45 protein-coding genes and 7 tRNA genes (2 of these 52 cut by a window edge) are annotated in these 57,671 nt (G+C 34.3%); 42 read left to right on the top strand and 10 right to left on the bottom strand.

Features of this window, described 5'->3' with window-relative positions; translation table 11 throughout:
- A protein-coding gene (locus ACFFVB_RS17475; RefSeq protein ID WP_382384513.1) for an exo-beta-N-acetylmuramidase NamZ family protein crosses the window boundary here: on the bottom strand, positions 1-999 show its 5' portion. Its footprint begins 225 nt before the window's first position; 999 of the gene's 1,224 nt are visible here — the first part of the coding sequence; the start codon lies at positions 997-999; the stop codon falls past the left edge of the window.
- A 9-nt stretch (positions 1,000-1,008) separates the two neighbouring features.
- Between ACFFVB_RS17475 and ACFFVB_RS17470 the strand changes: the two genes are divergently transcribed.
- On the top strand, positions 1,009-2,244 hold the full coding sequence (locus ACFFVB_RS17470) for an ABC transporter permease (RefSeq protein WP_382384512.1): 1,236 nt from the start codon (positions 1,009-1,011) through the stop codon (positions 2,242-2,244).
- A gap of 264 nt (positions 2,245-2,508) precedes the next feature.
- Here the strand turns inward: ACFFVB_RS17470 and ACFFVB_RS17465 are convergent, their stop codons facing one another.
- Positions 2,509-2,904, bottom strand: a complete 396-nt coding sequence (locus tag ACFFVB_RS17465) for a DUF2721 domain-containing protein (protein ID WP_382384511.1) — start codon at positions 2,902-2,904, stop codon at positions 2,509-2,511.
- Between the two features lie 94 nt (positions 2,905-2,998).
- On the opposite strand from ACFFVB_RS17465, the gene ACFFVB_RS17460 reads away from it, so the two are divergent.
- The 24 genes from ACFFVB_RS17460 (at position 2,999) to ACFFVB_RS17345 (ending at position 25,127) form a co-directional block, all read left to right on the top strand.
- Positions 2,999-4,273 carry a DUF2851 family protein gene (locus ACFFVB_RS17460; RefSeq protein ID WP_382384510.1) on the top strand — a complete coding sequence of 425 codons (1,275 nt, stop codon included), beginning with the start codon at positions 2,999-3,001 and terminating at the stop codon, positions 4,271-4,273.
- A 12-nt stretch (positions 4,274-4,285) separates the two neighbouring features.
- Positions 4,286-4,513, top strand: a complete 228-nt coding sequence (locus tag ACFFVB_RS17455; RefSeq protein WP_382384509.1) for a PspC domain-containing protein — start codon at positions 4,286-4,288, stop codon at positions 4,511-4,513.
- A gap of 114 nt (positions 4,514-4,627) precedes the next feature.
- Positions 4,628-6,250, top strand: coding sequence for an alanine/glycine:cation symporter family protein (locus ACFFVB_RS17450; RefSeq protein ID WP_382384508.1), 1,623 nt, complete (start codon positions 4,628-4,630; stop codon positions 6,248-6,250).
- 9 nt (positions 6,251-6,259) lie between these two features.
- On the top strand, positions 6,260-7,138 hold the full coding sequence (locus ACFFVB_RS17445; RefSeq protein ID WP_382384507.1) for a ComEA family DNA-binding protein: 879 nt from the start codon (positions 6,260-6,262) through the stop codon (positions 7,136-7,138).
- Positions 7,139-7,169: 31 nt separating this feature from the next.
- Positions 7,170-8,336 carry an acyl-CoA dehydrogenase family protein gene (locus ACFFVB_RS17440; protein ID WP_382384506.1) on the top strand — a complete coding sequence of 389 codons (1,167 nt, stop codon included), beginning with the start codon at positions 7,170-7,172 and terminating at the stop codon, positions 8,334-8,336.
- Positions 8,337-8,433: 97 nt separating this feature from the next.
- Positions 8,434-9,855: a carboxypeptidase-like regulatory domain-containing protein gene (locus tag ACFFVB_RS17435; protein ID WP_382384505.1), complete on the top strand. Its 1,422-nt coding sequence runs from the start codon at positions 8,434-8,436 to the stop codon at positions 9,853-9,855.
- Positions 9,856-9,951: 96 nt separating this feature from the next.
- Positions 9,952-10,146: a 30S ribosomal protein S21 gene (rpsU, locus tag ACFFVB_RS17430; protein WP_382384504.1), complete on the top strand. Its 195-nt coding sequence runs from the start codon at positions 9,952-9,954 to the stop codon at positions 10,144-10,146.
- Positions 10,147-10,257: 111 nt separating this feature from the next.
- A complete protein-coding gene (locus tag ACFFVB_RS17425; RefSeq protein ID WP_382384503.1) occupies positions 10,258-11,148 on the top strand; it encodes a tyrosine-type recombinase/integrase in 891 nt (296 codons plus the stop codon).
- A gap of 41 nt (positions 11,149-11,189) precedes the next feature.
- Entirely contained in the window at positions 11,190-11,492 is a 303-nt protein-coding gene (gene hpf / locus ACFFVB_RS17420) for a ribosome hibernation-promoting factor, HPF/YfiA family (RefSeq protein ID WP_382384502.1), read from the top strand.
- Between the two features lie 101 nt (positions 11,493-11,593).
- Positions 11,594-11,667, top strand: a tRNA-Thr gene (locus ACFFVB_RS17415).
- Between the two features lie 33 nt (positions 11,668-11,700).
- Positions 11,701-11,782: transfer RNA gene (locus ACFFVB_RS17410), tRNA-Tyr, on the top strand.
- A gap of 65 nt (positions 11,783-11,847) precedes the next feature.
- Positions 11,848-11,920: transfer RNA gene (locus tag ACFFVB_RS17405), tRNA-Gly, on the top strand.
- Between the two features lie 9 nt (positions 11,921-11,929).
- Positions 11,930-12,001, top strand: a tRNA-Thr gene (locus tag ACFFVB_RS17400).
- 64 nt (positions 12,002-12,065) lie between these two features.
- Positions 12,066-13,250, top strand: coding sequence for an elongation factor Tu (tuf, locus tag ACFFVB_RS17395; protein WP_382384501.1), 1,185 nt, complete (start codon positions 12,066-12,068; stop codon positions 13,248-13,250).
- 65 nt (positions 13,251-13,315) lie between these two features.
- A tRNA-Trp gene (locus ACFFVB_RS17390) sits at positions 13,316-13,388 on the top strand.
- A 20-nt stretch (positions 13,389-13,408) separates the two neighbouring features.
- Positions 13,409-13,603 carry a preprotein translocase subunit SecE gene (gene secE, locus ACFFVB_RS17385; protein ID WP_382384500.1) on the top strand — a complete coding sequence of 65 codons (195 nt, stop codon included), beginning with the start codon at positions 13,409-13,411 and terminating at the stop codon, positions 13,601-13,603.
- Positions 13,604-13,623: 20 nt separating this feature from the next.
- A complete protein-coding gene (gene nusG / locus ACFFVB_RS17380) occupies positions 13,624-14,178 on the top strand; it encodes a transcription termination/antitermination protein NusG (RefSeq protein WP_382384499.1) in 555 nt (184 codons plus the stop codon).
- Positions 14,179-14,253: 75 nt separating this feature from the next.
- Positions 14,254-14,691, top strand: coding sequence for a 50S ribosomal protein L11 (gene rplK, locus ACFFVB_RS17375; RefSeq protein WP_382384498.1), 438 nt, complete (start codon positions 14,254-14,256; stop codon positions 14,689-14,691).
- A 20-nt stretch (positions 14,692-14,711) separates the two neighbouring features.
- Positions 14,712-15,404, top strand: coding sequence for a 50S ribosomal protein L1 (gene rplA / locus ACFFVB_RS17370; protein ID WP_382384497.1), 693 nt, complete (start codon positions 14,712-14,714; stop codon positions 15,402-15,404).
- Positions 15,405-15,422: 18 nt separating this feature from the next.
- Positions 15,423-15,944: a 50S ribosomal protein L10 gene (rplJ, locus tag ACFFVB_RS17365; protein ID WP_382384496.1), complete on the top strand. Its 522-nt coding sequence runs from the start codon at positions 15,423-15,425 to the stop codon at positions 15,942-15,944.
- A 62-nt stretch (positions 15,945-16,006) separates the two neighbouring features.
- Complete coding sequence (gene rplL, locus ACFFVB_RS17360) at positions 16,007-16,378, top strand: 50S ribosomal protein L7/L12 (protein ID WP_382384495.1); 372 nt, start codon at positions 16,007-16,009, stop codon at positions 16,376-16,378.
- A 124-nt stretch (positions 16,379-16,502) separates the two neighbouring features.
- Positions 16,503-20,315: a DNA-directed RNA polymerase subunit beta gene (gene rpoB / locus ACFFVB_RS17355; RefSeq protein WP_382384827.1), complete on the top strand. Its 3,813-nt coding sequence runs from the start codon at positions 16,503-16,505 to the stop codon at positions 20,313-20,315.
- Positions 20,316-20,386: 71 nt separating this feature from the next.
- Positions 20,387-24,691 carry a DNA-directed RNA polymerase subunit beta' gene (rpoC, locus tag ACFFVB_RS17350; protein ID WP_382384494.1) on the top strand — a complete coding sequence of 1,435 codons (4,305 nt, stop codon included), beginning with the start codon at positions 20,387-20,389 and terminating at the stop codon, positions 24,689-24,691.
- A 118-nt stretch (positions 24,692-24,809) separates the two neighbouring features.
- A complete protein-coding gene (locus ACFFVB_RS17345; RefSeq protein WP_382384493.1) occupies positions 24,810-25,127 on the top strand; it encodes a DUF3467 domain-containing protein in 318 nt (105 codons plus the stop codon).
- Between the two features lie 180 nt (positions 25,128-25,307).
- Here the strand turns inward: ACFFVB_RS17345 and ACFFVB_RS17340 are convergent, their stop codons facing one another.
- Positions 25,308-26,897 carry a peptide chain release factor 3 gene (locus ACFFVB_RS17340; protein WP_382384492.1) on the bottom strand — a complete coding sequence of 530 codons (1,590 nt, stop codon included), beginning with the start codon at positions 26,895-26,897 and terminating at the stop codon, positions 25,308-25,310.
- Between the two features lie 126 nt (positions 26,898-27,023).
- On the opposite strand from ACFFVB_RS17340, the gene idi reads away from it, so the two are divergent.
- The 3 genes from idi to ACFFVB_RS17325 are packed head-to-tail and all read left to right on the top strand — an operon-like array spanning position 27,024 to position 28,938.
- Positions 27,024-27,545 carry an isopentenyl-diphosphate Delta-isomerase gene (idi, locus tag ACFFVB_RS17335; RefSeq protein WP_382384491.1) on the top strand — a complete coding sequence of 174 codons (522 nt, stop codon included), beginning with the start codon at positions 27,024-27,026 and terminating at the stop codon, positions 27,543-27,545.
- A 3-nt stretch (positions 27,546-27,548) separates the two neighbouring features.
- The gene (locus ACFFVB_RS17330) at positions 27,549-27,959 is read left to right on the top strand and encodes a 6-pyruvoyl trahydropterin synthase family protein (RefSeq protein WP_382384490.1); all 411 of its coding nucleotides are present in this window, start codon (positions 27,549-27,551) and stop codon (positions 27,957-27,959) included.
- 7 nt (positions 27,960-27,966) lie between these two features.
- The gene (locus ACFFVB_RS17325) at positions 27,967-28,938 is read left to right on the top strand and encodes a type I phosphomannose isomerase catalytic subunit (RefSeq protein WP_382384489.1); all 972 of its coding nucleotides are present in this window, start codon (positions 27,967-27,969) and stop codon (positions 28,936-28,938) included.
- Positions 28,939-28,980: 42 nt separating this feature from the next.
- Here ACFFVB_RS17325 and ACFFVB_RS17320 read toward each other — a convergent pair whose 3' ends face one another.
- Entirely contained in the window at positions 28,981-29,352 is a 372-nt protein-coding gene (locus tag ACFFVB_RS17320; protein ID WP_382384488.1) for a hypothetical protein, read from the bottom strand.
- A 452-nt stretch (positions 29,353-29,804) separates the two neighbouring features.
- Between ACFFVB_RS17320 and ACFFVB_RS17315 the strand changes: the two genes are divergently transcribed.
- The 3 genes from ACFFVB_RS17315 (at position 29,805) to ACFFVB_RS17305 (ending at position 31,665) form a co-directional block, all read left to right on the top strand.
- Complete coding sequence (locus ACFFVB_RS17315) at positions 29,805-30,074, top strand: hypothetical protein (RefSeq protein ID WP_382384487.1); 270 nt, start codon at positions 29,805-29,807, stop codon at positions 30,072-30,074.
- A gap of 61 nt (positions 30,075-30,135) precedes the next feature.
- Positions 30,136-30,209, top strand: a tRNA-Thr gene (locus ACFFVB_RS17310).
- Between the two features lie 169 nt (positions 30,210-30,378).
- A complete protein-coding gene (locus tag ACFFVB_RS17305) occupies positions 30,379-31,665 on the top strand; it encodes an APC family permease (protein WP_382384486.1) in 1,287 nt (428 codons plus the stop codon).
- A gap of 132 nt (positions 31,666-31,797) precedes the next feature.
- Here the strand turns inward: ACFFVB_RS17305 and ACFFVB_RS17300 are convergent, their stop codons facing one another.
- Entirely contained in the window at positions 31,798-32,991 is a 1,194-nt protein-coding gene (locus ACFFVB_RS17300; RefSeq protein WP_382384485.1) for a DegT/DnrJ/EryC1/StrS family aminotransferase, read from the bottom strand.
- A 235-nt stretch (positions 32,992-33,226) separates the two neighbouring features.
- A complete protein-coding gene (locus tag ACFFVB_RS17295; protein WP_382384484.1) occupies positions 33,227-33,856 on the bottom strand; it encodes an NAD(P)H-dependent oxidoreductase in 630 nt (209 codons plus the stop codon).
- A gap of 249 nt (positions 33,857-34,105) precedes the next feature.
- Between ACFFVB_RS17295 and ACFFVB_RS17290 the strand changes: the two genes are divergently transcribed.
- Positions 34,106-34,190, top strand: a tRNA-Ser gene (locus ACFFVB_RS17290).
- 576 nt (positions 34,191-34,766) lie between these two features.
- Here ACFFVB_RS17290 and ACFFVB_RS17285 read toward each other — a convergent pair.
- The 3 genes from ACFFVB_RS17285 to ACFFVB_RS17275 form a co-directional block, all read right to left on the bottom strand.
- On the bottom strand, positions 34,767-35,576 hold the full coding sequence (locus ACFFVB_RS17285) for a DUF6503 family protein (protein ID WP_382384483.1): 810 nt from the start codon (positions 35,574-35,576) through the stop codon (positions 34,767-34,769).
- A 221-nt stretch (positions 35,577-35,797) separates the two neighbouring features.
- Positions 35,798-37,564: a RagB/SusD family nutrient uptake outer membrane protein gene (locus ACFFVB_RS17280; RefSeq protein WP_382384482.1), complete on the bottom strand. Its 1,767-nt coding sequence runs from the start codon at positions 37,562-37,564 to the stop codon at positions 35,798-35,800.
- Between the two features lie 3 nt (positions 37,565-37,567).
- On the bottom strand, positions 37,568-40,615 hold the full coding sequence (locus ACFFVB_RS17275) for a SusC/RagA family TonB-linked outer membrane protein (protein WP_382384481.1): 3,048 nt from the start codon (positions 40,613-40,615) through the stop codon (positions 37,568-37,570).
- A gap of 399 nt (positions 40,616-41,014) precedes the next feature.
- Between ACFFVB_RS17275 and ACFFVB_RS17270 the strand changes: the two genes are divergently transcribed.
- A complete protein-coding gene (locus ACFFVB_RS17270; protein ID WP_382384480.1) occupies positions 41,015-42,076 on the top strand; it encodes a phosphatidylinositol-specific phospholipase C1-like protein in 1,062 nt (353 codons plus the stop codon).
- Positions 42,077-42,079: 3 nt separating this feature from the next.
- Here ACFFVB_RS17270 and ACFFVB_RS17265 read toward each other — a convergent pair whose 3' ends face one another.
- Positions 42,080-44,686: a metallophosphoesterase gene (locus ACFFVB_RS17265; protein WP_382384479.1), complete on the bottom strand. Its 2,607-nt coding sequence runs from the start codon at positions 44,684-44,686 to the stop codon at positions 42,080-42,082.
- Between the two features lie 459 nt (positions 44,687-45,145).
- Here ACFFVB_RS17265 and ACFFVB_RS17260 point away from each other — a divergent pair, with 459 nt between their 5' ends.
- The 9 genes from ACFFVB_RS17260 to ACFFVB_RS17220 all read left to right on the top strand — a co-directional run.
- A complete protein-coding gene (locus ACFFVB_RS17260; protein ID WP_382384478.1) occupies positions 45,146-46,075 on the top strand; it encodes a dihydrodipicolinate synthase family protein in 930 nt (309 codons plus the stop codon).
- 245 nt (positions 46,076-46,320) lie between these two features.
- Positions 46,321-47,904, top strand: coding sequence for an aldehyde dehydrogenase (NADP(+)) (locus ACFFVB_RS17255; protein ID WP_382384477.1), 1,584 nt, complete (start codon positions 46,321-46,323; stop codon positions 47,902-47,904).
- Positions 47,905-47,937: 33 nt separating this feature from the next.
- Positions 47,938-48,945: a 4-hydroxyproline epimerase gene (locus tag ACFFVB_RS17250; RefSeq protein ID WP_382384476.1), complete on the top strand. Its 1,008-nt coding sequence runs from the start codon at positions 47,938-47,940 to the stop codon at positions 48,943-48,945.
- 11 nt (positions 48,946-48,956) lie between these two features.
- Positions 48,957-50,204, top strand: coding sequence for an NAD(P)/FAD-dependent oxidoreductase (locus tag ACFFVB_RS17245; protein ID WP_382384475.1), 1,248 nt, complete (start codon positions 48,957-48,959; stop codon positions 50,202-50,204).
- 346 nt (positions 50,205-50,550) lie between these two features.
- Complete coding sequence (locus ACFFVB_RS17240; RefSeq protein WP_382384474.1) at positions 50,551-52,245, top strand: GMC oxidoreductase; 1,695 nt, start codon at positions 50,551-50,553, stop codon at positions 52,243-52,245.
- 2 nt (positions 52,246-52,247) lie between these two features.
- Positions 52,248-52,814 carry a gluconate 2-dehydrogenase subunit 3 family protein gene (locus ACFFVB_RS17235; RefSeq protein ID WP_382384473.1) on the top strand — a complete coding sequence of 189 codons (567 nt, stop codon included), beginning with the start codon at positions 52,248-52,250 and terminating at the stop codon, positions 52,812-52,814.
- Between the two features lie 866 nt (positions 52,815-53,680).
- On the top strand, positions 53,681-54,913 hold the full coding sequence (locus ACFFVB_RS17230) for an ROK family protein (protein ID WP_382384472.1): 1,233 nt from the start codon (positions 53,681-53,683) through the stop codon (positions 54,911-54,913).
- Positions 54,914-55,106: 193 nt separating this feature from the next.
- A complete protein-coding gene (locus ACFFVB_RS17225) occupies positions 55,107-56,849 on the top strand; it encodes an arylsulfatase (protein WP_382384471.1) in 1,743 nt (580 codons plus the stop codon).
- Positions 56,850-56,886: 37 nt separating this feature from the next.
- Positions 56,887-57,671, top strand: the 5' portion of a protein-coding gene (locus ACFFVB_RS17220; protein ID WP_382384470.1) for a sulfatase family protein. Its footprint extends 625 nt past the window's final position; 785 of the gene's 1,410 nt are visible here — the first part of the coding sequence; it begins with the start codon at positions 56,887-56,889; the stop codon falls past the right edge of the window.

Raw genomic sequence — 57,671 nt, 5'->3', positions numbered from 1 at the left:
ATTTGTCAAATCTACGCCATAACATAATTTCTCTTTATGTTTTGGATGTTTAGCACCTTTATTAGATTTAGGGGTGTATTTGTATTCCTGATTTTTTAAAAATGGAGAGCCATAAACTTGAAACTGAGTAGTTGTTCCGCGACCAGCATTTACATTAGTCCCTTCAAAAAAGCATAGACTTGGATATAAATTTATAGACTGATCGTTTGGTAAATTTGGTGATGGTTTTATAGGTAGATGGTATAATTTATCATGCGTATAATGTTCCATTTCTATCACCGTTAATTCACAAGTCACACCATTTTCTAACCACTGTTGCCCATTTATCATTTGTGCATATTCACCAATAGTCATACCATGAACAATTGGTACAGGGTGCATGCCTACAAAGCTTTTGTATTCCATTTCCAAAATAGGACCGTCAATATAACGTCCGTTTGGATTGGGACGATCTAATATTAAAATCGGGATATTGTTTTCGGCACACGCTTCCATAACATAATGCAAAGTCGAGATGTACGTGTAAAAACGTGCTCCGACATCTTGTATATCGAAAATTAACAGGTCGATGTTTTTAAGTTGCTCTGCTGTTGGTTTTTTGTTAGCACCGTAAAGTGACACTATAGGCAATTTTGTTTTGGTATCGATACCGTCTTTTACCACTTCACCTGCATCTGCTGTACCTCGAAAACCATGTTCAGGAGAAAACACTTTGGTAACATTTACATCTAATTGTAAAAGTGAATCTACAACGTGAGTATATGTACTATCTGCTTTAAAAATAACAGATGTTTGGTTGGCTACAATTCCAATAGCTTTTCCTTTTAATATAGGAAGGTACTCTCGGGTTCTGTTTGCACCTACAACTATGGTGCTATCGTTTTGTGTAACGGAAAGTTCTTGTTTTAACTTTTCTGTTGATGGTTTTGCAAGACAACCAAAAGAAATCATGATGAAAACAAATAATAAAACTGTATTTTTGAGGACATTTAAACGCATACCATTAATTTGAATTACGAATTTTTTTTAGCCAAACGCATTATAGGTAGTAGGGCGTATAAAAGTAGTGTTTCGGCGCCAATAATAAAAATTGGAATCGCTGCAATTGCTGTAGGTATAATTGTCATGATGATTGCCATTGCAACCGGAATAGGATTGCAGCAAAAGATTAGAGATAAGGTTATTGCGTTTAATGGGCATATAACTATTTCTAATTTTGATAGTAATAATTCTCAGGAAAGTATAGTCCCTATTTCTACCCAACAAGAATTCTACCCGGAATTTAAGTCTATAGCCGGCATAAATCACATTCAAGGTGTAGCTACTAAGTTTGGTGTTATTCGAACTGCAACAGATTTTGAGGGCATTATTGTAAAAGGTGTTGGTAAAGATTTTTCTTGGGATTATTTTAAAGATTTTTTAATTGAAGGGCGTCTGCCAGATTACACTCAAGATAGAAATGAGGATGTCTTAATGTCTCAGTTTATCGCAAATAAAATGGGATTTAAATTAGGAGATGCTTTTAATACCTATTTTATTAAAGACGATACTAATAAGCCTCCAAATATAATTACATACACAATTGTTGGAATTTATAACTCCGGTTTTCAGGAGTTCGATGCGTCATATGTTATAGGTGATATTAAACACATTCAGCGATTAAATAAATGGGACGATACCCAAATAGGAAATTTTGAATTGTTTATAGACGATTTCGACCAAGTCAAAGAAATTGGTATGGAAGTGTATAAAAGCACGCCGCCAACATTAAATACCCAAACGATTGTAGAAAAATTCTACTCTATTTTCGAATGGATTAAGATTTTTGATAATAATATTTATGCCATTATCGGAATCATGATTTTGGTTGCAGGTATTAATATGATTACAGCTTTATTGGTCCTTATTTTAGAGCGCACGCAAATGATAGGTGTTTTAAAAGCTTTAGGGAGTAACAATTGGAGTATTAGAAAATTATTCCTATTTAATGCGTCTTACTTAATTATTCTGGGATTATTTTGGGGTAATGTTATCGGTTTGGGATTGCTATTTGCTCAAAAATATTTAAAACTCTTCCCGTTAGATCCTAGTATTTATTATGTAACCGAAGCACCGGTATACATTAATATAAATTATATCATCGCGCTAAATGTAGGTACTTTTGTGTTATGCCTAATTATGCTTCTAGTACCGTCTTATATTATTACTAAAATATCTCCAGTACGAGCCATGCGTTTTGAGTAAGGGTTTAGTTTAAAGTTAAGTTTTTATGATTTAGAATTGCAAGGTTTCAAATCTTCAAAGTTTTTTGTTCCTGAAATTCCGAAATGGACGTCAAACTGAATTTAGTTCAGGTTCTCATAAGAGTGTGTTGTGATTGGCGCTTTAAGTCTGTTAGTTTCAAATCTTAAAAATTATTGAGTAGTATCTTCAAATGAATACATCTTCAAATTTTCAAATCAATTATTACATTGCTACATTAAAAAATTGCTACATTATTAAATTAAACTAACTATTCTCAATATCGCTAATATGGTGTTCTAATGCTTTTACAGAAATTTGTATTTCCATTATGAGTAATCCTAAGGACACAATTAATAAAATTAAAGCTATTCCAAATATCCAAACGGCTATGGTTTGTTGATTGATGTAGATTAAAAACATCGTGAGAACGCAAAACAATAAACTCGTAATACCTGCGATTTGCATAGCGCGAGTCAGGTAAAGTCGCTTTTTTATATTCTTAATTTGTTTAATATAGCGGTCGTCCGGGTTTTGTAAATATTTGGCATGTAAATCTCTTACTACAGCAGCATATGCTAAAAAACGGTTCGTATACGCCAACATGATTAATGATATTGCAGAGAATAATAGAGCAGGAGTATTTAAGGAGAGTTCGTTCATTGTCTAATTTTTGCGTAAATTTAAGAAGTTAGTTCGTCTTTAACAGGTTCTTAAAGAGAATTCGAAGGTTTAAGTTGAAATTATACATCTATATATGCAAGAAGATTTTCTACATTATTTATGGAAATATAAGAAATTTGATGTCGGTGCTTTGGAAACTGTCAAAGGAGAGACTATTCAATTAATTCAAGTCGGGCAACATAATTTTAATTCTGGACCAGATTTTTTTAATGCACAACTTAATATAGATCATCAGCTTTGGGCTGGAAATGTAGAGATTCATGTGAAGTCTTCAGATTGGTATGTTCATAATCATGAAATAGATCCGGCTTACGATAATGTGATACTTCATGTGGTTTGGGAGCATGATGTCGATATTTTTAGAAAGGATAATTCAGAGATTCCTACTTTAGAATTAAAAGAGATTGTTTCAAAGACCACTTTAAATGGCTATCAGCAATTGTTTTCTAAATCTCAAAAATGGATAAATTGCGAACATGATTTTATTTCTGTAGACGATTTTATACTTCAGAATTGGTTGGAACGTTTGTTTTTTGAACGTTTAGAACGAAAATCGAGTGATATAGAAAAACTTTTAGACGCTTCTAAAAAGGATTGGGAAGCTGTGCTTTTTAAATTATTAGCAAAGAATTTTGGTTTGAAGGTAAATGGAGATGCATTTTTTAGCCTAGCCTCTTCAATAGATTTTTCAATTATTAGAAAAATTCAAACCAAAGGGCAGTTGCTCGAATCTGTATTGTTAGGACAAAGTGGTGTTTTGGAGACGACTGTAGAAGATGAATATTATATTCAATTACAGAAAGACTATCTGTTTTTAAAGCAAAAATTTGGTTTAAGTCAGCAGCATGTTACCGCTCCACAGTTTTTTAGATTGCGACCTCCAAATTTTCCAACAATAAGATTGTCTCAATTGGCCCAGGTTTATGTTAATAATCAAAATTTATTTTCAAAAATTATTGAAGCAAAAACAGCCCAAGACTATTACGATTTGTTTACAGTAATGACCTCAGAATATTGGGAAACGCATTATACATTTAAGAAATCTACTAAAAAATCGAACAAGACTACAACTCATAATTTTATCGATCTCTTAATTATTAACACAATTATTCCTGTAAAATTTAGCTATTCTAAAATTTCAGGTAAAAATTATAATGAAGATTTAATTCCGTTAATAAACGAGCTAAAACCAGAACAAAATTCTATCGTTAAAAAGTTTGAAAGTTTAAAACCAATTTCAAAATCTGCTTTGCAAACTCAAGGTCTAATTCAGTTAAAAAATGAATACTGTAATTATAAAAAATGCTTGCAATGTGCCGTGGGGAATACCATTTTAAACCGATTTTAGCTATATTGCAGCATGAAATTTTTTTATAAGATTTTACTATACTTTCAAAAACGTGGTTTTTATGTTTGCCAGCGTATCGCAGACCGGATTGGTTTAAGGGCAAAAGTAGTAAGAACATCATTTATTTATCTCACGTTTGTAACCGTTGGATTTGGTTTTGCTTTATATTTATTTCTGGCTTTTTGGATGCGTATTAAGGATATGCTCTATACGAAGCGCACATCGGTGTTTGATTTGTAATTTAACACTAATATCATTTTAACAAGTTTCTCTTTAAAAAATAAAATTTTTTTAGCAACTTGTGGGACTTTAATGGGTTCCCCACCCCAATATTAACTAACATTAAAAACAATTATGAAGAAGTATCTTCTTTCCATTTTTACAATTACCTTACCTATTTTAACATTTGCACAGCAAACAACATCAGAAAAAATTGATGTTATTTTTAAGGATTACACTGGCTGGTTTGTTGATGCTATATTTTATGAAATTCCATTTTCTGAAAGTTTTCAAATACCTTGGGTCTTAATTGTATTAATGGGTGGAGCGATTTACTTTACAATTTACTTTAGGTTTATAAATTTTACTGGTTTTAAATTGGCGCTAGACGTTGTTCAGGATAAATATCACGACATTGAAAAGCATGGAGCCGAAACTTTATACGGAGATGTAACGCCTAATGAAGACGAAAATATAATTGAAACCTTAAGAGACGATAGTGCAGAAGGAGAAGTATCCCATTTTCAGGCATTAACTGCAGCCTTATCTGCAACGGTAGGTTTAGGGAATATTGCAGGAGTTGCCGTAGCTTTATCTATTGGTGGTCCAGGTGCAACATTCTGGATGATTTTAGCGGGTTTATTAGGTATGGCTTCTAAATTTGCAGAATGTACTTTAGGTGTTAAATATCGTGATGTTGGAGAAGATGGAACCGTTTACGGAGGTCCGATGTATTACCTTAAAAAAGGTTTAGCCGAAAAAGGCTTTGGTGGATTAGGAAAAGTACTAGCTGTTCTTTTTGCCATATTTGTTATTGGTGGTTCTTTTGGTGGAGGAAACATGTTTCAAGCCAATCAAGCTGCTGCACAATTTGTGAAATTAGCAGGTATTGAAGGTTCTAATGGAGGTTTATATTTTGGTTTAGTAATGGCTGCAATTGTTGCTGTTGTAATTATTGGTGGTATTAAACGTATCGCTTCGGTAACAGAAAAAATTGTACCATTTATGGCTGGTATTTATGTATTAGCATCTTTAATTATTTTAGGAGCAAATTACACACATATTGGTGATGCATTTATGTTAATTTACGAGGGTGCATTTTCTGGATTAGGTATTGCTGGTGGTTTGGTAGGAGTTATGATACAAGGTATACGTCGTGGAGCATTCTCGAACGAAGCTGGTGTTGGATCTGCTGCAATTGCGCATTCTGCAGTAAGAACTATTTATCCTGCTAGTGAAGGTATTGTGGCGTTATTAGAACCGTTTGTAGATACTGTTGTTATTTGTACAATGACTGCTTTGGTTATAATTATTACAAATTTCGATGGACAGTTTATGGAATACGGTGTTCCTATTTCTGAAGGTGTAGAATTAACAGCTACAGCTTTCGATAGTGTGATACCTCATTTCTCAATCGTATTAACTATTGCTGTAATACTATTTGCTTTTTCAACCATGATCTCATGGTCTTATTACGGAATGCAAGGTTGGGTTTACCTTTTCGGAAAAGGTAAAATTACAGATTTAGTATATAAAGTATTATTTTTATGTTTTGTAGTTGTCGGTGCATCTATTAGTTTAGGAGCAGTTATCGATTTCTCTGATGCTATGATTTTTGCTATGGTGGTGCCAAATATTATTGGTGTAGTTATGCTTACACCTGTTGTTAAGCGTGAATTAAATAAGTATATGAATGCGATTTCTAAAAAGGATGATGCCTTAGAAGAAGGAGCTACCGATTATACGGAACATATGTAACATACATTTATGAAAGTATTCAAATCCCATATCACGTTTTCAAAAGAACAGCGATATGGGATTTTTTTATTGCTTTTAATTATCGTTATACTTCAGAGTATTTACTTCTTTTGGGATAAAACGACAGAAGTTACAGAGATTCCTAAACAGGATTTAATTGTGTTTCAAAATGAAATAGATTCACTTAAAGCTATAGAAATTGAAAAGGCTAAACCTAAACGGTTTCCTTTTAATCCAAATTATATAACCGATTTTAAAGGCTATACTTTAGGAATGACTAATGAAGAAATTGATAAACTTCATAAGTATAGAAAAGAGAATAAATGGATTAATTCTGCTGAAGACTTTCAGAAGGTCACTGGAATTTCAGATTCATTATTTTTACAAATCTCACCTTATTTTAAGTTCCCTGATTGGGTTACTGAAAAGTCAGTTAAAACTAAAAAATTTCAACAGCACACAAATCGACCACTAACTTTTAATCAAAAAGCAGATTTAAATACGGCGACTGCGTTACAACTACAATCGGTTTATGGGATAGGCGAAAAACTATCTCAGCGTATACTAAAACTCAGAGGTTCTTTCGAAGGAGGTTTTATATCCGTCATTCAACTTCAAGACGTTTACGGGTTGTCTCCTGAGGTGATTGAAAATTTAGAAGAGAAGTTTACTGTTAAAACGCCAAGAGTGGTTGAAAAGGTAAATTTGAATACAGCAACTACAAACGAATTAGTTCAAATACAACATATTGATTATCCGTTAGCTAAAGAAATTCTAGAGTACAGGACACTGCATGAAAGCTTTAATGATTTAGATGAATTGTTGAAAGTAAAGGGTTTCCCGCTTCAGAAATTAGATATAATTAAACTATATTTGGCAATCAATTAATCCTGTAATCTTGGATTAAAACATATACTATATGAATACAATGTACTTCACGGAAGAACATGAGTTGTTTAGAAAAAGCCTGCAAGATTTCTTAAAAAAGGAAGTCGTTCCTCATATTGATAAGTGGGAAGAGACAGGAACTATAGAGCGCTTCATTTGGAAGAAATTTGGAGATATGGGATTCTTCGGAATTAATTATCCAGAGACTTATGGTGGTTTAGATTTAGACCTTTTTTATACTATTATTTTTTTAGAAGAGTTACAAAAAATAGATTCTTGTGGTTTCGCTGCTGCGATGTGGGCTCATGCGTATTTGGCCATGACGCATCTTAATAAAGAAGGAGACGAAGCTATAAAACAAAAGTATTTGGTACCAAGTATAGCGGGAGATAAAATAGGATGTTTATGTATTAGTGAGCCTTCTGCCGGAAGTGATGTTGCAGCAATGCGCACGACAGCGGTTAAGAACGGAGATACTTACGTTTTAAATGGTTCAAAAACCTTTATTACCAATGGTGTATATAGTGATTATTTAGTGGTGTCTGCAAAGACTAGCCAAGACGAATCACATAAAGCGATTAGTATTTTTGTAATCGATAGAGATACACCCGGCATTTCGGCAACAAAATTAAACAAACTGGGTTGGAGAGCTTCAGATACAGCCGAAATTGCGTTCGATAATGTGGTTATTCCAGCCTCTCAGTTAATGGGTGAAGAAGGTAAAGGGTTTCCGTATATTATGCAACACTTCGCTTTAGAGCGTTTAATTATGGGTGTGAATGCGCATGCGAGAGCCGAATATGCTTTGGAGTATGCACAACAATATATGAGTGAACGTATGGCGTTTGGAAAATCGATAGATAAATTTCAAGCATTACGTCATAATTTTGCCGATTTATATTCGGACATGACCATTTGTAAAACCTTTAATTATGCCGTAACGTATAGATTAAACAGAGGAGAATATGTTGTAAAAGAAGCAACTATTTCTAAGTTGAAATCGACTAAAATGGCAGATGATGTTATTTATCAATGTCTTCAATTTTTAGGAGGATATGGGTATATGGAAGACTATCCGATGGCAAGATTATTGCGCGATAGTCGTTTAGGACCAATAGGAGGAGGGACTTCAGAAATTCTGAAAGAAATTATCGCCAAAATGGTCTTAGATAAAAAGGATTATAAACCGGTGACATAATAGATTATGGTTAAAGGATGTGTTTTCGATTTCTATTTTCAAATGCACATCAAACAATAAAATAACATTTTAATGGTTAAATTATAAAGTATTGAATATGAATTTCTTCAACAAAACATATAGTTTAACCATTTTAGTTTGTCTGTTCTTTATCTCTACCTATGCCCAGACAGAACTTAAGAATAAAATTGTAGATTTCTCTACGATGATCCCGGTAGAAAGCGCTAGTATTTATATTAAAAACACAACCACAGGTACCATAAGTAATGCCGACGGAAAGTTTGTGTTATTAGTGCCTAGTACAATGGAAAATGATACGCTTGTTATTTCTTCCATCGGGTATAAAAGTTTTAAAACACTTGTAAAAGATTTTGATAATTCTGAAGAGGTTTTTCTAGAAGAAGATATTGCGTCTTTAGATGAAGTGCTACTAGTCGCAGATACACGACCAAAAACAGGAAACGATATCGTACTTAAAATGATTAGTCGTTTACCGGACAACCTTCCCGAGTTCCCGTATTTGGAAAAAGGATTCTTAAGACATAAAGAGCGTAATAAAAAAGAATTTAAATGGTTAATAGAAAGTGCCATTACACTTTACGATTCTAGTGCACAATCTTCGGCTTCAGGAAATTTAAAAATTAATGTGGACGAGATGCGTAAAAGTTACGATTTACGAGATGTAGATAGTTTACTGGCATATACGGCCTATTTAAAGCAACACGGAAAGAAAAATTTTCAAGCCAAGAATTTAAGACGAGATACTATTGAAACCGCTTCGTTAGTAAAAGCAATTAAGTGGAATGATATTCGAACGAATGGACTTCAGAATTTCTTCAGCGGAAAATTAAACCTACTTAGAAATACAAAAGGAGATAGGGCCTTGTTTGGAGAAAAAGTATTGGATTATCATCAATTTGATTTAGATACTGTTTTGGTGGATAATGAACGTAAGATCTATAAGATTAAAATCTCGAAAGGAGAAAGCAATATTAATTTAGAAACCAAAGGCATTTTTAATGCAGGTTATATTGCCGAAGGTTGGCTTTACGTGTATTGGGATACCTATGCAGTAAAAAAGATAGAATATACATTAATTGCCGATTCTGAAGCTCAGAAAACAAGAAGTAGAATACTGTTTGATACGCAGATTAATCATAAACTGACTGTGACTTATATGGAGTATGATGGTAAGATGTATACAAATTATGTGTCTTACGAAACTCCCAAATTGGTAAATGTAGGATCTAAAGCAGCAAAATCTGACGATAAAGAAGCAGAACAGCGTGCAAAAGACGAACGGTATTATAAAACAATACAAGAAATTCTCTTTACAGAAATTATACTAGACCCTGAGAAAATTCAGTCTACTTTAGATGGAGAATGGAATTCTAATATATTCTCGATTAAGCCATATAATAAGAGTTTCTGGGATAATTATAATACTCTTTTAGAGAGTAAAGAAGACGAAAAATTAATATTAGATTTAACCAAAAGGTCATCTCTTTTTAAAGACTAAATAGTAGTTTTAAAATATTTTTTATTTTTGATTGCATAATTTAATTTAATTTCTAAATTTGCACCCCGAATGCTAAAAGAGAGGAGGTTAAGGACTATGTTAAGAATACCAATTAAAGAAGGAGAAAATATAGATAGAGCACTAAAGCGTTACAAACGCAAGTTTGATAAGACTGGTACACGACGTCAATTACAGGCACGTAAGCAGTTTTTAAAACCTTCTGTCGAAAATAGAGTACTAAATCAAAAAGCACAATATGTTCAAGGTTTAAGAGATCAAGAGCAAATTTAAGGCTTACTAGTAATACATTAAAATCCTGCAATAGCAGGATTTTTTTTGCGCTATATGTAACTACTTCTCGTTTTAAACTTCCTATATTAGCACTAACACAGATGCTAACTTATGATATTTTCTGCCTTTCTAGATTATCTATTACTAGAGAAAAATTATTCCGCTTTAACGGTTAATGCCTATAAGAAAGACTTAAATGATTGTCTTGATTTTATATCTGCAGAATATCAGCAAGACACGCTTCAGCATGTAAACTATTCTCAAATACGGCGATGGATTGTAGTTTTGGTGGAGGGCGGTATGTCTAACCGAAGTGTAAATAGAAAGATTTCAGCTTTAAATTCTTATTTTAAATTTTTAATGAAGGTTGGGGATCTCGATCTAAATCCACTAGCAAAACACAAAGCATTAAAGGTTAAAAAAACTATTCAGATTCCGTTTTCAGAAAAAGAGATGAAAACTGTGTTAGACGATTTTCCTCACGAAGCCGATTTTGAAGGTTTAAGAAATCGGTTAATTATAGAATTATTTTACTCTACTGGCATCCGGCGTATTGAGCTGGTACAATTGCAATTAGCCGATTTTAATCTTTCTAACAAAACATTAAAGGTTTTAGGTAAACGAAATAAAGAACGCTTAGTGCCTTTGTTACCTTCTGTAATAGAGATTATTACATTGTATTTAAAGGAGCGCCAATTGTTAAATCATGTGACAGATATTACTTATATGTTTTTAACCCAAAAAGGCGTTAAAATTTACGAAACACTTGTTTACAGAATAATAAATAACTATTTTAGTTTAGCATCTTCGAAAGTAAAAAAGAGCCCGCATATTTTAAGGCATTCTTTTGCAACTCATTTACTCAATCAAGGTGCAGATTTGAATGCTGTAAAAGAACTCCTCGGGCACTCCAGTTTGGCGTCGACTCAGGTTTACACGCATAATAGTATAGCAGAACTAAAGAAGGTGTATTTAAATACGCATCCAAGAAATAAGAAATAGTACGAAACCACCTATTGTTTAATTATTAATATAGATTAAGTATGAAAGTAAACATTCAATCAGTTAATTTCAATGCAGACCAAACATTGATAGACTTTGTTCAGAAACGTATGGATAAGTTAGATCAATTTTATGATAAAGTAATAAGTTCCGATGTTTACTTAAAAGTGGAGAACACTAGCGAAAAGGAAAATAAAATATTTGAAGCACGGGTAAATGTGCCTGGAGATAGTATTGTTGTTAAAAAACAATGTAAATCGTTCGAAGAGGGTGCAGATAGTGCTACGGCGTCGATAGAAAGACAGCTAAAAAAGCGTAAAGAGAAATTAAAATCATATTTATGATAAAATTAATTGTAAAAATGTTTTGAATAAAAGAATAAATATATACATTTGCAGTCCGTTAGAAATAGCGGACTTTTTTTGTGAAACGAAAAAGTTTAAAAGCCGATGTAGCTCAGCTGGCTAGAGCAGCTGATTTGTAATCAGCAGGTCGTGGGTTCGAGTCCCTCCATCGGCTCAAGTTCTTTTACAGAGTGAATAATTTATAATTGGGGAGATACTCAAGCGGCCAACGAGGGCAGACTGTAAATCTGCTGACTACGTCTTCGCAGGTTCGAATCCTGCTCTCCCCACATTATTTTTATAATGGTAACATTGTAAAAATGGTGGTAATTGTAAATAAAGGAATTAAAATAATGCGAGAGTAGCTCAGTTGGTAGAGCGTCAGCCTTCCAAGCTGAATGTCGCCGGTTCGAACCCGGTCTCTCGCTCAATTTTAAGCCGGTGTAGCTCAGGGGTAGAGCGTTTCCTTGGTAAGGAAGAGGTCACGGGTTCAATTCCCGTCATTGGCTCTATAAAAGCATAAAGTAGAATACACTAATATTATTATATAACTAAGATTAAATTTTTTAAAACATGGCAAAGGCAACTTTTGATCGTTCCAAACCACACTTAAATATAGGTACAATTGGACACGTAGATCACGGTAAAACAACATTAACTGCTGCTATTACTACTGTACTAGCTGCTGCAGGACTTTCAGAAGTAAAGAACTTCGATCAGATTGACAACGCTCCAGAAGAGAAAGAAAGAGGTATTACTATTAATACATCTCACGTAGAGTATCAAACAGCTAATCGTCACTACGCTCACGTTGACTGTCCAGGTCACGCGGATTACGTAAAGAACATGGTTACGGGTGCTGCTCAAATGGACGGTGCTATTTTAGTAGTTGCTGCAACTGACGGACCAATGCCTCAAACTAGAGAGCACATCTTATTAGGAAAACAAGTAGGTATTCCTCGTATGGTTGTTTTTATGAACAAGGTTGATTTAGTTGATGATGAAGAATTATTAGAATTAGTTGAAATGGAAGTTAGAGATTTACTTTCTTTCTACGACTATGATGGTGATAACGGACCTGTAATTGCTGGATCTGCTTTAGGTGGATTAAACGGTGACCCAGTTTGGTCTGAAAAAATTATGGAATTAATGGATGCTTGTGATTCTTGGATCGAAGAACCATTAAGAGAAGTAGATAAGCCTTTCTTAATGCCTATCGAAGATGTATTCTCTATTACAGGTCGTGGTACAGTAGCAACTGGACGTATCGAAACTGGAGTAGCAAATACTGGAGATGCTGTAGATATTATTGGTATGGGAGCTGAGAAATTAACTTCTACTATTACTGGTATTGAAATGTTCCGTCAAATCCTTGATAGAGGTGAAGCTGGAGATAATGCAGGTATCTTATTAAGAGGTATTGCTAAAGAAGATATTAAAAGAGGAATGGTAATCTGTAAGCCAGGTTCTGTTACTCCACACGCTAACTTCAAAGCTGAGGTTTACGTATTGAAAAAAGAAGAAGGTGGACGTCACACTCCATTCCATAACAACTACCGTCCTCAGTTCTACGTACGTACAACTGATGTAACAGGAACTATTACTTTACCAGAAGGTGTAGAAATGGTTATGCCTGGAGATAACTTAACAATTACTGTTGAATTGCACCAAGCAATCGCAATGAATGTTGGTTTACGTTTTGCAATCCGTGAAGGAGGTAGAACAGTAGGTGCTGGACAAGTAACTGAAATTTTATAATAAATTTAAGTTTAATACTATAAAAAGTTGAGGTGTTTCTTATTGTGAAATACCTTGACTTTTATACGGGCGTAGCTCAGTTGGTAGAGCACTGGTCTCCAAAACCAGGTGTCGTGAGTTCGAGTCTCTCCGCCCGTGCTAATAAAGTTTGAAAAATAATGGCTGGATTTGTAAATTACGTAAAAGAATCATTCGGAGAGTTAAAGCATAATGTAACTTGGCCTACAATGGCAGAAGCACAGAGCTTAACTATTTTGGTAGCTGTATTCTCTACATTGTTCTCTTTAGCAGTATGGGGAGTTGATACAGTATTCAGCAAAGTCATATCATATTACTTTCATTTAATCAACTAGAAAAAATAAAATAACTTTTTATGTCTGAAGGAAGTGCGAAAAAATGGTATGTTGTTAGAGCTGTAAGTGGTCAAGAAAATAAGATTAAAGCCTATATTGAGAATGAAATCGCTCGTTTAGGAATGCAAGATTATGTGGATCAAGTATTAGTTCCTACAGAAAAAGTAATTCAAATCCGTAACGGAAAGAAAGTAAACAAAGAAAAAGTTTATTTCCCAGGTTACATTATGGTTCAAGCCAATTTAACAGGAGAAGTACCTCACATTATTAGATCGGTTACGAATGTAATTGGTTTTTTAGGTGAAACAAAAGGAGGGGATCCTGTGCCGTTAAGACAATCTGAAGTAAACAGAATGTTAGGTAAAGTAGATGAGTTAACAGTAGATACTGAAACTACAGTTGCTATCCCTTACAATATTGGTGATACTGTGAAAGTTATCGATGGTCCATTCAACGGGTTTGATGGAACTATTGAAAAGATAAATGAAGAAAAGCGTAAGCTAGAAGTAATGGTTAAGATTTTTGGAAGAAAGACACCATTAGAGTTAAGCTATATGCAAGTTGATAAAGTATAATAATTGTTACAAAGATACCGATGTGCGTAATACAGCTTCCAATTGTAGAAGCATATCAAAATTAAATTATTAAAAATGGCAAAAGAATTAGGTAAAGTAGTTAAGTTACAAGTTCGGGGAGGTGCAGCGAATCCGTCGCCACCGGTTGGACCCGCTTTAGGAGCTGCAGGTGTTAACATCATGGAGTTCTGTAAGCAATTCAATGCTAGAACGCAAGACAAGGCTGGTAAAGTATTACCAGTTGTGATCTCTGTTTACAAAGACAAATCATTTGATTTTGTAATCAAGACACCACCAGCGGCAGTTCAGTTATTAGAAGCAACCAAGTTGAAGAAAGGTTCAGGCGAACCGAACAGAAAAAAAGTAGCTAAAGTTTCATGGGATCAGATTAAAGTTATCGCTGAAGATAAAATGCAAGATTTAAATGCATTTGAAATCGCATCAGCAATGAAAATGATCGCAGGTACCGCAAGGTCTATGGGAATTACCGTAACCGGAAACGCGCCAAATTAATCTAGAAAAAGAAATTTAAAATGGCAAGATTAGCAAAAAAGCAAAAAGAAGCTGCAGCAAAGATCGAAAAGGGTAGAGTATACTCTGTAAGTGAAGCTTCAGCATTAGTAAAAGACATAACAAATGCAAAATTTGATGCGTCTGTAGATATCGCTGTTCGTTTAGGAGTAGATCCTAGAAAAGCGAACCAAATGGTTAGAGGTGTAGTATCTCTTCCTCATGGTACAGGTAAAGACGTTAAAGTTTTAGCATTAGTAACTCCAGACAAAGAAGCGGAAGCTAAAGAAGCTGGTGCAGACTATGTAGGTTTAGACGAATATCTTGATAAAATCAAGAGTGGTTGGACAGATGTAGATGTAATTATTACTATGCCAAGTGTTATGGGTAAATTAGGACCATTAGGACGTATTTTAGGACCTAGAGGATTAATGCCTAACCCAAAGACTGGTACAGTAACTATGGATGTTGCAAAAGCAGTAACTGAAGTGAAAGCTGGTAAAATTGACTTTAAAGTTGATAAAACTGGTATCGTTCATGCAGCTGTTGGTAAAGTATCTTTTAGTGAAGATCAAATTGCAGGAAACGTAAACGAATTATTACAAACATTAATGAAATTAAAGCCAACTGCGGCAAAAGGTACTTACGTTAAGAGTATTTTTATTTCTAGTACGATGAGTCCTAGTATTGCTGTTGACTCTAAAATTGTTGGTTAATTAGTTAAAACTTTTATTATGACAAGAGAAGAAAAATCACAAGTAATCGAAGAATTAACTGGACAATTAGCCGATAATGCAAATATCTACATTGCAGATATTTCTGGATTAAACGCAGCTAAAACTTCAGACTTACGTCGCGCTTGTTTTAAAGCTAATATTAAATTAGCAATAGTAAAAAATACATTACTTGAAAAAGCAATGGAAGCTTCAGATAGAGAATTTGGAGATTTACCATCTGTTTTAAAAGGTAACACTTCTGTAATGTATTCAGAAACTGGAAACGCTCCAGCTAAAGTAATAAAAGATTTCAGAAAAAAATCTGATAAGCCTTTATTAAAAGGTGCTTTTATTGAAGAAGCTGTTTATATTGGAGACGACCAATTAGATGCCTTAGTAGATATCAAGTCTCGTGAAGAGTTACTTGGAGATATCATTGGATTATTACAATCTCCAGCTAAGAACGTTATTTCTGCACTTCAATCAAGTGGAGGGAAACTTGCAGGTATCTTAAAAACATTATCCGAAAAAGAAGGATAGTCTTAAATAGTACGCATTATTACACACACATATTATATTAAAATTTATTAAAACGATAGAAAATGGCAGATTTAAAAGATTTCGCAGAACAATTAGTTAACTTAACAGTAAAAGAAGTTAATGAATTAGCAACTATATTAAAAGATGAGTACGGTATTGAGCCTGCTGCTGCTGCTGCTGTAGCTGTTGCTGGACCTGCTGCAGGTGAAGCTGCTGAAGAGCAAACTGAATTTGATGTTATCTTAAAAGCCGCTGGTGGTTCTAAATTAGCAGTAGTAAAATTAGTTAAGGAATTAACTGGATTAGGTTTAAAAGAAGCTAAAGGTTTAGTTGATGATGCACCAAGTGCAATCAAAGAAGCTGTATCTAAAGACGAAGCAGAAGCTTTAAAAGCGTCATTAGAAGAGGCTGGAGCTGAGGTTGAGCTTAAGTAAGCTTACTTATCAAACAACATAAAGGTTTAGGTCTGGAGTAGTACTCTAAGACCTAAACCATTTTTGCGTATATATCATTTAGATACGCCACCAATATTATTTTTAATCAAAATTTCGTCCATTGATGTTAGAAACACAAGCTGAAAGATTAAATTTCTCGTCTATTATTAATAGAACAGATTATCCAGATTTCTTGGATATTCAGATTAAATCCTTTCAGGATTTTTTCCAACTAGAGACCAAATCTGAAGAAAGAGGTAATGAAGGTTTATATAACACCTTCATGGAGAATTTCCCAATAACCGACACTCGTAATCAATTTGTTTTAGAATTTTTAGATTACTTCGTTGATCCACCTAGATATTCTTTAGAAGAATGTATTGAAAGAGGATTAACTTACAGTGTTCCACTTAAAGCAAGGTTAAAACTGTATTGTACAGACCCTGAACACGAGGATTTCGAGACTATTGTTCAAGATGTGTACTTAGGTACTATACCTTATATGACACCGAGTGGTACTTTCTGTATTAACGGTGCAGAACGTGTTGTGGTTTCTCAATTACACCGTTCTCCAGGGGTATTTTTTGGTCAATCCTTCCACGCGAATGGTACTAAGTTATATTCAGCTAGAGTTATTCCATTTAAAGGTTCTTGGATTGAATTCGCAACAGACATTAATAGTGTAATGTATGCCTATATCGATCGTAAGAAAAAGTTACCTGTAACAACTTTATTCAGAGCTATTGGTTTTGAACGTGATAAAGATATTCTTGAAATCTTCGATCTTGCTGAAGAAGTTAAAGTATCTAAATCTGGTTTAAAAAAATACCAAGGTCGTAAGTTAGCTGCACGTGTACTTAACACATGGCATGAAGATTTCGTAGATGAAGATACTGGTGAAGTAGTTTCTATTGAACGTAACGAAATTGTATTAGATCGTGATACAGTTTTAGATAAAGATAATATTGAAGAAATTCTTGAAGCGAATGTAAAGACTGTCCTTTTACATAAAGAAAGCGCTCAACAAGGAGATTATGCAATTATCCATAACACGCTTCAAAAAGATCCAACAAACTCTGAAAAAGAAGCTGTTGAGCATATTTACCGTCAATTACGTAATGCTGAGCCGCCAGATGAGGAGACAGCAAGAGGTATTATTGACAAATTATTCTTCTCGGACCAACGTTACTCTTTAGGGGAAGTTGGACGTTACAGAATGAACAAAAAATTACAGTTGGATATCGGTATGGATAAGCAAGTGCTTACCAAAGAAGATATCATAACTATTATAAAATATTTAATCGAGCTTATTAACTCTAAAGCAGAGATTGATGATATTGACCACTTATCTAACCGTCGTGTTCGTACAGTAGGTGAACAATTATCTTCTCAGTTTGGTGTTGGTTTAGCACGTATGGCACGTACTATTCGTGAGCGTATGAATGTACGTGATAACGAAGTATTTACTCCAATAGATTTAATTAATGCGAAGACCTTATCTTCAGTAATTAATTCATTCTTTGGTACGAACCAGTTATCTCAATTTATGGATCAAACGAATCCTCTTGCAGAGATTACGCACAAGCGTCGTCTTTCAGCATTAGGACCAGGTGGTTTATCTAGAGAAAGAGCAGGTTTCGAAGTACGTGATGTTCACTATACACATTATGGTCGTTTATGTCCGATTGAAACTCCTGAAGGTCCAAACATTGGATTAATATCTTCACTTTCTGTATATGCAAAAGTGAATTCAATGGGATTCATCGAAACACCTTATAGACCTGTTACAGATGGTGTAGTAGATATTATTAATCCTCCAATATACTTAAGTGCAGAAGAGGAAGAAGAAAAATTAATTGCACAGGCAACTGTGAAAATTGATGAAGCTGGTAAAATTCTTCATGATAAGGTAATTGCCCGAATGGAAGGTGATTTCCCTGTTATCGAACCAACAGCACTTCATTTTACAGATGTTGCACCAAACCAAATTTCGTCTATCTCGGCTTCATTAATTCCGTTCTTAGAACATGATGATGCCAACCGTGCATTGATGGGATCTAACATGATGCGTCAGGCTGTACCTTTATTAAGAGTGGATTCTCCAATTGTAGGAACAGGTTTAGAACGTCAAGTTGCTAAAGATTCTCGTGTATTAATAAACGCAGAGCGTGAAGGTACTGTAGAGTATGTAGATGCTAACGAAATTACTATTCGTTACGATCGTACTGAAGATGAAGCAGCTGTAAGTTTTGATGCTGAAACTAAAACATATCCTTTAGTTAAGTTTAGAAAAACAAACCAAGGAACATCTATCAACTTAAAGCCTATTGTAAGCAAAGGAGATAGAGTTGAACAAGGTCAAGTACTTTGTCAAGGTTATGCAACTGAAAAAGGTGAATTAGCTTTAGGTAGAAACATGAAAGTAGCCTTTATGCCTTGGAAAGGGTATAACTTTGAGGATGCAATTGTGATTTCTGAAAAAGTGGTTCGTGAAGATATCTTTACATCGATTCATATCGATGAGTATTCTTTAGATGTTCGTGATACTAAATTAGGTAACGAAGAGTTAACTAACGATATCCCTAACGTTTCTGAAGAAGCTACTAAAGATCTTGATGAAAACGGAATGATCCGTATTGGAGCAGAAGTGAAGCCTGGTGATATTCTTATTGGGAAAATTACTCCAAAAGGTGAATCTGATCCAACACCTGAAGAAAAATTATTACGTGCTATTTTTGGTGATAAAGCCGGTGATGTTAAAGATGCATCATTAAAAGCTTCTCCATCATTAAATGGTGTAGTAATTGGTAAAAAATTATTTGCTCGTGCGGTTAAAGATAAACGTAAGAGAGCTAAAGATAAAGAAGATATTTCGCAATTAGAAGCGGTTTATTACACGAAGTTCGAAGAACTTAAAACGGTATTAATCGATAAATTATTTGCTTTAGTAGGTGGTAAAACAGCTCAAGGTATCTTTAACGATTTAGGTGAAGAAGTTTTACCAAAAGGTAAAAAATATACACTTAAAATGTTAAACTCTGTTGAAGATTATACACACTTAACATCTGGTGTGTGGACAACAGACGACCATACCAATAAATTAGTTGCAGATTTAATTCACAACTACAAGATTAAAGAAAACGACTTACAAGGTTCATTAAGACGTGAGAAGTTTACTATTTCTGTAGGAGACGAATTACCAGCTGGTATTATTAAATTGGCTAAAGTTTACATCGCTAAAAAACGTAAACTAAAAGTAGGGGATAAAATGGCAGGACGTCACGGTAACAAAGGTATTGTTGCTCGTATCGTTCGTCAAGAAGATATGCCTTTCTTAGAAGACGGAACACCTGTAGATATCGTATTGAATCCACTTGGGGTACCATCTCGTATGAACATCGGACAAATTTATGAAACTGTTCTTGGTTGGGCAGGTCAGAAATTAGGTCAAAAGTATGCAACACCAATTTTTGATGGAGCAACTATTGAACAAATTACTGAATTAACAAAGAAAGCCGGAGTTCCTGAATTTGGACATACGTACTTATACGATGGTGGAACGGGTCAACGTTTTGATCAAAAAGCAACCGTTGGAGTTATTTATATGATTAAGTTAGGTCATATGATTGACGATAAGATGCACGCACGTTCTATCGGACCATACTCTTTAATTACACAACAACCATTAGGTGGTAAAGCACAATTTGGAGGTCAGCGTTTTGGAGAGATGGAAGTATGGGCACTGGAAGCATATGGTGCTTCAGCTATTCTAAGAGAAATATTGACAGTTAAATCTGATGATGTAATTGGTAGAGCTAAGACTTACGAGGCAATCGTAAAAGGAGAGCAAATGCCAGAACCTGGATTACCAGAATCTTTCAACGTACTTATGCACGAATTGAAAGGTTTAGGATTAGACATTAGATTAGAGGAATAATATATTGTCCATCAGGTTTATTTTAAACCTGATGGACTAAGTTTACAAATAATTCGATATCACCATATATTATGGCAAGAAAACAAGATAATAATACAATAAAGAGGTTTAATAAAATCTCAATTGGTTTAGCATCACCAGAGTCTATTTTAGCAGCGTCTAAAGGTGAAGTGCTTAAGCCAGAAACTATCAATTATCGAACTCATAAACCTGAAAGAGATGGTTTATTCTGTGAGCGTATCTTTGGTCCTGTAAAAGACTACGAATGTGCTTGTGGTAAATATAAAAGAATACGTTATAAAGGTATAGTATGTGACCGTTGTGGTGTAGAAGTAACTGAAAAGAAAGTACGTCGTGATAGAGTAGGACACATTAATCTTGTTGTTCCTGTTGCTCACATCTGGTATTTCCGTTCTTTACCAAATAAAATAGGATATTTATTAGGATTACCATCTAAGAAATTAGATATGATTATTTACTACGAACGTTATGTAGTAATTCAGCCTGGTAATGCTAAAAATGAAGAAGGAGAACCATTACAAAAAATGGATTTCTTAACTGAAGAAGAATACTTAAATGTTTTAGAATCTCTTCCTCAGGATAATCAATATTTAGATGACACAGACCCAAATAAATTCCTAGCGAAAATGGGTGCTGAGTGTTTAATCGATCTTTTAGCACGTATAGATTTAGATGAATTATCTTATCAATTACGTCATAAAGCGAATACAGAAACATCTAAGCAACGTAAAACGGAAGCGTTAAAACGTTTACAAGTTGTTGAAGCATTACGTGAATCTAACTTAAACAGAGAGAATCGTCCAGAATGGATGATCATGAAAGTGATCCCTGTAATTCCACCAGAATTACGTCCGTTAGTGCCATTAGATGGTGGTCGTTTTGCGACTTCAGATTTAAACGATTTATACCGTCGTGTAATTATTCGTAACAACCGTTTAAAGCGTCTTGTTGAGATTAAAGCACCGGAAGTTATTTTACGTAACGAAAAACGTATGTTACAGGAATCTGTAGATTCGTTATTCGATAACACACGTAAGGCTTCAGCGGTAAAAACAGATTCTAACAGACCTTTAAAATCTTTATCAGATTCATTAAAAGGTAAGCAAGGTCGTTTCCGTCAAAACTTATTAGGGAAACGTGTCGATTATTCTGCACGTTCTGTAATTGTTGTTGGACCGGAATTAAGATTATTTGAATGTGGTTTACCAAAAACCATGGCAGCCGAGCTTTACAAACCTTTCGTAATTAGAAAATTAATTGAAAGAGGTATTGTAAAAACTGTAAAATCTGCAAAGAAAATTATAGATAAAAAAGAGCCTGTAGTTTGGGATATCTTGGAAAATGTGCTTAAAGGACATCCAGTATTACTAAACCGTGCTCCTACATTACACCGTCTAGGTATACAAGCTTTCCAACCAAAATTAATCGAAGGAAAGGCAATTCAATTACACCCATTAGTGTGTACTGCCTTTAACGCCGATTTCGATGGTGACCAGATGGCTGTGCATTTACCATTAGGACCAGAAGCTATTCTTGAAGCGCAAATGTTATTATTAGCGTCTCACAGTATCTTGAATCCAGCAAATGGTTCTCCAGTAACTGTACCTTCTCAGGATATGGTACTTGGTCTTTATTATATGACCAAATTACGTACCTCTACAGAAGATGTTAAAGTTATTGGTGAAGGGTTAACATTTTATTCTCCAGAAGAAGTAGTAATTGCTTTTAATGAGAAACGTGTAGACTTAAACGCAGGTATTAAAGTAAGAACATACGATTTTAACGAAGCAGGAGAAATTGTATTACAAATTATAGAAACTACTGTAGGGCGTGTTTTATTTAACGATAAAGTACCTCATGCAGCTGGATATATCAACGAAGTTTTAACTAAAAAATCGTTAAGAGATATTATTGGTAATATCTTAAGGTTAACATCTGTTCCTGAAACAGCTGATTTCCTTGATGCGATTAAAACTTTAGGTTACATGTTTGCATTCCAAGGTGGACTATCATTTAGTTTAGGTGATATTATTATCCCACCAGAGAAGCAAGGTATGATTGATAAAGCAAATACGCTTGTCGATGGTATTATGGGTAACTATAACATGGGACTTATTACCAACAACGAACGTTATAACCAGGTTATTGATATTTGGACATCTACAAATGCTGAATTGACTGAATTGTCAATGAAACGTATTCGTGAAGATCAACAAGGATTTAACTCGGTGTTTATGATGCTTGACTCTGGAGCAAGGGGATCTAAAGAACAGATTCGTCAGCTTACAGGTATGCGTGGATTAATGGCGAAACCGAAAAAATCGAATGCAGGTGGAGGGGAAATTATTGAAAACCCGATTCTTTCTAACTTTAAGGAAGGTCTTTCAATTTTAGAATACTTTATCTCTACTCACGGTGCGCGTAAAGGTCTTGCCGATACGGCTCTTAAAACTGCCGATGCAGGTTACTTAACACGTCGTTTGGTAGATGTATCTCAAGATGTTATTGTTAACAGTGAAGACTGTGGAACATTAAGAGGTGTAGATGTTTCTGCATTAAAGAAAAATGATGAAATTGTTGAATCTCTTGGAGAACGCGTAATTGGACGTGTATCTTTATATGATGTTTACAATCCATTAACAGAAGAATTATTAGTTTCTGAAGGTGAATTAATTGATGATGCTATTGCAGCTAAAATTAATCAATCGCCATTAGATAGTGTAGAAGTACGTTCTGCATTAACTTGTGAAGCTAAGAAAGGTATCTGTGCTAAATGTTACGGTCGTAACCTTGCAACCAATAAAATGGTTCAATTAGGTGAAGCTGTTGGTGTTGTTGCCGCTCAATCTATTGGGGAACCAGGAACACAGTTAACACTTCGTACATTCCACGTTGGAGGTATTGCAGGTAACATTTCAGAAGATAATAAACTTATTGTTAAGTTTAAAGGAGTTGCAGAAATCGAAGACCTTAAAACAGTTAAAGGTGTCGATGGAGAAGGAAATGCAATTGATATTGTTATTTCTCGTACTTCAGAATTAAAACTTATCGATAAGAAAACAGGAATCACTTTAAGTACGAATAACATACCTTACGGTTCTACTATCTTTATTGATAATGGTGCTGAATTAACTAAAGGAGATGTTGTTTGTCAGTGGGATCCATATAACGGTGTAATTATCTCGGAATTTGCTGGTAAAGTACGTTACGAAAACATCGAACAAGGTATTACTTACCAAGTTGAAATTGATGAGCAAACAGGATTCCAAGAAAAAGTAATTTCTGAATCTAGAAACAAAAAATTAATTCCAACACTTCACGTCGATGACGCTAAAGGAAATCCAATACGTTCTTACAACTTACCAGTTGGAGCGCATTTAATGATTGACGATGGTGAAAAGATTGGAGTTGGTAAAATTTTAGTGAAAATTCCTCGTAAATCTGCAAAAGCAGGGGATATTACAGGAGGTTTACCTCGTGTTACCGAATTATTCGAAGCACGTAACCCTTCTAATCCAGCAGTTGTAAGTGCTATTGATGGAGTTGTAACTTTTGGTAAAATTAAGCGTGGTAACCGTGAGATTATCGTAGAATCTAAATTAGGAGATATTAAGAAATACCTAGTTAAATTATCTAATCAGATCTTAGTACAAGAGAATGATTTCGTAAAAGCTGGTATGCCACTTTCTGATGGTTCTATTACACCAAACGATATATTAAATATTAAAGGCCCTTCAGCTGTACAACAGTACTTAGTGAACGAAGTTCAAGAAGTATACCGTTTACAAGGGGTGAAAATTAACGATAAGCACTTCGAAGTTGTTGTAAGACAAATGATGCGTAAAGTGAGAATTATCGACTCTGGAGATACTATCTTCTTAGAAGATCAATTAGCACATAAAGCTGACTTTATCGAAGAAAATGATAAAATTTTCGGATTGAAAATTGTTGAAAGTGCTGGTGATTCTAAAAACCTTAAAGAAGGACAGTTAATTTCTGCTTTCCAATTAAGAGACGAGAATTCATCACTACGTCGTGAAGATAAAGAAATTGTAACTGCTAGAGATGCACAGCCAGCAACGGCTACGCCAATCTTACAAGGTATTACAAGAGCATCACTTCAAACAAAATCATTTATCTCTGCAGCATCGTTCCAGGAAACTACTAAGGTTCTTAACGAAGCAGCTGTAGCTGGTAAGATTGATTATCTTGAAGGTCTTAAAGAAAATGTAATTGTAGGACACAAAATTCCAGCTGGTACTGGTATGCGTAAATACGAACACATTATCGTAGGATCTAAAGAAGAGTTTGACGAAATGATGTTAGCTAAAAAACAAGAAGTAAATTTTAACTAATAAATATAGTCTCGAGTAATCGGGACTATTTTTATCCCAACGCAGGTTGGGTTTCTTAAACATTTTAAAATCCTGCCCAATCTAATTGAGCGGGATTTTTTTATTAAAAATAATAAATATGGCAGACGAAAAAGATCCCAAAAAACAAGGACAAATTAATATAGAATTAGACGAAAAGATTGCTGAAGGTATCTATTCCAACCTTGCAATTATTAACCACTCTGTTTCAGAGTTTGTGGTAGACTTTGTAAGCATTATGCCAGGTACACCTAAGAGCAAGGTTAAATCTAGAATTATATTAACACCACAGCATGCTAAACGCTTGTTAAAGGCATTGGCCGATAATGTAAACCGTTTTGAAAATGCCCATGGTGAAATTAAAGATTACGAACAACCACCAATTCCATTAAATTTTGGACCTACGGGAGAAGCCTAATAGTTTCTTATTAAGCATAAATAGGAGTTAGTTAAGGCTGCTCGGAATAGTTTTTTCATAGCAACCACCAATTCCATTAAATTTTGACCATACAGGAGAGGCTTAGATTTATAACTAACAAAAAATCCCATTGATTGTATCAATGGGATTTTTTTATTTTGTATAAATGTGATTATTATATTAATTAAATTCTGAAGTTAAATGGAATTTAATATTTGGATACTTTTGTTCTGTCATTTGAAGTGAGAACTGAGAGTCGGCTAAAAATACAATTTGGTTTCTTTTGTCTTTAGCTAAGAAGCGTTGTTTTACACGAAGAAACTCTTTAAACTCATCACTCTTTTTATCTTTAGGTTCTACCCAACAGGCTTTAAAAACATTTAAGTTCTCATACGTACATTTAGCACCATATTCATGCTCTAAACGGTACTGAATTACTTCGTATTGTAATGCTCCAACCGTACCAATAACTTTTCTTCCGTTAAGCTCTAGTGTAAATAATTGGGCAACACCTTCGTCCATTAGCTGATCTACACCTTTATTAAGTTGTTTCGACTTTAATGGATCTGCATTGTTTATATATCTAAAATGTTCCGGAGAGAAACTTGGGACACCTTTATAATTAAGAATTTCACCTTCTGTAAAGGTATCTCCAATTTTAAAACTTCCAGTATCTTGTAAGCCTACAATATCCCCGGGGAACGAAATATCCACAATCTCTTTCTTTTCTGCAAAAAAGGCATTCGGACTAGAGAATTTTACTTTCTTCTTACTCCTAACATGCAAGTAAGGCGCATTACGCTTAAATTCTCCAGAAACAATTTTTACGAAAGCCAAACGGTTTCTATGGTTTGGGTCCATATTTGCATGAATCTTAAATACAAATCCTGTAAATTTATTTTCGTCGGGTTGTACCAAACGTTCTTCACTTTGCTTCGCTCTTGGCTTTGGAGCGATATCTACGAAGCAATCTAATAATTCGCGAACTCCGAAATTATTTAAAGCAGACCCGAAAAATACAGGTTGCATTTGTCCTTCTAAATATTCTTTTTTATCGAATTTCGGATAAATTCCATCGACAAGTTCTATTTCTTCTCTTAAGGTTGCAGCAGCTTTTTCTCCAACTATTTTATCTAATTCTGGAGAAGATAAATCTGAAATTTCAATAGTTTCTTCAATATCTTTTCTGCTATCACCGCTAAAAAGATTTACATTCTTTTCCCAAATATTGTAAATCCCTTTAAAGTCGTAACCCATCCCTATAGGAAAACTAAGAGGGACAACTTTCAAGCCTAATTTTTGTTCTACTTCATCTAATAAGTCGAAAGCATCTTTACCTTCACGATCCATTTTGTTTATAAAAACAATCATCGGAATGTTCCGCATACGACAAACTTCGACCAATTTCTCAGTTTGTTCCTCGACCCCTTTTGCAACATCAATTACCACGATAACACTATCTACAGCAGTAAGTGTTCTAAAGGTATCTTCTGCAAAATCCTTGTGTCCAGGAGTATCAAGAATATTAATTTTTATACCATTATATTCAAAAGCCAAAACAGAAGTAGCAACAGAAATCCCACGCTGACGCTCGATTTCCATAAAGTCACTTGTCGCTCCTTTTTTTATTTTATTACTTTTTACGGCTCCAGCCTCTTGAATAGCACCACCAAAAAGAAGTAATTTTTCAGTTAATGTTGTTTTACCGGCATCGGGATGCGATATAATTCCGAAGGTACGACGTCTGTTTATTTCACTTTTAAAACTCATAATAATTCTTGAAAATAGGAAGCAAAGATACTATTATTAGTATGAAATGTAATAAATGAAGCGCCCCCTTTTTATTTTTATCTTCACATTAACGTATTTTATAATTTTACTTGGTATTTTTACAATATGATAGAAGAAAACGTAGTATTAGTTAACGAAAATGATGAGCCAATCGGGCTTATGCCAAAACTGGAAGCACACGAAAAAGGCGTGTTACATAGAGCCTTTTCTGTATTTGTATTTAACGAAAAGAATGAGTTAATGTTACAACAACGTGCATTAAGTAAATACCATACGCCAGGGTTATGGACCAATACATGTTGTAGTCATCAGCGTGACGGAGAGTCTAATCTTGATGCCGGAAGAAGACGTTTAGAAGAAGAAATGGGGTTTGTGAGCGATTTAGAAGAGAAGACATCTTTTATGTATAAATCACCTTTTGAAAATGGTCTAACCGAACATGAGTTCGATCATATCTTAGTGGGGCATTATAATGGAGAACCTAATATAAATCCTGACGAAGTCGCCAACTGGAAATGGATGACTTTAGAAGATGTTAAAGCAGATATTAAATTAAATCCAGATAGTTACACATCTTGGTTTAAGATTATTTTTGATAAATTTTATGACTTTATAAATATCTCGTAATTTATGATAGCAAAAGTGAGTAGGCAAGGGTATTTTAATGCAGCCCACAGGTTATATAGAAAGGATTGGACAGACGAAAAAAATCAGTTGATTTTTGGACGTTGTAACAATGCAAATTATCACGGACATAATTACGATGTTATTGTAAGTGTAACTGGAGAAATCGATAAAGAGACGGGTTTTGTTATTGATTTAAAAATCTTAAAACAACTTATAAAAGACGAAATAGAGGAGGCTTTCGACCATAAAAACCTTAACTTAGATGTGCCGGAGTTTAAGGATCTTAATCCTACTGCAGAGAATATTGCAGTTGTAATTTATAATAAAATCCAACCTAAATTAGAGGAAAATTTAGAGTTGGAAATTACACTTTACGAGACTCCGAGAAACTTTGTGAGTTATTCAGGTAAATAAATATATTATGGAAAATCTAGTTTATCCAATTAAATTCTCACCAATCTTAAAAGAAAAAATTTGGGGTGGTGAAAAATTAAAATCGTTATTAAATAAAAACAGTAATGCAACAGATGTTGGGGAAAGTTGGGAAATTAGTGATGTAGAAGGCGAGCCTTCTGTAGTTGCTAATGGTGCATTAAAAGGAAAATCTTTAAAAGATCTTTTAGAGACCTATAAAGAAGATTTTATTGGGGTGCAGAACTATAGGATATTTAAAAATAAATTCCCGCTATTAATTAAGTACATTGATGCTAAGCAAGATTTATCTATTCAATTACATCCTAATGATGAATTGGCCGCAAAACGTCATAATTCATTCGGAAAAACTGAAATGTGGTATGTGATGCAAGCGGATGAAAATTCAGAACTAATTGTTGGATTTAAAGACAAAGTTACTCCGGCTAATTATTTAGAGCATTTAGAACATAAAACTTTACCTAAAATTTTAAATACAGAGCGCGTCAATACAGGCGACACTTTTTTTATTGAGGTAGGACGTGTACATGCTATTGGAGCAGGAGTAATGTTAGCCGAAATTCAGCAAACTAGTGATATTACGTATCGTGTTTACGATTGGGAACGTGTGGATAAAGAAGGAAACGAAAGAGAACTTCACACGGAACTTGCTTTAGATGCTATAGATTTTGAAATGGCAGACGATTTTAAAGTGACTTACGAGAAAATTAAAAATGAATCGAACGAGATGGTGAGCTGTCCTTATTTTACGACAAGCTTTTTAGAAGTTACAGAAACGCTATCGAAAAAAAATATTCGTGATTCGTTTCTAATTTACATGTGTGTAGAAGGCGAAGCGGAGATTACTGTTAACGGTATTTCAGAAACCATTAAAATGGGTGAAACGATTTTACTTCCTGCTGCAGTTGAAGCCTTTCAAATCAATTCAAAACAAGCTAAGCTTTTAGAAGTTTTTGTATAAAGCAAAAAAAAAAATCCCGGGTGTAACACTCGGGAATTTTATTTAACAAGCTGTTTTTTCTTCCTTGACATAATCTTGATTCAAGGTAAAACCAAATAGAGCACTACAAATCGTTTCATGATGATTGGTAACAGGCTTTGGTTTAGTCACGATAATATTCACTAAATAGCCATTATCATGTTTCTTTATAAGTTGTGCCTGAATGGTTAGTTCATCATTTAAGAATGCATTCTTGTGCATTTTAAATTTAAAATCTGCAAGATCGGGGGCGTCTTGTAAATAAAATTCTTTAATAGGGTAAGCCGCGATCGTTTTAACTTTATTATAAAGGTTGTGAGGCAGTAAAAAGCCATTAGCGTTACTTACATGTTCTGTTACAGTAAAAGGTACGTTGGTATATGTGTATGTATTCATGATGTTTTGTTTTAAGGATATACTAAAGTGGGACTAAATTCGTAATGGTGGAACGTGCAAAATATGACGTTAAGACGATTGGAATGTGCAATAAGCTTCTGGTTTTTCTGTGACATTGAGATTACATTTTTCATAATTTTAAAATTTAAATTAGTAATGGATTAAAAATAGAAAAGGTGCCTTTAAAAAAGCACCTTTGTCGTTTATCGTTATATTATATAATAGTTAACTAAATTCGAGATGCGTGGCTGGCTTAAAAATAAGCATGAAAATGACAATCGATTTCCACTGTTGTGAAATACGATTACAAATTTGCTTATTATGTGCTATGCTTACATTCATGACTTAAATGTAGCTATTAAATTTTAATTCAGCAATATTTATTTGTATTTATAACAAAATTTGTTTTGGATTAGTGTAATTTTGCAGTCAAATAAATACAATTTTATATTATGGCAAATGTTAGAGATCTTAAAAAGGACATTAATTTCGTTTTAGGAGATATTATTGAAGCTGTTTATGTTTGGCAATATACCAACACAGACAAAGACGTTAAGCAAAGTGAAACAATTATAGATGAAGCAATCAGTACTTTTGATACTTTAATTACAAAAGTAAATAATAAGAACGTAGAAGATAAAAAAGCTCATTTTAAGGCAATTAACCAAGAATTAGAGACTGAAGGTCGTGCGTTGATTGATAAAATTAATAATTTAAGCTAAAATTTATTGAAAAAGATTTGCAGATATTAGAAATAGCTCTATCTTTGCACTCGATTTTCAAGCCGATGTAGCTCAGCTGGCTAGAGCAGCTGATTTGTAATCAGCAGGTCGTGGGTTCGAGTCCCTCCATCGGCTCTTTAAAAGTTCAATGTTTTTACATTGAACTTTTTTTTTGCGCTATACTTTTCTCTCCTCTATATTTCACTTAATTTTAAAACTTAAAATAGCTTTAAGCGCTTTCGTGTGACAACGTTATTTAGCTTCGAAGCCAAGGAAACTTACCAAATTATAATCCTCATCCAAAATGAATAAAAAAATAAGTTTAAAAGATGCTATTTCTATAGGAATAGGAGGTATGGTTGGAGGTGGTATTTTTGCTGTACTCGGACTTGCTGTTTCTTTAGCAAAAGGAGGAACACCTGTAGCGTTTCTCTTTGCGGGTTTAATCGCATTATTAACCGCGTATTCGTACGCGAAGTTGTCTAAGAGATATCCTGAGAATGGAGGTACTGTTAAATTTATCCATCAGCAGTATGGGAATGGTATTTTTGCAGGAGGTATAAACAACCTACTTTGGATTAGCTATATTGTAATGCTAGCCCTCTACGCTTCTGCTTTTGGGTCTTATGGAGCGGCGTTAATATCTATTACGGGAGATAAAACCATCGATACTCATATATTTCAATCGTCTATTATTATAGTCGCTCTGCTTATTAATTATTTAAGTGTAAGTCTTGTTAGTCGGATTGAATCCGTAGCCGTAGTTATAAAGCTGCTTATTCTGGTTGCGTTTATTGGTGTAGGTATGTACGGATTTTCTTCGCATCCTGAAAATCTAGGACAATTATCACCAGCAAAATGGGAGAATCCTTTTTTATTGTTATCGGGAGGGATGGTCATTTTTGTCGCTTATGAAGGCTTTGAATTGATAGCAAACTCTATATCCGATTTAAAAGACCGAGAAAAAAACACTACCAAAGCCTATTTTGGTGCGGTTGGTTTTGTTGTTGTATTATATGTGTTGATAGCTATTGTAACTGTGGGATCATTACCGTTTAATCAGATTGCAGATGCCCAAGATTACGTTTTAGCAAAGGCTGCAGAACCTACTTTAGGGCAAGTGGGGTTTACTGTTATAACGATTACAGCACTAATTTCTACATTTTCGGCTATTAATGCCACCATTTTAGGGAGCGGTAGGGTGAATTATGATATTGCCGTAGATCAAGAACTACCAAAATATTTCTGTCATCAATTCTGGGGCAAACCAGTAGGATTATTAATTACGGCTATCTTATCTATCGTGTTAGTAAATCTATTTAATTTGGAAAGCATTTCTACAGCAGGAAGTGCCGGCTTTTTACTGGTGTTCTGTATTGTTAATTATATTGGTTATAAAAAATACACCGAATTAGACTCTAATAAATGGATTCATGCTATTGCAAGTGCACTGTGCTTGTTGGCCTTTGTTACATTAATAATACAGCAGTTTTCCAGTAATAAAATAGGCGTTCTTATTTCTCTCGGAATTATAGTGTTTTGTTTCGCAATGGAATTCGTTTATAAGCGTGTTTTAAATAGAGAAAATTAAAACAGGTGTAGTGTCTCTAATTTCTGTAGTATGTGCGTTATATAGCTTATTTAGCCATCGCATATAGAAAAAGAAAACCATTCTCTATAATGATACAGAGAATGGTTGTTGGATTCTTTTAGAATTTATAATTTACAATACACTTTTAATCGCCTCGACCATTTTTGAAGCTCTTAATTTGACTTCGTCTTCAGTCCAAGATAACTTGATTAAACAAGATATGTTTCTTCCAATATAATGATCGGATTGTTCGAATGTTTTATTTTCTAAAGTGCTTAACGCTTCTTTTATTTGAGGAGCAATTGGGAATATACTTTTTGCTTCTTTTAAATGATTCCACTTTCTAACATAATGCCAGTTGTTGTTAAAGTAATGAAAACATCCATCTATTCCAGCTTCTTTTAGAGCTACCATAGCCTTGTTAGATGTTTCCAAATCGGGTAGAAAGAAATTTAAAAAAGAATAGTTTTCTTCACCTGCTTCGGGAGTTGTTCTAAATGTAATTTCAGGAATAGAACTTAAAGCTTCTCTTAAAACGGTATAGTGATTTTTCTGAATGGCAATAAAATCATTTAAACGTCTTACTTGAGCCAAACCAACAGCTGCATGAAGTTCTGAAATTCTGAAATTATAACCCAGGAAGGGATGACTTTCAGCACCACGATCTGAACCAACGTGATCGTGACCATGATCGCTATAATTGTCTGCCCAAGTGGCGTACTCATCGTTATTTGTAATAATTGCACCACCTTCGCCAGCAGTTATGGTTTTAACAAAATCGAAAGAAAAACAGCCAACATCTCCGTAACTTCCTAAAGGTTTTCCTTCATAAGTTCCTCCGATGGCCTGACAGGCATCTTCAATTAATTTTAGATTATGTGTATCACAAATCTCCTTTAATTCTTTTAATCGCGCCATACCACCGCACATATGCACAGGCATAATCGCTTTGGTTTTTGGAGTAATCGCCTTTTTTACAGCTGTAATATCTAGTGTTAGTGTATCGTCGATATCTACTAATACCGGAATAGCACCTAACATTAAAACCGCTTCAAAACTGGCAACAAAAGTAAAAGTAGGTAGAATAACTTCGTCTCCAGAACCGACACCGGCAATGGCTAAAGCAACAGATACGGCAGCTGTACCACTAGATACTAATTGCGCGTGCTTCACTTGCATTTGGGTTTGTAATTCGGTCTCTAATTCTTTAGCTTTCCAATGATTGTTTCTCATGGCATCGAAGCCATAACGCATTAAAATACCACTTTCAAGTACATCGTGTACTTCTTTTTTTTCGGCACTTCCAAAAAGTTCAAATCCAGGCATGAGGTCTATTTAAAATTGAATTCAAATTTACGATTAAAGCAAGGAATAAAAAAGAAGTCAAAACGAAGATTCTAGATCTTTTCAATTATTGAAATGCCATTGTTGAAAAACACTAAAAATCATTTCATTGTTATAATTAGGACCCAAAACTTAGTTTTAGCGCGTCTTTAATTATTTAACCTTCAATAATAGTAGATTAAAAATAGAGAAAGATTTTCGAATCTATGCGATATAGTTACAGATGAATGATACTTTCTACGATAGGTTTTCTTACCTTTTTCATGTCAGAAAACACATCGTCTTCTGCACGATACCCAATCGGAAGCACTAAAACAGATTTTAAACCTCTTTGCGTTAATTCCAAAATGTTGTCGTATTTAGCAGGAGTGAAGCCTTCCATAGGACACGCATCAATATGTTGTACAGCACACACGGTTAACATGTTTCCTAAGGCAAGATATGCTTGTTTAGTTGCCCAGTTCTCGATTTGTAATTGTTCTTTATTCTCGAAATCTGATATTAAAAAGTTTTTAAAAGGATTTAAAACAGCTTCCGGTGTATTACGAACCGCTTGTACGCGTTTAAAATAATTTTCGACAAATACATTATCTATAGTCGTTTCTATACAGAATACTAGGACATGAGAAGCTTGAGCAATTTGCTCCTGGTTCATAGACGCTTCTACTAATTCACGTTGCAACACTTTGTTTTTAATCACCACTAATTTTACAGGTTGTAAGCCGTAAGAGGTCGCTGTTAAATTGAAAGCTTCCAAAAGCACTTGAAGTTTATTATTTTCTATTATGCGATTGTTATCGAATTTTTTTGTGGCATATCGCCATTGCAACTGTTTAAGAATATCCATATACTGATTTAATAGGTGCCAAAAATAGGATTTGAAATGGACTTTAGCCTTAATAACTTTATTATTTTACTAGAAAGCATATTATAAAACATAAAATAGTTTGTAAAAATAAATTTATAACCGTTTGAAATATAATTTGTTAAATGAGGTGTCGAAAAATGTTTTAATTTTTTTTAATTTTTATTTGATATAATCGAAAAAGCGTCTTATATTTGCACCCGCAATCAGGGAATACCTGATGAGACACTCGGAGAATTGGCAGAGTGGTCGAATGCGGCAGTCTTGAAAACTGTTGAGGGTTACACCTCCGGGGGTTCGAATCCCTCATTCTCCGCAAAAACCCTTATAATCGTATGATTATGAGGGTTTTGTTTTTTATAGCTTATAACCATCAAAAAAAGCTCAAGATGCATCAATCTCAAAAGTTGTGTGTTGGACTAAAAAACAGTGCGATCTTTGAAAAAAGAAACGTATTGAATAGATCATCAGATCTTCTTAATCTGTTGCTAATAGAGGTCGTTATAGAATAGTTTACAAACACGAATCCTACTAGCAATCAAATCAAGGAATAACTATAGATTATTATGGGAGATTCTCGACTCTTCTTAATACCCATTATATATCAATGATTAATCTTTAAATTCTCTTCTAGGCTATATTTTTTTTGGAGTTCGAGCGGAGTCGAGAATATAAAAATATATAATTATCCGATTTTTTAAGATTTCAATACAATAATAAATCCTGTTACCTTTGTTAATAGAAGCACAAATACTTCTAAAAGCTTTAATCTTTGTATTCAAAATTAAAGCTTTTAAAAGTTAGGATAGAGATGGTAAGAATATCGTTTTCTGTTTTCTAGATTAACTACAAAGTTACTTAAACACAACTATTAGGAATGATCCTTTTTTTACTACTGCTTGTTTAAATTAATTACATTCTCAGTTTTTATTTCTGAAAGTTCTTTTAATTTATTCGCTTCAAATAGCATCGGTAAATCTTTTAGTGGCGTACCAACCTCAGCTTCATAATTTATATAGTCTTGAAACGTAATACCGTCTACAACCCTTTTGTTGAAAGCTGTTCTAAAGCGTACCCCTCCTTTATTTACACTATAATTATATGCTAAATAGTCGATTTTTTTAGTGTTTTTATTTATCCAATAGTAGTATTCGTCGTCGTGATCTTCGCCGCCACCATCTTCATTAAATGTAACTTGTATGGTTTCGTATTGTTCTCCTTTAATACTTGTGCTTTCCATGAGTTTAGAATTCACGGCTTCGTCGTTTAATTTGTAAGGTAGAGTTGTAAAATAGATCACAGAATTTATTGAACCTGTGCCACTAGCGATATCCTTGTCGGATAATTCGACAGCCTTGCCGTTAATCATTCTAGAAAAACTGCCATTGTCTAAAACATCAATAATTTCAGAACCTTCCTTTTCATACGTTTTTGAGTAAACGTATTCAGAATGGTTATTCTTAAATTGAAACGTGTTTTTTCTAAATACAAATGAATAATTGGCAGTGTTATACAAATCTCCACCATGAGCAAGAATGGTTTCATTGATTATTTTTTCGGACTCGGATAATGATGTAGATGTTTCTTGAGTTGAAGCTACATTTTCTGTAACGGTCTTGGTTTCTGTTTTTTTGTTTTTAGAATTACAAGAGGTAAGAGCTCCTATTGAAAAAACGATTAAAAATAATTTTAGAATATGCATCAATTTGTTTTTAGATTATTTCAAATTTAGCCGTTTTTAATTGAGATACCTTTCATCTTTTTATAAAACATTTTACGTAATCATTTGCTCGTTTTTTTTTATGAAGTCTATCCTTGGTTTTAACGCATATGGGATTTAAAAATAGGGATGGAGATTAGAATAAATAAAAAAAGGTAGCAATGTGTTTTTTGCTACCTTTTAATTAATGATTTAAAATCTATTTAATTATATCCGAAATTTTGTTCAATGCCATCTGTAACATCAATAGTAGATTGTGGGATTGAAAATACTCTTAAATACGGTTGCGTTGCCGCTTTTGCTGTATATGCTTTGTCGTAGGTGTTAAAACGGATCATTTGTTTTCTTCTGTACATTTCCCAGTACATTTCAAAACCAATTTCATTGTATAAAGTCACTTCATCTAAAGATGAAATAGCAACACCAGGAGCATTATTAAACAAAGCTTCTCGAGTTCTGCTTGTGCGTAATGTATTAATATCGGCTAAGGCAAGCGTTGTTTCTCCTTTTCTAAAATAAGCTTCTGCTCTCATGCAATACATACCTCCTAAACGGTATAAAGGAACATCTACGGCGCTATTACCATTCCCGTTTTCTGGATCAAATTCCCATTTAAAGTTACGCACACCGGCATTGATTTGATCTTGCGATAAAATGGCTTCCGACGGATTGTTAAAATTCATTTCTGGCGTGTAGTCCATAGGAATAGTCGTGTTTTTTTCCATGTATAATTTGCTAATAGCAATTCTTCCTTCTGCGGTCATATTAAAACCTCCTTTTCCATCTAGCGTTGGTCCGTATTGTTGTCCTGCTTGTAAACCTCTATTAAAATGGACTAATGGTTTTCCTGTATCTGGTCTAATATCTTCAGAAGGTACACTTCCCGTAGTCCCGTCATTCATAAACCAAGTTCCGTCGGCGTATTGATAATATCTGTGGAATCGCGGATCGTCATGATTACCTTCCCAAGTATTATAAAATTCAGGTTCTACACTTGAGCCATTGGTTCCTCTGTTGTCTGGAGTTTGTTTTTGCGCACGCCCGGTAGACATGTATGCAAAGTCATTATCGCTTCTTCTAATGTTATCATTTTCCTGAATAACAGCAAAAATAATTTCAGATCCATTAGAATTACTTAATGCAAAATTGTCAAAATAGTTGCTTTCTAAGCTAAAACCATCATTAATTAATAAAGAGGTGTAGTAGATAACTTTATCCATGTCCGTTCCATTATTATCGACAGCAGTTTGTGTGAAATTAAAACTAGAAGTCGCATTATAACGATCTTTAAAAACAGCTCTATTTAAATACATATCTGCCAATAACGCGTAGGCTGCTTGTTTTGTAAAACGACCATTATACGTTTGTTGGTCTCCCATATTGGCCAGGTTCGGAATAATAATTTCTAAATCAGATATCAGATTGTCTATCTCTGTGTCTGCTTGAAGAAAAACTAAGGATTTATCGTCTGAAAATAGGTCTCTATAAGGTGCCTGATTGAATAGGTCTAACGTATTGTATACATATAGAATTAATAATCCTTTGGCTTCAGCCATGAATAAATCGTAATTAGCATAATCCGGATTTTCTTGTAATGATTCAATCGCGATTAACGTTTTAGTTATCCCGCTATTTAAGGAATTCCATGTTCCTGTAACTTGTGCGTTAGTCGTTCCCCAAGTAAATTCGGTAAGGTCTCTCCATTTTCCACCGTCTCCCCAGTCACTTCCTCGGGTAGGTAGCATACATTCGTCTGTAGGGTATTCTTGTAATCCGAATACGCTACCGTGATCTGTAAATGTACCATCTGCCAATTGTCCGTAAGCCGCAGCTATTGCACTCTCTGGGTTCGATGTTTGTCCGCCAATCACTTCGTCTTTAACAACTTCATCTAAATCCGAGCAATTAAAAGCCAACGTACTTAAGATGAAAGTGAACGTTATTTTTGATATTATATTGATAGTTTTCATAAATTATAATTTTAGTGTTGCACCTAGCATATACGTTTTAGATGATGGGTAAGTCGTGTAATCTATTCCTATAGATTGGTTTCCTCCTGAATTTCGCGGACTATTAACTAACGGGTCGTAACCAGAATAGTTAGTAATTGTGAATAAATTCTGAGCACTTACATATAAGTTTAAACCTTGTAACCATTCTAAGTTAAGACGATCTGTATCTAATGAATATCCTATTCTTGCGTTGTTTAAACGTAGGAAATCTGATTTTTCTAGATATAAAGTTGAAAGTTGAGGTGTGTTAGAATAACTTGCTCCAGCGTTGTAAAATTCTGATAGCACGTTTCTGTCGGAAACAATGTTGTTAATGTTTAGAGCTAAGTTGGTATTGTTAACTAGTAAACCACCACTTTGTCCAATTAAAGAAAGACTTAAATCCCAACGTTTATAACTTAAGTTGGTGTTTATCCCATAAGTGAAATTAGGTAGTGCACCTTCAAAAATCTGACGGTCGTCACTATTTATAGCGCCATCGTTATTAAAGTCTTCAAAAATGTCTGCACCATTCGCGTCGAAACCTAAGTGTTTTAACATATAAAACGATCCAGCTTCGTAACCACTTTTGTAAATGTTTGCAACTACTCCAGATAAACCTGGTCCTGCAACACTACCTGAATATAATTCTGAAACCGGTAAGTCTACCACCTCGTTATCTAAAGTTGCTCCGTTTACATCTAGAGACCATGAGAAGTCGTCTGTACTTATAATTTGTGATCCTAAACTTAATTCAAAACCTTTATTTACTATTTCTCCACTAATGTTTTGCCACACCGTTGTTGTTGGGCTTAATGGTTCGGCAGGAATGTTTAAAATGGCGTTGGTAGTTGTTTTTGTATAATAATCTGCAGAACCATATAATTTGTTATTCCATAAACTAAAATCGGCACCAATATTTAATTGCGATACCACTTCCCATTGTAAATCTGGATTGGCAGTTCTGTTTACTACAATTCCATTTGTTAAGGTCGGATCGTTGTATAAGTAATATCCTCCTGCAGCAGATTGCGAATAACTGGCCTGAGTGATTTTGTTTTGTACTTCCTGGTTTCCTGTTTGTCCCCAACTAAGTCTTAATTTTAGTTGATTGATCACATCAGAATCCATTAAAAACTGTTCGTTGTCTAAATTCCAGCCTAATGCAAATGAAGGAAAATACCCATATTTATTGTTTTGCCCAAAACGAGTCGAACCATCTGCTCTTACAGATGCAGTAATTAGATATCTATCATCAAAGTTATAATTTACCCTACTAAAGTAAGATTGTAATTCGTTTTCCTGAGCGTATCCACTTAAACCATTCTGTTGTCCTGAATATCCTGGATCGTACTCTGGTTTAACACCTGTGCCCTTTGGATCGATGCCTGTAATAGAAAACGTAGTTCCAGAGAAGTTGAATTTCTGATATGAAAATCCACCTAAAACTTCAAAATTGTTTCTATTAAAACCAAAGCGATACGTTAAGTAATGCTCCATTAAAGTACTCTGAGACTCTAAATTTGTTTGCACATAGGCACCTTCTGGCGTTCTATCTGTAGCGTTTGGATAAATAGTAGAATTTCGTTCCGAAACCGAACGATCTACACCGTAGTTAAACTTATAGTCCAATCCGTCAATAATTCTAAACGATGCTTCTGCATTTCCAAGAATTCGTACTGTATTAGTATGATCCTCGTAAATGTCTAATAAATACATCGGATTATAATTCTGGTTTAAATTAAAGTTGGTGTATTCGCCATCTTCATCAAATACAGGTTGTGTTGGGTTGGCCATTAAAGCATGAATAATTAACTGTCCATCAGAACCTGCATCAGAACCATTTGGCACTCCAGTTTCATTAATCTGACTGGCGGTTAAATTCACCTTCACTTTTAAACGTTTGTTATCAAAGAAAGATTCTTCAGCATTCAAACGCGCAGTTACTCTATCGAAACCACTATTATGTACAATCCCTTCCTGATCCATTAACGATAAAGAGGTGTAATAGTTTCCGCTTTCTGTTTTAGAAGAAAAAGAGAAGTTATTATTCTGGGTGATCCCGCTACGAAGTAATTCGTCTTGCCAATCTGTGTTTCCACCATGATCGTAGGCATCGTCGTTTATGGCATTTCTGTAATCGTCTGCTTCTAAGACGTCAATCTTTTTAATTACATTCGAAACACTTAAATAAGAATCGATAGTAATAGCAGCCTTTCCTGTTTTTCCTTGTTTTGTAGTGATAATTACCACTCCGTTAGAACCTCTCGCTCCGTATATAGCGGCAGCAGAAGCATCTTTTAAAACTGTAATGGAAGCAATATCACTTGTGTTTAGGAAGTTTAATGGGTTTTTTGCACTGGAATTACCAAGTCCAAAATTAGGACTGGGTGCACTTACATCTGTATTGCTTAAAGGGACACCATCTACAACAAATAACGGAGTACTTCCACTTCTAATAGACCCCACACCACGAATAGATACGTCTACACCCGATCCCGGTTCTCCGTTAGAAGGGATAACACGTACACCAGCAACTTTACCTTGTAATAAATTATCGGCAGAAATATTTACACCTTCCTTAAAATCGTTAGAAGATAATTGCGTTACAGCTCCAGTAAGATCTTTCTTTTTTTGCTGACCATAACCTACAATTAATACTTCGTTTAGCACAGCGCTAGAAGGTTGTAAGACAATATTTAGGTAGTCGGCATCTATAAGAACCTCTTGGGTTTCGTAACCTATAAATGAAATTTTTAATGTTTGTCCATGGCTGGCTTCGATAGAAAATTCCCCATCAAAGTTGGCAGAAGCACCTATGGTAGTGTCTTTTATTAAAATAGAAGCGCCTAATAAAGGAACGCCTGTTTCGTCTACAATTTTACCTTGTATTGTTTTTTGAATCGCTTTATTAGACGTTTTGTTTTTTGAAGCTGTGGTAGTACTTGTGTAACCCGTTTGGTATACAAGTAAGAATAATATTAAAAAAGTTATATTTTTTAATAGAAAAAAATTATTTTTATTATACATATTTAAGTTATTGGTGTTACAATGCTTAATGATTAGGCCATAGTTGTTCGTAGCAACTATGGTTTTTTATTTTAGAAGAATTTTTAAACGTTTTTAGTTCATTAAATGAGTAGCGATTTTAGAGATTAGTTAGAAGAGATTAACAAAATTTTATAAGTTTTAATCGTGTCGCAAATTAATGAAATCTTCAGCGTTCAAGTTTTAGCTAATGGTTATGCAACTGTTAAATAAATAAGGTGCTGTGCATAACACTGTTTTTAGTTAATGGGTTGATATATAATGTTTTTATGCATTTGCTTGTATGGCTTTATAGTGTTAAATTTTTACATTTTGTTCTTGATTTACTAACATGGACTTAACGGTTTGGGTCGTAATTTTGACGACTAATTTTTTTTAGTTATGAAATATTATTTATCATTATGTTTACTGTGTATTCTGTGTTGTAAAGTGAGATCTCAACAAGACACTTTACGAATTAATCAGCTTCAAGTTATTGGGTCTCACAATAGTTATAAAAAAGAAATAGAACCTAAGCTTTATGATTTTTTAGAGGAAAAGGATACCACTAATAGTATGCAATCGCTACAGTATACCCACATACCTATATTAGAGCAGTTAGATATGGGATTACGAAATCTAGAAATAGATGTATATGCCGATTCTAAAGGAGGGACGTATGCAAACCCAAAAGGATTAGTTTTGGTGCAAGCAGATGAAGCATTCGATCCTAATGCGGTCATGGAGACACCGGGATTTAAAATTTTACATGTTATAGACATCGATTTTAGAACACATTATTATACTCTAGATGCTTGTTTAAAGGATTTAAAATTATGGTCTGAGGCACATCCCAATCACGAGCCTATTTTTATAACATTAGAAGCTAAAGACGGAAAAGTAAATATGTTTGGGACCCAGCCAGAAGCATTTACGACATCACTTTTTACAGAACTCGATAACGCATTAACTAGCGGATTAGGAACTGATAAATTAATAACTCCAGATCATGTTAGAGGTGAATATGAAACTCTAGAGCAGGCGGTTTTAAATAATAATTGGCCAAAATTAAAGGAGGCTAGAGGGAAGTTTTTGTTTCTTTTAGACGATTCTGGCCGAAAACGAGATCTATATATAGCAGGGCATCCATCGCTTAATAATCGTGTAATGTTTGCCAATGCAAATCCGGGAACGCCTGAAGCCGCAACTTTATTTAGAAATAACCCAGAAGATAAATCTATAAAAAGTTTAGTATCCAAAGGATATATTATAAGAACACGAGCCGATGCGGGTACAAAAGAAGCACGGTCTAACGATTATTCTCATTTTGAAATGGCAAAGGAATCTGGTGCACAAATTATTACTACAGATTATTATTTGCCTAGTACATTATTTAAAAGCAATTATCACATTTCATTTAAAAACGGGATATACGTTAGAAAAAATCCTGTTACTGCCAAATAGGTATTAGTTCTCCATGGTTTTTAATGTGCCTGTATTGTAATCTATTGTAAAGTTATTTGCAGGAGCACCGTTTAAAAATTGTAAAAAGATAGAAGAAAACGCTAATAATTTCTGTCTGTTATCGTCGTTTTTATTCTGAGATAGCGTCGTCTTATAAGTATCAAATAGCCATTTATATATGGCTATTTGTTTGTCTCCAATGTCGGTAATCGCTAAAACATCGGCATTCCGAATGCGGTAAAAATCAAAAATCATATCAAAACCTGTCCAATCTTTAAAATCTTCTAAAGTTAAATCAGAGGTTTGTAAGGCCAATACAGCTTTATTATCTGCAAGTTCCCAGTCTGTTTTATACTTGGTTTTTTCTAGGCATAATGTATTAATTGGAATGTTAGTATTTAAGTAAGGCAGTAGAAGTAATTCTTCAGCAGTGATATTTAGCATAAAATCTTTAAAACGGGGTACCCAATCCTCTTCTAGAAAACGTAAACGTACCAGTTCTTTTAAATGAAACATAGAAAAATCATGATACGATGTACTGTTTAAAATATCATGATTCCATAAGGATTTTCCTTCCGAAGTTAAATGCTTATATTCTTTTTCGTAAAGAGGGAATAAATCATCGAAATTAGGAACCGTATCAATTTGTACTGTATTGACTTCAATCTCATTATTGGCTTTAATTTTTAATATTTTATAACCAGGAATATATGCGGCAATAGAAGGTGTTTGGATATTAATTAAAGACTCCTCGTTTTTAAAGGTTCTAATACCAGTGTCGTTAATATGCATATGTCCGGCTACATGAATTTTTATTCCAGCATCAAAAAATAGTTGAGAAACAGCTTCTTGAGGCACACGTTCTAATTGCCATTTTTTGCCTTCAAAAAAGGATTCTAGTGCTTCTGATGCATCATCATTAAAATCAATCATCGGGTAATGACTAAAAGCAATTAGTGTTTTGTTTAATCGTTTAGCTTCCGATGCAATTGTTTTTACCCACGTTATAAGGTGTGTTTTATGGGTAAGAACATTATTATATCCAATACTTGCGCCTGTATAGTTTTTTGGGTTTAGAGCATTTCCGTTAATAGAATCTTTTGGCAAATATACATTGGCATCTAAACCGAGTAGCCACACGTTTGGTGCTGCCTCTACAACATAGCTAGCATCGGGAATGGTGTATCCTGGCGTAATATTATACATTCTATTGGTAATCGAACTTTGCTGTAATGCGGCTTGATAGGTGTAAGTCTCTGCTGTATATTTCGAGAATGGCGTAGCCCAATACAAGTTGTGTGCTTCAGGGAAAAAACCAAATGATTTTAAATGATTAAGAACGCCTGTATATCCTAATTTCTTAATGTCTTTGGAACGGATTACAGGTAAGTCTGTTGTCTCTGTTTTAGAGTTGTTTTTTAATGGCGAGTAACTATAAATACCTTGGGACTGTCCATTAATTCCCATAAAATCAGATTTTCCAGAATCTTGAGCAAAAGGACCTACGGGGTCGTGGTTGCCGGTTGTTATAAAAAATTGCATGCCATAGGTTATTTCATACGATTGTAGAATCTGTTGCAAACCTTTTAAATGAATGGCTTGCCCATCATCGGTATAATCACCCGGTAAAGCCACATACTTAATACCTTTTTTTACCATATCATCTAAGGCTGCAAATAATGCAAAGTAATTTTCATTAAAAATTCTTGTAGAATGCAGCTGTGCATCCATTGTTCTTAAAAGGGTGTGCTTATTGGTCTTGTTATTGTATATGCCTTTATATTCATTATCCGAAAATTCACCATAAATATCTTGGAAATGAATATCCGATATAAAAGCAATTTCAACAGTGTTTGTGGTAGCGTTATGTGTGTTAAAATAGTTCGCACATTCTTGGGGTTGATCTGTATTTATAAAATCGACTCCCATGGTGTAAAATGTGTGCCATGCTAAAGGCGTATCTGGTGCTCCCCAAAAACGAAATGATTTATTGTGCGCATGTGCTTGGTCTACAATAGATTTTAATATTTTTAAATCTTTTTTAGGAATAGAATCCTGTCCTTTCCAAGACGAAAACATCTTGTAGCTTAAGCTTATTAGCGCAATTTTATTAATCGCTTTTTCAGGAATTGGAGCTAAGCTCTGATAGTCGAATAAAATATAATCTGGATAAGTATTATAATCTTTTAGTTCGGGTCTGTGTCCTGAAATAACAAAACTCAGTTTTGGGTTATTTGTAAGATCGGGGTATGTTTCTAAAACCTTCTCAATTGCTGTAAGTGTGGTGTATGCTTCAGATTTAATATCTATAAGAAGCTGGATCTGCTGCTTGGCTCCTAAATGGGGCTTAAACACCGTTCTTAATGGCTTTAGATACAGAGACTCAAAGGTGTTTTGTGTCTTGATTTCATGCGCTTCATGCGTAGCGTATAAGGTGTTATTTTTCAAAAACACATCGACTTCTATAGATTCTAATCCGTTAGTGTAGGCTTTCCAAAATGGTAAAAGCTGATTATAATCGTTATGAGAGTGAATTTTAAGAGGTGCTTGAGCAAAGCTAGAAAAGGATAGGAATATAAAGATGTAAAAGAAAGGACGAGATAAAAACATGAACAACCGTTTTGCTTAAAAAATTAACGTGTAAAATTACTATTAGAATGTATATTAATTGGGCTTCATGTATTATCTATTTATTATGAATCGCTGCTTCTGTATTTATAAATAGTTAAGGAAATTAGTAAAGCATATGTAAGTCATAACACCTATTAATTATCGTAATAAATTTTAAATCTATTACTTTATAATACGTCTCTGTAAGCGGCAACTTTTACTCTAGATTTCAGGTGAATTATAGGTTCTTATTAGACTGGTCTGCAATGAAAAATATTAAATTGAATTTCAACGGATTAGTTGCCTCAGATAATGGTTTTGATTGTTTAAATTTTAATAAGTGCTCATTTTTAATGAAACTAGGGCAAAAAATGTAAAATAGTATCAATTATAGGTAAAATACATTATTTTCAAAGTTTTAGTATTCTTTATTTTTGGGTAAATTAAAAAACAGAATTTATGAGTTTTAAATGGGAAGGCGTTATGCCAGCAGTTACAACACAATTTACGGATAAAGATGAATTGGATTTAGAGTTGTTTAAAGTAAATATTAAAGCACAAGTAGATGCAGGTGTTCACGGTATTGTTTTAGGAGGTACGTTAGGTGAAGCTAGTACATTAACTGATGAAGAAAGACGTATTCTAACTAGAGAAACTGTTGCTCTTGTAGAGGGGAAAATTCCAGTTTTAATGAATATTGCGGAAACAACAACAAAAGCGGCTATTAACTTAGCAAAAACTGCTGAAGAAGATGGAGCTGAAGCATTAATGATACTGCCTCCAATGAGATATAAGGCTTCTGACGAAGAAGTTGTTGAATATTTTAGAGCTATTGCAGACAGTACATCATTACCAATAATGATTTACAATAATCCTACAGATTATAAAATATTAGTGACTTTAGATATGTTTGCTGAATTGGTTGAAATGTGTCCAAACATTCAAGCAGTTAAGGAATCGACTAGAGATACGACTAACATAACTAGAATCAAAAATCGTTTTGGAGATAGATTAGTTATTATGACTGGTGTAGATACATTAGCATTAGAAAGTTTATTGTTAGGAGCAAACGGTTGGGTAGCTGGTTTGGTTTGTGCATTTCCAGCAGAAACAGTTGCTATTTACGAACTTCAAAAAGCAGGACGTATCCAAGAAGCTCTTGAAATTTACCGTTGGTTTATGCCATTGTTAGAATTAGATATTCATCCAAAATTAGTGCAGTATATCAAATTTGCAACTTTACATACTGAAATTGGTGCAGAATACGTAAGAGCTCCAAGATTAATATTACAAGGTGACGAACGTGTTGAAATAGAAAAAATTATTAAAGACGCACTTGCAATAAGACCTACATTACCTGAGTATAAAAACTTAAGTGTAATAGCTTAGAAGTACTCATGTTTCTAATAGATAAAAATGTTTGATTTTATTGTTTATTCTAAACGGAAAAGTCAAACATTTATTTTTTTTTAACATGTACTTTGTTTAGTATCATCAAATAAATTAGTCATATTTGATGAGATTTAAACAAAAATCAATCGATTAGTAATTGTGTTATAGTTGTAAATTACAAACGTACTAAAACGAATTAATAATTAAATAAGATCCATAATTCGGATTAAAAAACAAACTTGATGATCACAGGAAAAAATTACATAGGTAGCCAACTATCAGCAAAAGGCGAAGACGTATACAAAACATTTAATCCACAATCAAATACTGAAAATGAGCATGTGTTCCATGTGGCAACATCAGAAGAAATAGATGAAGCTGTAACTTTGGCAACAGAAGCATTTGAGGTTACACAAACACTTTCAGGAGTACAAAAAGCTGCATTTTTAAATGCAATTGCAGACGAAATTTTAGCACTTGGGGATGTGTTGTTGGAAACGTATTGTGCAGAAACAGGTTTACCTGCAGGACGCGCACAAGGAGAACGTGGAAGAACTATGTTCCAGCTGCGTACTTTTGCAGATTTAGTTACAGAAGGATCATGGGTAGATGCTAGTATCGATACAGCAATGCCAAATAGAGAGCCTTTACCTAAATCGGATTTACGTAAAATGTATGTGCCTTTAGGTCCTATAGCTGTTTTTGGAGCTAGTAATTTTGCTTTAGCATTTTCTACTGCTGGAGGAGATACAGCAGCTGCATTTGCAGCAGGTTGTCCAGTAATCGTTAAGTCTCACCCAATGCATGCTGGAACAGGAGAATTGGTTTCTTCTGCAATTATTAAGGCTGCAGAAAAAACGGGAATGCCAAACGGAATATTTTCTAATATTAATAGTAATGGGATTCAAGAAGGAACAGTATTAGTAAGTCATCCAAAAGTGAAAGCTGTTGGTTTTACTGGTAGTATTCGTGGAGGAAGAGCATTATATGATTTAGCAACAAAAAGGGACGAACTTATTCCTGTTTTTGCCGAAATGGGAAGTATAAATCCTGTTGTAGTGCTTCCAAAAGCCCTAAAGAATAAAACAGAGAGTTGGGCAAAAACTTACGCCGCTTCTATTGCCATGGGTACAGGACAATTTTGTACTAATCCAGGACTTTTATTAGGAGTTAAAGGTGAAAGTTTAGATCGTTTTATTTCAATATTATCAGCTGAGTTTGTTAAAATAGATCCAACGTGTATGTTGCACCCAAACATCTATGAAGCTTATGCCAAAAATAAAGCCAAAGCATTAGAGCAACCAGAACTAGATATTGTAGCCGATTATGACGCTGAGGTTAAACCTAACTATGCTAAGCACGCAGTGGCTACTGTTCAAGGTAAAACATTTATAGAAAATCCTACATTACACCAAGAAGTTTTTGGACCGTATTCTATAATTGTACAGTGTGAAGATATTACTGAATTAGAAACCATTCTTTCTAAATTAGAAGGACAATTAACAGGGACTTTAATTGCCGACGACAATGAAGCAACCGATTACCCAAAAGTAATTTCTGCTTTACAAAATAGAGTTGGACGTATTATTTTAAACGGAATGCCAACAGGTGTTGAGGTTTGTCCATCTATGGTACATGGAGGTCCTTATCCTTCATCAACAGATTCTAGATTTACATCTGTAGGAGTAGACTCTATTAAGAGATGGGTAAGACCAGTAAGTTTCCAAGATTGGCCAAACGAATTATTGCCAGATGCTCTTAAAAACGAAAATCCTTTAGGAATTTTAAGATTGGTAAATAGTGAAAAAACAAAAGATGTAATTTAATAAATGTCGAAAATTTAGCGGTTATAAAACTCAATGAAAAACAGCTTTAAATGTATTGATGCGCATACCTGCGGCAACCCAGTAAGAGTGGTTGAAGCAGGTGGGCCAATGTTGGACGGCGCAACCATGAGCGAAAAACGACAACACTTTCTAAAAGAGTACGATTGGATCCGTAAAGGACTCATGTTTGAGCCTCGCGGCCATGATATGATGAGTGGGAGTATTTTGTACCCGCCAAATAATCCGGAAAATGATTTTGGAATTTTATTTATCGAAACCTCGGGATGTTTACCGATGTGTGGCCATGGTACTATTGGTTCTGTAACTATAGCCATCGAAGAAGGTTTAGTAATTCCTAAAACACCAGGAAAAATTAAAATGGAAGCTCCTGCTGGCTTAGTAGATATTGAGTATCAGCAAATAGATGGTAAAGTAAAATGGGTAAAATTAACCAATGTTAAAAGTTTTTTAGCAGCGGAAAATTTAACTATTGATTGTCCCGAGTTGGGAGAATTAACCTTCGATGTGTCTTATGGTGGTAACTATTACGCTATTGTAGATGCTCAAGATAATTTTTCTGGAGTTCAAGATTTTACAGCTAGTAAATTAATTCAGTTTTCTCAAGTTATTCGAGATAAAATCAATCTTAAATATCCTAAGATGTTTATTCATCCGGAAGATCCTACCATAAAAGATGTCTCTCATATTATGTGGACGGGTACACCAATAGACCCAAATTCTTCAGGACGAAATGCTGTGTTTTATGGCGATAAAGCGATCGATAGATCGCCTTGCGGAACAGGAACATCTTCTCGATTAGCACAATTACATGCTAAAGGGAAGCTAAAAAAAGGAGAAGATTTTATTCACGAAAGTTTTATCGGCTCTACATTTGTTGGTCGCGTAGAAGAAGAAACAACCTTAAACGGAACATTGGCTATTATTCCTTCTATAAAAGGATGGGCCAGAATTTACGGGCATAATACAATTAGTATAGACGATGAAGACGATCCATATGCACATGGATTTCAAGTGATTTAAATACCTATTAAATGAGTAAGAATATTGTAATTATTGGTGGCGGCATTACGGGCTTATGTTCTGCCTATTACCTTCAAAAAGAAGGACACCAAGTCACCGTATTAGATCAGTCTGATATGGAATCGGGAGCATCTCATGTTAATGCAGGGTATATAACTCCAAGCCATTTTATTTCTTTGGCGGCCCCCGGAATGATTACAAAAGGAATTAAATGGATGTTTAATTCTGCAAGTCCATTTTATGTAAAACCCAGATTAGATATGGATTTTATTAATTGGACTTTAGCGTTTAAAAAATCGGCAACAAAAGCCAAAGTTGAAAAGTCTATTTCAGCGATTAAAAATATCAATTTATTTTCTCGAGAGCTTTACGAAGACTTAAAACAATCAGCCGATTTTAATTTCCATTACGAGCGTAAAGGACTTTTAATGTGTTATAAGTCTGATCAAGTTGGAGAAGAAGAATGGCATGTTGGACAACGTGGAATTCAAGAAGGTTTAGGTGTTAAAAATTTATCAGCTAAAGAGGTTCAGGAATTAGAACCACATGCGAATTTAAATGTTAAAGGTGCTGTGTATTATGATTGTGATGCGCACATGACCCCGAATTATTTTATGAAAGATATGTTGGCTTACTTAAAAGCAAACGGTGTTGTTTTTCATAAAAATGAAACCGTAATCGACTTAGCATTTTCAAATAATAAAATTACAGAAGTCATTACAGATCAAAGAATGTTGCAACCCGATCAAGTTATTCTTGCAGCGGGAAGTTGGAGTCCGCTAGTCTCTAAAAAACTAGGGATTAAAATACCTATTCAAGCAGGAAAAGGCTACAGGGTAAATGTAAATAGAGAAACAAATATTACAATTCCGGCCATATTGTGTGAAGCTAAAGTGGCGGTTACACCTATGGATGGCTTTACTCGTTTTGCGGGTACCATGGAAATAGCAGGTATTAATAATGCTATTAATCCGAAACGGGTAGATGCTATTGCAACAGCAGCAAAGAATTATTATAATGGTTTAGAAATTACTTCAGAAGAAAAAGAATTGGCTCAATGTGGTTTAAGACCATGTTCTCCAGACGGATTGCCATATATTGGTAAATCGTCCAAATGTGAGAATTTAATTATTGCAACTGGACATGCGATGATGGGGTGGAGCTTGGGACCAGCGACAGGAAAATTAGTTTCAGAAATGGTTTCAGATAAAAAAGTGTCGTTAGACATGTCGTATTATCATCCAGATAGAAAATTTTAACGTTTTAAGTATATCATTTTTCAAAAGAACATGTTGTGTTTTTAATAGATTTTTCTGAATAAAAAGATGTAACAGTAATTATAAATTAAAAAAATGCGAATATAAGAATGAAGGTAGCATTTGAATATTTTTTTCAAATGATTGCTCTTATTTCTCAAAACAGCATCAACGTGATAAACGTTAAATATTTGTGTGTTTTGCTTATTTGTACTAAGTTTAAAGCGGGTTTACAGAAGTTATGAAGTCTTTTTCGTAGCTGTAAAAATATAGCTTTAACAGCTAAGTGTAATTAGATGTTAATTATGCTATTATAGATTTTATTTTAACAAAAAAAAATAATTTACAATTGGAAAAGGAGTTTGATGCCATTGTTATTGGAACTGGGATTTCAGGTGGTTGGGCCGCTAAAGAATTGTGTGAAAAAGGCCTGAAAACATTAGTTTTGGAACGCGGTAGAATGGTAGAACACGGAGATTATCCGACTGCAGAAAAAGATGATTGGGAGTTTGAGCATAGAGGAAAAGCAACTACCGAAGATATAAAAAAGCAAGAGAAGCAAAATCGTACAGGTTTTGTTACCAAGGAAGCTTATAAACATTGGTTTGTAGACGATTTAAAGCATCCATATAACGAGGAAAAACGCTTCGATTGGATACGTGGCTATCACGTAGGCGGAAGGTCTCTGACTTGGGGAAGACAAGCATTGCGTTTTAGTGATATAGATTTTGAAGCCAATAAAAAAGAAAATATAGGTGTAGATTGGCCTATACGTTATAACGATATCGATCCTTGGTATACTAAAGTTGAAAAATTTATTGGTGTATGTGGAGAAAAGATGGACTTGCCACAATTACCAGATGGTTATTTTTCGCCGGCTATGGAATTAAATGTGGTCGAAAAGCATTTTAGAAGTGAAATTAAAAAAGCGTACGACAATAGGACCCTAACCATGGGGCGATTTGTTAATTTAACAGGTGATGTTAAACACGAAGGGCGTTATAATTGCGCCTATCGAAATAGATGTATGCGAGGGTGTCCTTTAGGGGCTTACTTTAGTAGTAATTCTTCAACATTACCTGCCGCCGAAAAAACAGGTAACATGACACTAAGAGTTAATTCTGTAGTGTATGAAATTGTTTACGACGACAAAACTAAAAAAGCAACAGGAGTAAAAGTTATAGATGCAATAACAAAAGAAAAAATCGAGTTTAAAGCTAAGGTTATTTTTTGTTGTGCTTCAGCAATGGCGTCTACAAGTATTTTATTGCAATCTAAATCCGAAAGATTTCCAAACGGAATGGGTAATGATAGCGGTGAATTAGGTCGTAATTTAATGGATCATCATTTTAGAGTTGGAGCTACTGCCGAAACCGATAAATTTGAAGATGTAAGTTATATTAATAATAGACCAACAAGTTTTCATGTTCCAAGATTCCGAAACATCGGAGGACCTGAAGATTCTAAGAATAATTTTTTAAGAGGTTATTCCTTTCAAGGAAGCGCAAGTCGTACAGACTGGAAGCGTGGGATAAAAGAATTAAGTTACGGTAAGGATGTTAAAGAAGAACTTTTAAAACCAGGAACATGGCGTATTGGAATAGTCGGTTTTGGAGAGTGCTTGCCTTATCATGAAAATAAAATGACCCTGAACTACGAGAAAAAAGATGAGTGGGGCTTACCAACAATTACGTTCGATGCAGAGTTTAAAGAAAACGAAATGCAAATGCGTAAAGATATGTTGCAAGAAGCAATTACCATGTTAACCCAAGCTGGTTTTAAGAATGTTAAAGGGTACAATCATACCGAGTCTTTATGGCTAGGGCATGCTATTCACGAAATGGGAACCGCACGAATGGGGCGAGATCCAAAAACATCTGTTTTAAATGAATTTAATCAAGTTCATGCTGTACCAAATGTTTATGTTACAGATGGTGCGTGTATGACATCTTCTGCTAATCAGAATCCATCACTTACTTATATGGCTTTATCGGCTAGAGCTGCAGACCATGCCGCGACTCAAATTAAAAACGAAATATTTTAATTATGGAAAGAAGAGCCGCCGTTAAAAATATGCTACTCGCACTTGGAGCAGCAGTTAGTACATCGACTGTTTTAAGTATTCTTGGATCGTGTACCGAGGATGCAAATACAGGATGGGTATCTACTTTTTACGATCCATCTGAATTTAAGGTCGTCGATAATTTAGTCGATATATTTTTACCTAAAACGTCAATTGTTGGAGGTAAAGATTTAAATCTTGCACAGTTTGTAGATATGATGTCTAACACTGTTTTAGATGAAGAAAAACAAGCAACAGTTAAATTAGGATCAAAAGTATTCATAACAAGATTTGAAGAAAAATTCGATAAGAAAATTGCAAATGCATCTAAAGAAGATTTCGAAGCTTTTATTGCGCTCTACATGAATATTCCTAAAGATAAAGAAGAGGAGGTATTCAGCTTATTGGATACGACCGATTATAAAGGTTTGTCTAAATCCAAACAACAGGATTATCTGCTTTATACTTTTTTAACAACAGTTAGAAGTTATAGCTTTTTAGGGTATTACACCTCAGAGATTGTAGAAGATAAAAGAATGGAGCTGTCCTAAAACTAGCACTAGTGTTAGTTAGGTTTTTTTGCTTATTCTATTTAAATAATAATATATATCCGATAGTCATACGTTATCTTTTCGCGTGTTATTGGTGTCAATACTTAATATAATCGTCCTTCTGAATTCATTTTCAGAAGGACGATTGCTTTTGTTTAATAGTGTGATTGTTTGGTGTAAATACATTTTGTTATTCCTAAATGATTATCCGTTTTAAATGCAATTAAGAGACGTGTATGGCACTGATTTTGTAGGTGTAGACCCTTTGTTTTAAAGTTTTAAAAAGTAAATAAATAAGCTTAAAGTAAGGTGTTTAAATAAATTTGAAATTCTAAAATACAGGTTTTTTAGTGCTTATAAAGAATTGTTGTGATGGTGCTATGGACTTTTAAGTGTCAAATACTTCGGTTAAACACGTGCTTGTTCTAAGATTAGATTCTTAATTATATAGGGTGTTTAAGTAGGGTATGGCCATTCTAAAAAGGTGTTAAAAGCATGTTGCAAAGGCTTTTAAGAAAGGTATTAGTTGTGGTTTGTTTTTGATTCATGTTATTGTGTATTTCTGAATATTTTAAGAAAAAACATGAGTAAAAGCTATTTAATTGCTTAGATTTTAATATAAATATTAAAATTTTATATTTTTTTTATTAAGTTAAAAGTGTTAAGTGTAAACACGTCTAACTTGTTGTTAATTAGTGTTCTGAGTCTGTGTTTCTAGTTTTTTATTAGTGCTATAGTGATCTTGATTCGTGTAAGTTTAAGACGTCTTTTGGTCGTGTAAGTATTTAATTGATAATAATTTTCAATTAATTGTGCTATATTGTAAAAAAAACTTACTTTAATGCCTTTAAAAAGTATTGCTATATATGAGTAAAGAGTATAAAAAAATGGATGTTGCACTTTTACATCTCACAAATAAAAAAGTGATTTTAAAGTTGATAAAGGACAATGTTCAAATCAGTAGATCTGCACTTTCAAAAAAATCTGGATTAACACCACCAACCATTACAAGATTAGTAGATGAGCTTATGCATGTCGACCAATTGGTTGAGAGTATAGGGTTAGGAGATTCTAGTGGTGGTAGACCACCTTTAATTGTTAAGTTAAAAAACGAAAATAATTATCTTATCGGTATCGATTTAGGAGCTACATATATTAGAGGATGCTTAGTGGACTTAAACGCTAATTTTGTTTCGGAAATGCAAGTTTCGACAGAGTTAGAGAAGGGTTTTGAAAGTATTGTTGAAAAGTTAGTTAAAATTGTAGAGAAATTTCAGAAACGAAAGAATCCTGATGATAAAATATGGGGTGTAGGTTTAGGTGTTGCAGGTTTGGTTAATAGTGAAACTGGAATTATCGAATCTTCTCCAGATTTTGGATGGACTAATATCGATTTGGGTAAGGAATTAGATAAGCGATTGGATTTACCATTCTTCTATGATAACTCTACGCGCTTAATGGCCTTGGGGGAATTGAATATGGGAATTCGTGAGAATCAGAAAAATTTTGCGATCATTAATATGGGGTATGGTATTGCTTCTGGTCTAGTGGTCGAAGGTATCTTGCTTAAAGGGTATTCTGGTTTTGCCGGTGAATTTGGTCATATCTCCGTAGATACCGATAGTGAAGTGCAATGTAAATGTGGAATGTACGGGTGTTTGGAGGCTTTGGCTTCTGGTCACAGAATAACGTCTCTAGGTAAAGCTGCGGTAGAGAATAATGAATCAGAGTTGTTGAAGGAACTGGCTAGAGGGGATAAAGAACTGATAACTGCAGAACTCGTCGCTCTTGCTGCTTTGCAAAATGATCCAGCATCTCTCAAAATATATAATGACGTAGCCGAATATCTATGTAAAGGTATTGGAGTGATTTCAAATTTATTGAATCCGGAGACTGTTTATATTGGTGGAGGTGTGTCTTTAAATGGAAATTTATTATTTGACTTAATCGAGAGTAAAAAAAATAAGTACTTACTGCCTTCTAGTGCTAAGGTTAAAATTTTACCAGCCACGCATGGCGATCAAGCTACGGCAATTGGTGCAGTTGCACTGGTGTTAGATAAAATGATGAATTTAGAATTAACGAATCCTAAAAATTAAAACAAGTGCGCTGTTACTAGAGTTTGTAGTAGCTTAAACTCGTGTCATTGTGCCATTAAATTTGAATCCAGATAACATAAGAATGAAAAAATATGAGCTTATACCATTATTGATTTTTTTATCAATTTTTTGTAGTGGTTGTAAAACTGAAAATAAAGAAATTGTAGAAAAATCCGAGGTTAAAAGGCCTAATGTGATTTTAATAATGACCGACGATCAAGGGTATGGCGATTTGGGGGCGCATGGGAATCCCTATGTGAAAACACCTGCAATCGACGCGTTTTATGGTAAAAGTGTGCGTTTTACAGACTTTCACGTAGACCCGTCTTGTTCGCCAACGCGATCTGCTTTACTAACTGGGAACTATTCTGCACGAGCAGGGGTTTGGCACACTATCGGTGGGCGATCGTTGTTAAAAGAAGGTATGGTTACCATGCCGGAGGTGTTTAAAGACAATGGTTATGAAACTGCTGTGTTTGGAAAATGGCATTTGGGAGAAAATTATCCGTTTCGCCCTATGGATCGTGGTTTTAAAGAGTCTATAGTTCATGGTGGTGGCGGTGTTGGTCAGAATCCAGATTACTGGGGTAATAATTATATAGACGATACCTATAAGCATAACGGGGAGTTCGAAAAATACGATGGTTACTGTAATACAGTGTGGTTTGATCAAGCTTTAAACTATATCAAAAAAAATAAAGACAAACCGTTCTTTTGTTATATTCCTACAAATTTACCACATGCGCCACTTATCGTAGACGATAAATATGTGGCACCATATAAGGGCAAAGTTTCCGATAGAATTGCTAACTATTATGGTATGGTAAGTAAGATTGACGAAGATGTTGCAACACTTTTTAAGGAAGTTAAAGACATGGGGTTAGAAGAAAATACAATTGTTATTTTTATGACAGATAATGGTCCTTGCCCATGGTTTGGAGGTGTCGTTATCGATTTTGAAACGGGTTATGTTAAAGAAGGATATACAGATGATATGCGAGGTGGTAAAATATGGGGGTATGAAAATGCGCATCGTGTACCATTTTTTATGCGTTGGCCAAAAGGAAATATTGAAGGCGGAAAGGATATCGATGCCTTGTCTGGACATATTGATGTGATGCCAACTTTAATAGATTTGTGTCAGCTGGAAGTAGATAGCGAACTTAAAATGGATGGTAGAAGTTTAGTGCCGCTATTAAATGAAGACGAAAAAACATGGTCAGACGACCGCTCTATAATCATACATAATCAACGTGTTGAGTATCCTGTGAAAGATAAAGAATATCAGGTGTTAACAAAAGATTGGAGATTAGTAAAAAGAGAGAAAGACGAATTATACAATATTAAAACCGATCCAGGACAAGAAAATAATGTCGTGGCAGATCACCCGGAAATTGTTTCAGATTTATATGAAAGATATAATACGTGGTGGGAAGATGTTTCTGTCGATTTCGATAAATATGCGCAAATACATATTGGGACACCATACGAAAATCCAGTTGGCTTATATCCGCACGATGCTCATACGCGTAATGGAAATAAAATATGGGTTATTAATGTTGCTCGCGATGGAAAGTATAAATTTAATTTAAATCGCTGGCCTCAAGAATCTGGAAAACGTATCGTTGAAAACGGAAACGGAACAAAAGAAATTGATGTTGAAAGCGCACATTTAAATATTGGTAATATTTCTAAAACAGGGGTGGTTTCTAAAGATATGAAGACCGTAACGTTCGAAGTAGAATTAAAAGCTGGTACGACTTGCCTTGAAACATTTTTTACAGTTAAAAATAGCGAGCAAAGGTTAAGAACAGAATGTCTTTATGTGGATTTTATTGAAGAACTTGATCCTTCAGATATAAAAAATTATGTGGCTTCAGATCCGGACAGACTTTTAAAAGATAATTATAAACAAAACGTTGTGCTTTTCGATTGATGCGCTTCAAATTTAAATTAAAGTAAAAATTAAATTCATGAAAAAATTATTTAGGTTAATACCTATATTCTGTTGCTTATTTTTTTTAACAGCATGTGATTCAAAAAAAAAGGAACCGGTTGTCGTTGCTGAAAAAGTAGAAAAACCAAATATTATTTTTATCCTTACCGACGATCAGCGTTGGGATGCATTGGGATTTCAGGGTAATCCAATCATAAAGACTCCGAACATGGATGAATTGGCAGGTTCTGGGGTGTATTTTAAAAACGCATTTGTAACAACACCTATATGTGCGGCGAGTAGAGCAACTTTATTCACAGGTTTATACGAAAGAACGCACGATTTTAATTTTGGGAAACCTAAATTAAAAGATAACTATATGTATGAAAGTTATCCATATTTATTGAAAAAGGCGGGATATAGAACAGGTTTAGTTGGTAAGCTAGGTGTAAAGCTTAATAAGGGAATCGAAGATTCTTTGTTCGATACGTCTAAAAAAACATTCTGGCCATATTTAGTAGAAGTCGATGGTGAAGAAAGACATTTAGCAGATATTAATGGTGATCATGCAATCGATTTTATCAAATCAGAAAAAGGGAAACCATTTTGTTTGTCATTATCATTTTGGTCTCCTCATGCAGACGATGGTGCAGAAGAACAATATTTCTGGCCTAAATATGTGGATAGCTTGTATGTAAATGATACGATTCCTGTACCTGAAACAGCAGATCCTAAGTTTTTTGCAGCGCTTCCAGAATTTATGAAGCATACCATGAATAGAAAAAGATGGTACTGGAGATATGATACGCCTGAGAAATATCA

This window comes from Formosa undariae (genome assembly GCF_042427615.1).
Lineage (GTDB): Bacteria > Bacteroidota > Bacteroidia > Flavobacteriales > Flavobacteriaceae > Formosa > Formosa undariae.
This window is presented reverse-complemented; position numbering and strand designations above follow the sequence as displayed.

Bases quoted from the DNA above. Each gene is read 5' to 3' on its own strand.
- ACFFVB_RS17465 (WP_382384511.1), bottom strand. From the start codon at position 2,904: ATGAACGAACTCTCCTTAAATACTCCTGCTCTATTATTCTCTGCAATA.
- ACFFVB_RS17460 (WP_382384510.1), top strand. From the start codon at position 2,999: ATGCAAGAAGATTTTCTACATTATTTATGGAAATATAAGAAATTTGAT.
- ACFFVB_RS17455 (WP_382384509.1), top strand. From the start codon at position 4,286: ATGAAATTTTTTTATAAGATTTTACTATACTTTCAAAAACGTGGTTTT.
- ACFFVB_RS17450 (WP_382384508.1), top strand. From the start codon at position 4,628: ATGAAGAAGTATCTTCTTTCCATTTTTACAATTACCTTACCTATTTTA.
- ACFFVB_RS17445 (WP_382384507.1), top strand. From the start codon at position 6,260: ATGAAAGTATTCAAATCCCATATCACGTTTTCAAAAGAACAGCGATAT.
- ACFFVB_RS17440 (WP_382384506.1), top strand. From the start codon at position 7,170: ATGAATACAATGTACTTCACGGAAGAACATGAGTTGTTTAGAAAAAGC.
- ACFFVB_RS17435 (WP_382384505.1), top strand. From the start codon at position 8,434: ATGAATTTCTTCAACAAAACATATAGTTTAACCATTTTAGTTTGTCTG.
- rpsU (WP_382384504.1), top strand. From the start codon at position 9,952: ATGTTAAGAATACCAATTAAAGAAGGAGAAAATATAGATAGAGCACTA.
- ACFFVB_RS17425 (WP_382384503.1), top strand. From the start codon at position 10,258: ATGATATTTTCTGCCTTTCTAGATTATCTATTACTAGAGAAAAATTAT.
- hpf (WP_382384502.1), top strand. From the start codon at position 11,190: ATGAAAGTAAACATTCAATCAGTTAATTTCAATGCAGACCAAACATTG.
- tuf (WP_382384501.1), top strand. From the start codon at position 12,066: ATGGCAAAGGCAACTTTTGATCGTTCCAAACCACACTTAAATATAGGT.
- secE (WP_382384500.1), top strand. From the start codon at position 13,409: ATGGCTGGATTTGTAAATTACGTAAAAGAATCATTCGGAGAGTTAAAG.
- nusG (WP_382384499.1), top strand. From the start codon at position 13,624: ATGTCTGAAGGAAGTGCGAAAAAATGGTATGTTGTTAGAGCTGTAAGT.
- rplK (WP_382384498.1), top strand. From the start codon at position 14,254: ATGGCAAAAGAATTAGGTAAAGTAGTTAAGTTACAAGTTCGGGGAGGT.
- rplA (WP_382384497.1), top strand. From the start codon at position 14,712: ATGGCAAGATTAGCAAAAAAGCAAAAAGAAGCTGCAGCAAAGATCGAA.
- rplJ (WP_382384496.1), top strand. From the start codon at position 15,423: ATGACAAGAGAAGAAAAATCACAAGTAATCGAAGAATTAACTGGACAA.
- rplL (WP_382384495.1), top strand. From the start codon at position 16,007: ATGGCAGATTTAAAAGATTTCGCAGAACAATTAGTTAACTTAACAGTA.
- rpoB (WP_382384827.1), top strand. From the start codon at position 16,503: ATGTTAGAAACACAAGCTGAAAGATTAAATTTCTCGTCTATTATTAAT.
- rpoC (WP_382384494.1), top strand. From the start codon at position 20,387: ATGGCAAGAAAACAAGATAATAATACAATAAAGAGGTTTAATAAAATC.
- ACFFVB_RS17345 (WP_382384493.1), top strand. From the start codon at position 24,810: ATGGCAGACGAAAAAGATCCCAAAAAACAAGGACAAATTAATATAGAA.
- ACFFVB_RS17340 (WP_382384492.1), bottom strand. From the start codon at position 26,897: ATGAGTTTTAAAAGTGAAATAAACAGACGTCGTACCTTCGGAATTATA.
- idi (WP_382384491.1), top strand. From the start codon at position 27,024: ATGATAGAAGAAAACGTAGTATTAGTTAACGAAAATGATGAGCCAATC.
- ACFFVB_RS17330 (WP_382384490.1), top strand. From the start codon at position 27,549: ATGATAGCAAAAGTGAGTAGGCAAGGGTATTTTAATGCAGCCCACAGG.
- ACFFVB_RS17325 (WP_382384489.1), top strand. From the start codon at position 27,967: ATGGAAAATCTAGTTTATCCAATTAAATTCTCACCAATCTTAAAAGAA.
- ACFFVB_RS17320 (WP_382384488.1), bottom strand. From the start codon at position 29,352: ATGAATACATACACATATACCAACGTACCTTTTACTGTAACAGAACAT.
- ACFFVB_RS17315 (WP_382384487.1), top strand. From the start codon at position 29,805: ATGGCAAATGTTAGAGATCTTAAAAAGGACATTAATTTCGTTTTAGGA.
- ACFFVB_RS17305 (WP_382384486.1), top strand. From the start codon at position 30,379: ATGAATAAAAAAATAAGTTTAAAAGATGCTATTTCTATAGGAATAGGA.
- ACFFVB_RS17300 (WP_382384485.1), bottom strand. From the start codon at position 32,991: ATGCCTGGATTTGAACTTTTTGGAAGTGCCGAAAAAAAAGAAGTACAC.
- ACFFVB_RS17295 (WP_382384484.1), bottom strand. From the start codon at position 33,856: ATGGATATTCTTAAACAGTTGCAATGGCGATATGCCACAAAAAAATTC.
- ACFFVB_RS17285 (WP_382384483.1), bottom strand. From the start codon at position 35,576: ATGCATATTCTAAAATTATTTTTAATCGTTTTTTCAATAGGAGCTCTT.
- ACFFVB_RS17280 (WP_382384482.1), bottom strand. From the start codon at position 37,564: ATGAAAACTATCAATATAATATCAAAAATAACGTTCACTTTCATCTTA.
- ACFFVB_RS17275 (WP_382384481.1), bottom strand. From the start codon at position 40,615: ATGTATAATAAAAATAATTTTTTTCTATTAAAAAATATAACTTTTTTA.
- ACFFVB_RS17270 (WP_382384480.1), top strand. From the start codon at position 41,015: ATGAAATATTATTTATCATTATGTTTACTGTGTATTCTGTGTTGTAAA.
- ACFFVB_RS17265 (WP_382384479.1), bottom strand. From the start codon at position 44,686: ATGTTTTTATCTCGTCCTTTCTTTTACATCTTTATATTCCTATCCTTT.
- ACFFVB_RS17260 (WP_382384478.1), top strand. From the start codon at position 45,146: ATGAGTTTTAAATGGGAAGGCGTTATGCCAGCAGTTACAACACAATTT.
- ACFFVB_RS17255 (WP_382384477.1), top strand. From the start codon at position 46,321: ATGATCACAGGAAAAAATTACATAGGTAGCCAACTATCAGCAAAAGGC.
- ACFFVB_RS17250 (WP_382384476.1), top strand. From the start codon at position 47,938: ATGAAAAACAGCTTTAAATGTATTGATGCGCATACCTGCGGCAACCCA.
- ACFFVB_RS17245 (WP_382384475.1), top strand. From the start codon at position 48,957: ATGAGTAAGAATATTGTAATTATTGGTGGCGGCATTACGGGCTTATGT.
- ACFFVB_RS17235 (WP_382384473.1), top strand. From the start codon at position 52,248: ATGGAAAGAAGAGCCGCCGTTAAAAATATGCTACTCGCACTTGGAGCA.
- ACFFVB_RS17230 (WP_382384472.1), top strand. From the start codon at position 53,681: ATGAGTAAAGAGTATAAAAAAATGGATGTTGCACTTTTACATCTCACA.